The 57671-nt window shown below is 60.8% G+C and carries 56 protein-coding genes and 1 tRNA gene (2 of these 57 running past the window's edge); 29 read left to right on the forward strand and 28 right to left on the reverse strand.

Going from position 1 to position 57671, the window contains the following annotated elements:
- A protein-coding gene (gene glmS / locus ACZ5OO_RS03335) for a glutamine--fructose-6-phosphate transaminase (isomerizing) (protein ID WP_464078466.1) crosses the window boundary here: on the reverse strand, window positions 1-1180 show its 5' portion. Its footprint begins 587 nt before the window's first position; 1180 of the gene's 1767 nt are visible here — the first part of the coding sequence; the start codon lies at window positions 1178-1180; the stop codon falls past the left edge of the window.
- 50 nt (window positions 1181-1230) lie between these two features.
- Between glmS and nagA the strand changes: the two genes are divergently transcribed.
- Both nagA and ACZ5OO_RS03345 read left to right on the forward strand, forming a co-directional pair.
- Window positions 1231-2394 carry an N-acetylglucosamine-6-phosphate deacetylase gene (nagA, locus tag ACZ5OO_RS03340; RefSeq protein WP_464078467.1) on the forward strand — a complete coding sequence of 388 codons (1164 nt, stop codon included), beginning with the start codon at window positions 1231-1233 and terminating at the stop codon, window positions 2392-2394.
- Between the two features lie 41 nt (window positions 2395-2435).
- Window positions 2436-3077, forward strand: a complete 642-nt coding sequence (locus tag ACZ5OO_RS03345) for a LysE family transporter (RefSeq protein ID WP_464078468.1) — start codon at window positions 2436-2438, stop codon at window positions 3075-3077.
- On the opposite strand, the gene ACZ5OO_RS03350 is transcribed toward ACZ5OO_RS03345, so the two are convergent.
- Window positions 3074-3652, reverse strand: coding sequence for an O-methyltransferase (locus ACZ5OO_RS03350; RefSeq protein ID WP_013267260.1), 579 nt, complete (start codon window positions 3650-3652; stop codon window positions 3074-3076). The genes ACZ5OO_RS03345 and ACZ5OO_RS03350 overlap by 4 nt on opposite strands.
- Before the next feature lie 175 nt (window positions 3653-3827).
- Between ACZ5OO_RS03350 and ACZ5OO_RS03355 the strand changes: the two genes are divergently transcribed.
- From ACZ5OO_RS03355 to ACZ5OO_RS03365, 3 genes are all read left to right on the forward strand, one after another.
- The gene (locus tag ACZ5OO_RS03355; protein ID WP_464078469.1) at window positions 3828-5432 is read left to right on the forward strand and encodes a hypothetical protein; all 1605 of its coding nucleotides are present in this window, start codon (window positions 3828-3830) and stop codon (window positions 5430-5432) included.
- A gap of 105 nt (window positions 5433-5537) precedes the next feature.
- Window positions 5538-5855: a winged helix-turn-helix domain-containing protein gene (locus ACZ5OO_RS03360; protein ID WP_464078470.1), complete on the forward strand. Its 318-nt coding sequence runs from the start codon at window positions 5538-5540 to the stop codon at window positions 5853-5855.
- Window positions 5846-6139 carry a hypothetical protein gene (locus tag ACZ5OO_RS03365; protein ID WP_013267263.1) on the forward strand — a complete coding sequence of 98 codons (294 nt, stop codon included), beginning with the start codon at window positions 5846-5848 and terminating at the stop codon, window positions 6137-6139. The genes ACZ5OO_RS03360 and ACZ5OO_RS03365 overlap by 10 nt, the downstream gene beginning before the upstream one ends.
- Here ACZ5OO_RS03365 and ACZ5OO_RS03370 read toward each other — a convergent pair.
- Genes ACZ5OO_RS03370 through ACZ5OO_RS03390 form a run of 5 tightly spaced genes read right to left on the reverse strand, consistent with a single transcriptional unit; the run spans window position 6107 to window position 10337 of the window.
- The gene (locus ACZ5OO_RS03370; protein WP_464078471.1) at window positions 6107-7030 is read right to left on the reverse strand and encodes a DUF4350 domain-containing protein; all 924 of its coding nucleotides are present in this window, start codon (window positions 7028-7030) and stop codon (window positions 6107-6109) included. The genes ACZ5OO_RS03365 and ACZ5OO_RS03370 overlap by 33 nt on opposite strands.
- Window positions 7027-8808, reverse strand: coding sequence for a DUF4129 domain-containing protein (locus ACZ5OO_RS03375; RefSeq protein ID WP_464078472.1), 1782 nt, complete (start codon window positions 8806-8808; stop codon window positions 7027-7029). The genes ACZ5OO_RS03370 and ACZ5OO_RS03375 overlap by 4 nt, the downstream gene beginning before the upstream one ends.
- Window positions 8798-9040, reverse strand: a complete 243-nt coding sequence (locus ACZ5OO_RS03380; protein ID WP_464078473.1) for a hypothetical protein — start codon at window positions 9038-9040, stop codon at window positions 8798-8800. Before ACZ5OO_RS03380 ends, ACZ5OO_RS03375 begins: the two co-directional genes overlap by 11 nt.
- Window positions 9027-9734, reverse strand: coding sequence for a hypothetical protein (locus tag ACZ5OO_RS03385; RefSeq protein WP_464078474.1), 708 nt, complete (start codon window positions 9732-9734; stop codon window positions 9027-9029). Before ACZ5OO_RS03385 ends, ACZ5OO_RS03380 begins: the two co-directional genes overlap by 14 nt.
- A 45-nt stretch (window positions 9735-9779) precedes the next feature.
- Complete coding sequence (locus ACZ5OO_RS03390) at window positions 9780-10337, reverse strand: DUF1616 domain-containing protein (RefSeq protein ID WP_013267268.1); 558 nt, start codon at window positions 10335-10337, stop codon at window positions 9780-9782.
- Between the two features lie 91 nt (window positions 10338-10428).
- On the opposite strand from ACZ5OO_RS03390, the gene ACZ5OO_RS03395 reads away from it, so the two are divergent.
- The gene (locus ACZ5OO_RS03395) at window positions 10429-10977 is read left to right on the forward strand and encodes a hypothetical protein (protein WP_013267269.1); all 549 of its coding nucleotides are present in this window, start codon (window positions 10429-10431) and stop codon (window positions 10975-10977) included.
- A 145-nt stretch (window positions 10978-11122) separates the two neighbouring features.
- On the forward strand, window positions 11123-12442 hold the full coding sequence (gene dnaG, locus ACZ5OO_RS03400; protein WP_464078475.1) for a DNA primase DnaG: 1320 nt from the start codon (window positions 11123-11125) through the stop codon (window positions 12440-12442).
- Between the two features lie 31 nt (window positions 12443-12473).
- Here dnaG and ACZ5OO_RS03405 read toward each other — a convergent pair whose 3' ends face one another.
- Together ACZ5OO_RS03405 and ACZ5OO_RS03410 are read right to left on the reverse strand one after the other, a co-directional pair.
- Window positions 12474-14882, reverse strand: a complete 2409-nt coding sequence (locus ACZ5OO_RS03405; protein WP_464078476.1) for a DNA-directed DNA polymerase — start codon at window positions 14880-14882, stop codon at window positions 12474-12476.
- 40 nt (window positions 14883-14922) lie between these two features.
- On the reverse strand, window positions 14923-16128 hold the full coding sequence (locus ACZ5OO_RS03410; RefSeq protein WP_013267272.1) for an NRAMP family divalent metal transporter: 1206 nt from the start codon (window positions 16126-16128) through the stop codon (window positions 14923-14925).
- Between the two features lie 131 nt (window positions 16129-16259).
- Between ACZ5OO_RS03410 and tmk the strand changes: the two genes are divergently transcribed.
- The 4 genes from tmk (at window position 16260) to ACZ5OO_RS03430 (ending at window position 18580) form a co-directional block, all read left to right on the forward strand.
- Window positions 16260-16904: a dTMP kinase gene (tmk, locus tag ACZ5OO_RS03415; RefSeq protein ID WP_464078477.1), complete on the forward strand. Its 645-nt coding sequence runs from the start codon at window positions 16260-16262 to the stop codon at window positions 16902-16904.
- 61 nt (window positions 16905-16965) lie between these two features.
- Window positions 16966-17283, forward strand: coding sequence for a hypothetical protein (locus tag ACZ5OO_RS03420; RefSeq protein ID WP_013267274.1), 318 nt, complete (start codon window positions 16966-16968; stop codon window positions 17281-17283).
- 81 nt (window positions 17284-17364) lie between these two features.
- A complete protein-coding gene (locus tag ACZ5OO_RS03425; protein ID WP_464078478.1) occupies window positions 17365-18135 on the forward strand; it encodes a DsbA family protein in 771 nt (256 codons plus the stop codon).
- Window positions 18128-18580, forward strand: coding sequence for a hypothetical protein (locus ACZ5OO_RS03430; RefSeq protein WP_464078479.1), 453 nt, complete (start codon window positions 18128-18130; stop codon window positions 18578-18580). The genes ACZ5OO_RS03425 and ACZ5OO_RS03430 overlap by 8 nt, the downstream gene beginning before the upstream one ends.
- Before the next feature lie 145 nt (window positions 18581-18725).
- Here ACZ5OO_RS03430 and ACZ5OO_RS03435 read toward each other — a convergent pair whose 3' ends face one another.
- The gene (locus ACZ5OO_RS03435; protein WP_464078480.1) at window positions 18726-19580 is read right to left on the reverse strand and encodes an NAD(P)-dependent oxidoreductase; all 855 of its coding nucleotides are present in this window, start codon (window positions 19578-19580) and stop codon (window positions 18726-18728) included.
- A 68-nt stretch (window positions 19581-19648) separates the two neighbouring features.
- On the opposite strand from ACZ5OO_RS03435, the gene ACZ5OO_RS03440 reads away from it, so the two are divergent.
- Genes ACZ5OO_RS03440 through ACZ5OO_RS03460 form a run of 5 tightly spaced genes read left to right on the forward strand, consistent with a single transcriptional unit; the run spans window position 19649 to window position 23430 of the window.
- Window positions 19649-20695, forward strand: a complete 1047-nt coding sequence (locus tag ACZ5OO_RS03440) for an NMD3-related protein (RefSeq protein ID WP_148217204.1) — start codon at window positions 19649-19651, stop codon at window positions 20693-20695.
- A gap of 6 nt (window positions 20696-20701) precedes the next feature.
- Window positions 20702-21034 carry a S1 domain-containing protein gene (locus tag ACZ5OO_RS03445; RefSeq protein ID WP_013267279.1) on the forward strand — a complete coding sequence of 111 codons (333 nt, stop codon included), beginning with the start codon at window positions 20702-20704 and terminating at the stop codon, window positions 21032-21034.
- A complete protein-coding gene (locus ACZ5OO_RS03450; protein ID WP_013267280.1) occupies window positions 21031-21813 on the forward strand; it encodes a serine protein kinase RIO in 783 nt (260 codons plus the stop codon). Before ACZ5OO_RS03445 ends, ACZ5OO_RS03450 begins: the two co-directional genes overlap by 4 nt.
- Entirely contained in the window at window positions 21795-22388 is a 594-nt protein-coding gene (locus tag ACZ5OO_RS03455; RefSeq protein ID WP_013267281.1) for a KH domain-containing protein, read from the forward strand. The genes ACZ5OO_RS03450 and ACZ5OO_RS03455 overlap by 19 nt, the downstream gene beginning before the upstream one ends.
- Before the next feature lie 52 nt (window positions 22389-22440).
- Window positions 22441-23430, forward strand: coding sequence for an NAD(P)-dependent oxidoreductase (locus ACZ5OO_RS03460; RefSeq protein ID WP_202965449.1), 990 nt, complete (start codon window positions 22441-22443; stop codon window positions 23428-23430).
- Between the two features lie 15 nt (window positions 23431-23445).
- On the opposite strand, the gene ACZ5OO_RS03465 is transcribed toward ACZ5OO_RS03460, so the two are convergent.
- Window positions 23446-23523 (reverse strand) — tRNA-Asp (locus ACZ5OO_RS03465).
- A gap of 41 nt (window positions 23524-23564) precedes the next feature.
- Between ACZ5OO_RS03465 and ACZ5OO_RS03470 the strand changes: the two genes are divergently transcribed.
- The gene (locus ACZ5OO_RS03470; protein WP_083774112.1) at window positions 23565-24596 is read left to right on the forward strand and encodes a Clp1/GlmU family protein; all 1032 of its coding nucleotides are present in this window, start codon (window positions 23565-23567) and stop codon (window positions 24594-24596) included.
- Here ACZ5OO_RS03470 and ACZ5OO_RS03475 read toward each other — a convergent pair.
- Window positions 24580-27543, reverse strand: coding sequence for an alpha-mannosidase (locus tag ACZ5OO_RS03475; protein WP_464078481.1), 2964 nt, complete (start codon window positions 27541-27543; stop codon window positions 24580-24582). The two genes, ACZ5OO_RS03470 and ACZ5OO_RS03475, sit on opposite strands and share 17 nt — an antisense overlap.
- A gap of 214 nt (window positions 27544-27757) precedes the next feature.
- On the opposite strand from ACZ5OO_RS03475, the gene ACZ5OO_RS03480 reads away from it, so the two are divergent.
- The 3 genes from ACZ5OO_RS03480 to ACZ5OO_RS03490 are packed head-to-tail and all read left to right on the forward strand — an operon-like array spanning window position 27758 to window position 30699.
- A complete protein-coding gene (locus ACZ5OO_RS03480) occupies window positions 27758-28267 on the forward strand; it encodes a hypothetical protein (RefSeq protein WP_013267285.1) in 510 nt (169 codons plus the stop codon).
- Between the two features lie 40 nt (window positions 28268-28307).
- Window positions 28308-29579, forward strand: coding sequence for a UbiD family decarboxylase (locus ACZ5OO_RS03485; RefSeq protein WP_013267286.1), 1272 nt, complete (start codon window positions 28308-28310; stop codon window positions 29577-29579).
- 43 nt (window positions 29580-29622) lie between these two features.
- On the forward strand, window positions 29623-30699 hold the full coding sequence (locus ACZ5OO_RS03490) for a tyrosine--tRNA ligase (protein WP_464078482.1): 1077 nt from the start codon (window positions 29623-29625) through the stop codon (window positions 30697-30699).
- Between the two features lie 22 nt (window positions 30700-30721).
- Here the strand turns inward: ACZ5OO_RS03490 and ACZ5OO_RS03495 are convergent, their stop codons facing one another.
- Window positions 30722-32101, reverse strand: a complete 1380-nt coding sequence (locus ACZ5OO_RS03495) for a dihydrolipoyl dehydrogenase family protein (RefSeq protein WP_464078483.1) — start codon at window positions 32099-32101, stop codon at window positions 30722-30724.
- A gap of 22 nt (window positions 32102-32123) precedes the next feature.
- On the opposite strand from ACZ5OO_RS03495, the gene ACZ5OO_RS03500 reads away from it, so the two are divergent.
- The 3 genes from ACZ5OO_RS03500 (at window position 32124) to ACZ5OO_RS03510 (ending at window position 34639) form a co-directional block, all read left to right on the forward strand.
- On the forward strand, window positions 32124-32807 hold the full coding sequence (locus ACZ5OO_RS03500) for an endonuclease of RecB family (protein WP_013267289.1): 684 nt from the start codon (window positions 32124-32126) through the stop codon (window positions 32805-32807).
- Window positions 32808-32888: 81 nt separating this feature from the next.
- Window positions 32889-33806 carry an ABC transporter ATP-binding protein gene (locus ACZ5OO_RS03505; protein ID WP_013267290.1) on the forward strand — a complete coding sequence of 306 codons (918 nt, stop codon included), beginning with the start codon at window positions 32889-32891 and terminating at the stop codon, window positions 33804-33806.
- Window positions 33803-34639 (forward strand): ABC transporter permease, encoded by an 837-nt coding sequence (locus tag ACZ5OO_RS03510; RefSeq protein WP_013267291.1) that lies wholly within the window; start codon window positions 33803-33805, stop codon window positions 34637-34639. The genes ACZ5OO_RS03505 and ACZ5OO_RS03510 overlap by 4 nt, the downstream gene beginning before the upstream one ends.
- Here ACZ5OO_RS03510 and ACZ5OO_RS03515 read toward each other — a convergent pair.
- The 4 genes from ACZ5OO_RS03515 to ACZ5OO_RS03530 all read right to left on the reverse strand — a co-directional run bounded on the left by ACZ5OO_RS03515 (window position 34626) and on the right by ACZ5OO_RS03530 (window position 40333).
- On the reverse strand, window positions 34626-35330 hold the full coding sequence (locus tag ACZ5OO_RS03515; protein ID WP_013267292.1) for an HAD family hydrolase: 705 nt from the start codon (window positions 35328-35330) through the stop codon (window positions 34626-34628). The two genes, ACZ5OO_RS03510 and ACZ5OO_RS03515, sit on opposite strands and share 14 nt — an antisense overlap.
- A 324-nt stretch (window positions 35331-35654) precedes the next feature.
- Window positions 35655-37316 (reverse strand): hypothetical protein, encoded by a 1662-nt coding sequence (locus ACZ5OO_RS03520; RefSeq protein ID WP_013267293.1) that lies wholly within the window; start codon window positions 37314-37316, stop codon window positions 35655-35657.
- Window positions 37317-37512: 196 nt separating this feature from the next.
- Window positions 37513-38091, reverse strand: coding sequence for an endonuclease dU (locus tag ACZ5OO_RS03525; RefSeq protein ID WP_013267294.1), 579 nt, complete (start codon window positions 38089-38091; stop codon window positions 37513-37515).
- A 10-nt stretch (window positions 38092-38101) separates the two neighbouring features.
- Window positions 38102-40333 (reverse strand): beta-glucosidase, encoded by a 2232-nt coding sequence (locus tag ACZ5OO_RS03530; protein ID WP_464078484.1) that lies wholly within the window; start codon window positions 40331-40333, stop codon window positions 38102-38104.
- A gap of 160 nt (window positions 40334-40493) precedes the next feature.
- On the opposite strand from ACZ5OO_RS03530, the gene ACZ5OO_RS03535 reads away from it, so the two are divergent.
- Window positions 40494-40622: a hypothetical protein gene (locus tag ACZ5OO_RS03535; RefSeq protein WP_464078485.1), complete on the forward strand. Its 129-nt coding sequence runs from the start codon at window positions 40494-40496 to the stop codon at window positions 40620-40622.
- A gap of 2 nt (window positions 40623-40624) precedes the next feature.
- Here ACZ5OO_RS03535 and ACZ5OO_RS03540 read toward each other — a convergent pair whose 3' ends face one another.
- From ACZ5OO_RS03540 to ACZ5OO_RS03560, 5 genes are read right to left on the reverse strand one after another with little or no spacing between them, the layout of a single operon-like run.
- On the reverse strand, window positions 40625-41821 hold the full coding sequence (locus ACZ5OO_RS03540; RefSeq protein ID WP_464078486.1) for a hypothetical protein: 1197 nt from the start codon (window positions 41819-41821) through the stop codon (window positions 40625-40627).
- 13 nt (window positions 41822-41834) lie between these two features.
- Window positions 41835-42806 (reverse strand): ABC transporter ATP-binding protein, encoded by a 972-nt coding sequence (locus tag ACZ5OO_RS03545; RefSeq protein WP_464078487.1) that lies wholly within the window; start codon window positions 42804-42806, stop codon window positions 41835-41837.
- Complete coding sequence (locus ACZ5OO_RS03550) at window positions 42803-43792, reverse strand: ABC transporter ATP-binding protein (RefSeq protein ID WP_013267299.1); 990 nt, start codon at window positions 43790-43792, stop codon at window positions 42803-42805. The genes ACZ5OO_RS03545 and ACZ5OO_RS03550 overlap by 4 nt, the downstream gene beginning before the upstream one ends.
- A gap of 3 nt (window positions 43793-43795) precedes the next feature.
- A complete protein-coding gene (locus ACZ5OO_RS03555) occupies window positions 43796-44683 on the reverse strand; it encodes an ABC transporter permease (protein WP_464078488.1) in 888 nt (295 codons plus the stop codon).
- A gap of 7 nt (window positions 44684-44690) precedes the next feature.
- A complete protein-coding gene (locus tag ACZ5OO_RS03560; protein ID WP_013267301.1) occupies window positions 44691-45683 on the reverse strand; it encodes an ABC transporter permease in 993 nt (330 codons plus the stop codon).
- 148 nt (window positions 45684-45831) lie between these two features.
- Between ACZ5OO_RS03560 and ACZ5OO_RS03565 the strand changes: the two genes are divergently transcribed.
- The 5 genes from ACZ5OO_RS03565 to ACZ5OO_RS03585 all read left to right on the forward strand — a co-directional run bounded on the left by ACZ5OO_RS03565 (window position 45832) and on the right by ACZ5OO_RS03585 (window position 52371).
- Entirely contained in the window at window positions 45832-48018 is a 2187-nt protein-coding gene (locus tag ACZ5OO_RS03565) for an ABC transporter substrate-binding protein (RefSeq protein WP_464078489.1), read from the forward strand.
- Window positions 48019-48131: 113 nt separating this feature from the next.
- Window positions 48132-49253 (forward strand): GH12 family glycosyl hydrolase domain-containing protein, encoded by a 1122-nt coding sequence (locus ACZ5OO_RS03570; protein ID WP_013267303.1) that lies wholly within the window; start codon window positions 48132-48134, stop codon window positions 49251-49253.
- A 258-nt stretch (window positions 49254-49511) separates the two neighbouring features.
- Entirely contained in the window at window positions 49512-50756 is a 1245-nt protein-coding gene (locus tag ACZ5OO_RS03575; RefSeq protein WP_464078490.1) for a phosphoglycerate kinase, read from the forward strand.
- Window positions 50753-51178, forward strand: coding sequence for a universal stress protein (locus ACZ5OO_RS03580; protein ID WP_013267305.1), 426 nt, complete (start codon window positions 50753-50755; stop codon window positions 51176-51178). Before ACZ5OO_RS03575 ends, ACZ5OO_RS03580 begins: the two co-directional genes overlap by 4 nt.
- 59 nt (window positions 51179-51237) lie before the next feature.
- Window positions 51238-52371: an MFS transporter gene (locus ACZ5OO_RS03585; RefSeq protein WP_148217209.1), complete on the forward strand. Its 1134-nt coding sequence runs from the start codon at window positions 51238-51240 to the stop codon at window positions 52369-52371.
- Window positions 52372-52421: 50 nt separating this feature from the next.
- Here ACZ5OO_RS03585 and bgaS read toward each other — a convergent pair whose 3' ends face one another.
- The 6 genes from bgaS to ACZ5OO_RS03615 form a co-directional block, all read right to left on the reverse strand.
- A complete protein-coding gene (bgaS, locus tag ACZ5OO_RS03590; protein ID WP_464078550.1) occupies window positions 52422-53831 on the reverse strand; it encodes a beta-galactosidase BgaS in 1410 nt (469 codons plus the stop codon).
- A 107-nt stretch (window positions 53832-53938) separates the two neighbouring features.
- Window positions 53939-54739, reverse strand: a complete 801-nt coding sequence (locus ACZ5OO_RS03595) for a prenyltransferase (RefSeq protein WP_464078551.1) — start codon at window positions 54737-54739, stop codon at window positions 53939-53941.
- Window positions 54740-54821: 82 nt separating this feature from the next.
- Complete coding sequence (locus tag ACZ5OO_RS03600) at window positions 54822-56246, reverse strand: UbiD family decarboxylase (protein ID WP_464078491.1); 1425 nt, start codon at window positions 56244-56246, stop codon at window positions 54822-54824.
- The gene (locus ACZ5OO_RS03605; RefSeq protein ID WP_464078492.1) at window positions 56243-56932 is read right to left on the reverse strand and encodes an ABC transporter ATP-binding protein; all 690 of its coding nucleotides are present in this window, start codon (window positions 56930-56932) and stop codon (window positions 56243-56245) included. The genes ACZ5OO_RS03600 and ACZ5OO_RS03605 overlap by 4 nt, the downstream gene beginning before the upstream one ends.
- Window positions 56920-57660: an ABC transporter permease gene (locus tag ACZ5OO_RS03610; protein WP_464078493.1), complete on the reverse strand. Its 741-nt coding sequence runs from the start codon at window positions 57658-57660 to the stop codon at window positions 56920-56922. Before ACZ5OO_RS03610 ends, ACZ5OO_RS03605 begins: the two co-directional genes overlap by 13 nt.
- Before the next feature lies 1 nt (window position 57661).
- Window positions 57662-57671, reverse strand: partial view of an ABC transporter substrate-binding protein gene (locus ACZ5OO_RS03615; protein ID WP_464078494.1) — the 3' portion only. It continues 998 nt past the right edge of the window; the window shows 10 of its 1008 coding nt (coding positions 999-1008); the start codon falls outside the window, past its right edge; the stop codon is at window positions 57662-57664.

The raw sequence follows: 57671 nt of genomic DNA on the forward strand, positions 1-57671 counted from the left end.
GGGTTGACGTGAACGTCTTAGTGGCCGGCACCGCGAGCTCAGGCCCAGCGCCTATTGGGAGGTAGACGTTGGACTCCAGGGCGAGCCTTGAGCCCAGGACGTTGGTCACCCCGACTATCACCGCCCCCCTCTGCTTGGCCATCTTGACGCTCCTTATGACGTCGCTGGTCTCGCCGCTCTGGCTGACGGCCAGCACAACGGTGCCCGTGCCCACGCTGTCGAGCGCGTAATAGGGGAACTCGGCGGCGCTGACGACGTCTATGCTCATGCCCCCGAGAGACGAGAAGTAGTAGGCCGAGACCATGCCCGCGTGGAGGCTGGTGCCGTTGCCTATTATAAAGGCCCTCCTGGCGCCGTAGAGTATCATGCCAGAGAGCCTCAGGTACTTGTCCATCAGCGAGTGGGTCGTCCTCTCCAGGGCCTCAGGTATCTCATAGATCTCCTTAAGCATGTAGTGCGGGTAGCCGGCCTTGTCAAGGGAGCCTGGCTCATACTTGACCCTCTTGGAGGTAAGCTGCTGCACAGGGCTACCGTCGGCGCTGAAGACAGAGAGCTCGCCTGAAGCTGATATGTAGCCGTAGGAGCCCTCGGGCACTATCACCGCCTCATCGGCGAAGCCGTAGAGGCTGGGCAGGTCGCTGGCCAGGTACAGGCAGTCCTGACCCCTGCCTATAACCAGGGGCTGGCCGTCCTGCACGAACCAGACCTTCTCGTCGCCTGACCTCACGTAGGCCGCCGAGAACGTGCCGCGGAGCGCGCTCAGAAGGTCCCCGGGCCCCTTGCCCTCCTCGAGGAGGTGCGGTATGACCTCGGTGTCCGTGGTTGTCACGAGCCTGTGCCCCCTCGAGGCCAACGACGAGCGGAGCTGCTCGTAGTTGTCTATGACCCCATCCATTACAACGGCCACCCTGCCGGTGCAGTCAAGTATTGGGTGGGCGTTCTCGACGGTTGGCCACCCCCTGGTGGCGTACCTTGTGTGGCCCAGGGCCACCCGCGAGGTGAACGAGAACAGCCCAGGGTTCCTGTCGGCGGGGCCCATGGCCTTCTTGACCTCAATTTTATCGTCAAGGAACGCCACGCCGACGCTGTCATAGCCCCTGTATGTCAGCCTCCTAAGCCCCTCAAGTATTGCTGAGCCGTCCCTGGGCGACCTGCAGGCGAACGCGAATATTCCTCCCAAGCTTCCACCAAGTAATCTGGGCCGTGGGAGCTATAAAGGGGGCTAGATCCATGGGCAGCTTGACCCTGAGGCATGCCGTGATATTAACTCCGCGCGAGGTCATACCGGATGGCTTCGTGAGGATAGTTGACGGGGTGGTGGCGGGCGTCGGCCCCGAGCCCGCGGAGCAGGGGCCTGATGACGTCAACGTGAGGGGCCACCTAGTGGCCCCGGGCCTTGTTGATGTGCACATACACGGCGCGGGCGGCCACGACGTTATGAGCCTGAGGTCAAGGGACCTGGAGGGGATGGCCAAGTTCCTCGCCTGCAGGGGCGTGACTTCCTTTGTGCCGACAACCGTTAGCCTTCCGCCCGAGGACATAAAGAGGGCGTGCACGGCTCTAATCAGCTTCATGGACTCCAGGCCGAGGGGCGCGGCCAGGGCCCTGGGGCTTCACCTGGAGGGGCCCTACATAAGCCCTGCAAGGCGCGGCGCTCACCTCGCTGAGAACCTCAGGGCCCCGGACCTCGGGGAGCTTAGGGAGCTGCTCGCCTCGTGCAGGGGCATGATAAGGGAGGTCACCATGGCGCCTGAGCTGCCAGGGGCCATAGACGCTATAAGGCTGCTGTCTTCCAGCGGGGTCACAGTCCAGCTGGGCCACACCGACGCGACGTTCTCCCAGGCCATGGAGGCCCTCAGGGCCGGGGCCACCAAGTTCACGCACCTCTTCGACGCCATGAGGCCCTTCCACCACAGGGAGCCGGGGACTGTGGGCGCCGCGCTGCTCAGCGACGCCTACGTTGAGCTGATAGGGGACCTGGTCCACGTCTCACCTGAGGCTATACTCCTTGCATACAGGGTTATCGGGCCTCGCAGGCTAGTCCTAGTCTCAGACGCCACGCCAGCGGCCGGACTGCCCGAGGGGGAGTACTCGTTCTGGGGCCTCAGCGTGGTCTCAAGGGGCGGGGCCGCCTGGATCAGGGGCTCTAACACGTTAGCTGGGAGCGCCTCCACGCTGGAGATTGATATGGCCAACCTCTACAGGGTTGGGATTGACCTCTCTGACGCCGTAGGGGCGGCCACCCAGAACCCAGCTATGTCAATAGGGGCTCACTTAAAGGAAGGGGTTGGGGAGCTGAGGGCTGGCATGAGAGGCGACCTAGTAATCCTCGACAAGGAGCTGAGGGTAGTGGCCTCAGTAGTTGACGGCGAGACCGTCTGCGGGAGCCTTTAAGGACTCAGGGTTATATAGTGAAGCCTTTCCCACCAACAGGGGTGCTAGAGCTGCAGGCGCTCCAGCTCATAGGTCTGACCGTGGCCCTGTCTGCAAGTGGAGCGCTTTCACCTGGGCCCCTTTCGGCCGCGGCGGTGGTTAACGGCGCTAGGCAATCCTGGAGGGCGGGGGTTAAGATGGCCGCAGGCCACATGACCTTTGAGCTGCCCTTCGTGGTTGCGATAGGCCTTGCTGCCTACGAGCTCAGGTGGGCCCTCAGCCTTAGCATAGTTAGGTACGCACTTGGAGGGGTGCTCGGGGCATTCATAGTTTACTTCTCCGCGGCCACCGCCATTGATGGCTTGAGGATGCTCAGGGGCGGGGACCCCGAGGTGAAGGTATCACTTGCATCGACGCCTTACGTTACGGGCCTCGCCCTCACGGCCCTTAACCCCTTCTTCCTCCTGTGGTGGCTCACGGTAGGGCTTGTGCTCGTGGAGGCGGCGTCCACGATGGGCCTCGTGGTGGGGTACTCAATAATGTACCCGAGCCACGTTTGGATGGACTACGCATGGCTCACCCTCCTCTCGGGCCTCGGCTACCAGGGCAGGAGGCTCTCGGGCAGGAAGTACGGCCTCCTCCTTCTGGCGCTCTCAACAGTCATGCTGGCGGCTGGAGCTTACGCGCTGATGGCCCTTGCTTAGGGCCTCCTCGCTATCAGGACGCCCTCGAGCGTGGGCACCACAGCGTACCTCCAGCCCGCGCCGCTGAGCTGCTGGAAGGTCTCAGCCGGAGGCGGGGGCCTTATGGCGTTGTGGAACAGGACTAGGCCTCCCCTCTTGAGCTTCCTGAGCATGAGCTCGGCGACCCTGGGGTAGAGGCTCACGTGAACATCAACGAAGGCCGCGTCTATGCTCTCATCATCAACTCCCTCAAGCACGTTGACGGCGTTGCCCTCAATAAACGTCACCTTAACCTTCTCGAGCTTGACGTCCCTGAAGAACTCCTGGGCAGCCTTGACCCTGTCGCCCCTGAGCTCAACGGCGACGACGTCGCACTCGCCCGAGCAGGAGTCCTCAAGGGCCTTAGATATCCAGAGCGTTGAGTACCCCATGGCCGAGCCCAGGTCAAGAACCTTGGCTCCGGAGGCCCCGCTCAGGTGGGTGAAGAGGGCGGAGTAGATTACGAGGCCATCCTCAAAGTCTATTCTGCTGACGCCAGCTGAATCCGAGTCCAGCCTGAGCTTCAGCTCCAGGTCCCTGAAGTCGCTCTCCCTCAAGCAGTTACCCCAGGGTTCAGTGGGGCATTACTAATTTAAGGTAACTCTATTTTGAAACAAAATATTTTCTAATTTAAAACGTAATGGAGAGGCTTAGGATTTGTATACGAATCGCACATAATTTTGGAAAAGTGATTTTAATTTTAATCTAGCCTAAACCTCCTGAGGCGAGACCGTGGACGTAAAGCTAGCGGGCCTCTCGGCGCTGGTTATAGTGCTAGTGATAGTCGCCGGCGCCCTGGGGGTCATGTACTCATCGCTTGCCTCAAAGTACTCCAGCCTAAAGTCAAGCTATTCCTCGCTCAAGGGCAGCTACTCCAGCCTAAACACAAGCTACACAAGCCTCAGCGCCAGCTACTCATCGCTTAAGGGCGAGTACTCCTCGCTGCAGAACATGTACTCAGCCCTTGAGAGCATGTACAAGAACCAGCAGGCTGACGTGGTCCTGGCCGCAGCCATGAGCCACTGGAACGACATCGCAATAGAGAGCCCCAGCCTGGTGGCCCCGCAGTACCTGTCTAACGCCACGCTGCACTGGATAGGAGGCCCCCTGAGCGGCGTGTATACTGGCATCTCAGCTATTAACGCGACGTGGAACAAGTTCTTCAACATGTATGAGACCGTCTACTGGTACACCATAGTGCCTCCTACTGTCACCCCTGTGTCGCCTGGCGTCTACAACGTCACGGGCTACGTTCAGTTCCTCGTGGCGCCCACGGCGGCACCAATAAACGTGCTGGTGCTCAACGTGACAGAGGTCCTGACTTACGTTAACACTTCGAGCGGCTACCTCATAGAGAACGAGGTCTGGAAGGTCAAGCCCATACCGCTTACTGACGTAATAGCTGGCTACCCAGGCCAGGAGCAGCTGGCCGAGAGCGCGATCCTTGCAGACGCTATGAGCCACTGGAACGACATTGCAATAGAGAGCCCCAGCCTTGTTATCATGCAGTACGCCCCAGATGCGACACTTGACTGGGTCGGCGGACCGCTGAGCGGAGTTTACACGGGAATCCCCGCAATCAATGCAACCTGGAACAAGTTCTTCAACATGTATGAGACCGTCTACTGGTACACCATAGTGCCTCCGACGGTCACCATGATAAGCCCAGTGGAGTACAACGTGACTGGCTACGCCCAGTTCTTCGTGGCGCCTACGGCAGTTCCGATACACCCGCTGGTGCTCAACGTGACCGAGATACTGACCTACGTCTACAACGAGTCAGCCGCCCAGTTCCAGATAACGCATGAGGTCTGGAAAGTCAAGCCGCTGTCGCTCAGCGACGTGATAGCGGGCTACCCGCCGCAGACATACATAGAGGAGCAGATGGCGCTCGCCCAGGCCTACGCGCACTGGAACGACATAGCAATAGAGAACGCCTCCCTAATAATAACTGAGTACGCTCCAAACGCCACGCTGCACTGGATAGGAGGCCCCCTGAGCGGCAACTACACCGGTATATCAGCGATTAACGCCACCTGGACAAAGTTCGACAACATGTATGAGTACGTAGTCTGGTACGCCCTGGTGCCGCCGACAGTGCAGGTCAAGGGTGACATGGCCATGGTAAAGGCCCCGCTGCAGTTCGTGGTGTTCCCGTACCCAACGGCGTCCAACCCGCACCCGGTTGAGCTGGTGCTCAACGTGACGGAGATGCTCTACTACAACTACAACGCGACCGCCATGCAGTGGCAGATAGTCAACGAGTACTGGATAGTGCACCCGCTGTCAATATCAGACGTGGCCCCAGGCTACTCGCCTGGCCAGTACCAGGGCTGAGGGGCCCGACTTGGATGACCCAAATGTAAATACAGAGTCTTTTTTGTTCTTGCTCAATTCGCTTATTTACTCAGGCCTACATATGACCTCCTGGGAAACCTATGAATGCCTGAGAGGGGCCTCGGCTTTCGAGACAAAGACCACCTGCTCTGGTGGCTCTTCATCGGCTCGAGGGGAGGGGAGATGAGGCTGAGGATCGTGGAGCTGCTCGCCAAGGGGCCTGCCAACGCGAACCAGATAGCCGAGGCCCTGGGCGTCAACTACAGGACGGTCAGGCACCACCTGGAGCTCCTTGTGGAGTCCGGCCTGGTGATTACAGAGGGCCCCAGGTACGGGCAGCTCTACTACCTGTCAAAGGACATGCTTGAGTCCCTGGGGAGGGTGAAGGAGATGGTCAAGGAGGGGAGTCTCAGGTGGCGCTGACGCTCATGTCATTTTGGAGCCTTGAGATAGCGGTCTCAGTAGTCGGGCTGGCGCTCGCCGCCTACGTGTTCTCATTTTACTACAGCTCAGGCGTCAGGAGGACCTCCATAGGGAGGAAGCTAACAGCAGCCGTTGGCGTGTTCACAGCCCAGATGCTGGTCACCATAGCCCTCTCGTTCTACCTCGCCAGGAGGTTCTCCGCCGACGTGGCGGTGCCAATGCTGGCGATAACGACGCTGGAGGTGGTCGGGCTAACCCTCATCACTCTGGCCGTCAGGGAGTGACCTCTCCTTGGCTATTTCTATAAGCTTCTCTCTGTCCCAGTCGGGGTGCAGCCTTAGAAGAGCATCAACCTCGTCCTCTACTTCTTCAGCCGTCGGTGGCCTAGCGTGGTAAAGGACAACGACAGCCGTGAGGAGCAGGGCCACGAGGGCCTGGCCCTCCAGCGAGCGGACGAAGTGGAGGGTTTCCTGGGCGAACACCTGCAGCGGGGGGCTCAGCCAGAGGAACTCAACCAGGTAGGCGTCTGTGCTGTTAATAAGTAGCTTCAAGGCGTTGGAGTTGTCTGCCTGGGAGAGGAGCCCGCCGGAGGCTATGTAGGGGTCAGAGATCACTATTAGCTTCCCTGCTCCAACCTGCTGATAGGCTGCGACCACATATGGCCCATTCCCCTCCAGCGTGCCGTTGACGAGGATCCTTGAGTTAGGGGGCACCTCTATGAGCGGCTGGGCGCCAGGGCCAAGCTCAAGGGGGGAGGCGTTGAAGAGCACTATCGTGAAGTCCCTGAAGGTCGCCAGCGGCGCCAGGGGGGTGCCGGCGTTGATTGTCGGGTTGACCACCACGCCCTCCGCAACAGTTATGTTGGAGTTCAAGGACCTGAGAAGCTCGTTAACGCCGGCGCCCGAGCCTATAACTATGAGCCTCCCGCCCATGTAGAGGAACTCCCTGAGGGAAGAGGCCTCGCCTGCGGTGGGCCTGAGCTCTGGGTCCACAACTATTGCCACGGCGGCCCTGCCGTTGAGGAGGTCGCCCGGCTGGGGGATGGGAACTAGGTTAACAACGCGGGCCAGGGAAGACCCAGGCTGGTGCCCCCACGAGGCCCCTATGGCTAACCCCACGACTACCGCCAGGGCGAGGCCGAGAGCTATGTAGCCCAGCGGGGCCCTGAGCCTCACAGCCCCTCGGACCTCCTCAGCTCGTCGACAAGCCTCTTTATGTTGTTGATAGCGGCCTCATCCCTCAGCCCACCGTAGGCAACCCTCTCCATGAGGTCGGCAAGCAAAGAAAGCCTGTCAGCCAGCTCCACCCTCCTTGACGCTATGGCTTCGCTCAGCTCTCTAATGGTAGTTGAAGGCAGCACCGGAACCATGAACTTGCGGCCCATCCTAACCAGCAGGTCCCAGGCATCGTTAAGCGCGCCGACGGACGCTAACTTCCTTGGCATAAGCGGCGATGTAGTTGTACGACGCCTGCGCAGCGCGTAGAGCAGGGCCACCGCGGCCGCCACGGGCACCTCGGTGGGCACCGACGCGGCCCTTACACTTTGAGAGTAGGGCGAGAAGGTCGCATTGACCGGGTACACAGTTACGTTAACCGAGAAGGCCAGCTGGGGCTGGAGTAGCGGAAGTATTACAATAAAAGGCCCCCTGGAAGTCAGGCCGTTAACCTCATTGTCACCGAAGCTTATGCTAAGCCTTGACGGCACCGGTGATGCGCCAGAGACCACCAGCACGCCGGGCGAGAGGGCCCAGACGCTTAGCTTGCCTAGCCTGTCTGAAGGACTATATATGTAGACCTCGGCTGAAGCCGATGAGGGGGCGCAGCTGCCGTATTGAGAGGCCGTTACGCTCACATTATTGTACCCGGAAAGCCCCAAGGGCACGGTTAGGTTGACCGTCGCTGTGCCGTTGTTTATGACGCCTCCATAGCTAAGGTTGCCCAGGGTAACGGTGTAAGCGGGACTGCACGAGGCGTTAGAATACCTTATGTGAATTGAAATGACGTGGCCTGGCATCACGACTGGCGGTCTCACGGAGACGTTAAGGCGTGTCGGGACAAAGCTTAGCTGCCCACACACATACGACGCCAGGCTCCTATTTATTATTAATGTCTCAGTTGGGATTACCTTGGCGTAAACGCACTCCATGCCTGACGCGTTGAAGACCGCCTGCAGCCCCACGCTGAAGTAGCCTGACGAGTTGGAAACAGCTAACATGCTGAGATTGCCGACGCCCACCTCAACGAGCGCGTTGCCGAGCGGTGAGGACCCGTTCACTAGCACAGTGCCATTTACATAGAACTTCTGGCCAAGCTTATAGTGAGTGGGGGCCCGCAGGTCTACTGTTACAAGGCCGTTTACCTTTCTGGCCACGGACAGCTGTATGATCTTAAGCTCAAGGTAATCCTCGTCCGTGAAGAGGCCCGTCACCCCTAAAGCCCTATTGGCTAGCTTCATAACGTCCTGGTAGACCTGGGGACTCAGCTCGGACTGCTCCGCGTAGATATACGACATAAGCGAGTAGATGGTGGCGTTTGCTCTGGCCAGGTACTGGAGGGACAGGTTAGCATAGTACGCGGCGAGCGTGTAGTTGCCTTTACTATAGTAGCTTTGTGACATAAGGTAGTATCCCTCTCCCTTTCTGGTAAGGTTGAGGGCCTTCTCGGCCTGGTCTAACAGGGGCTTAAGCTGGGGAATTGTGGCGAGCCCTCTGTAGGTTGCATTGGTCGTTAACTCCACCTGTGACGGTATTGACGCTGAAAAGAGGTTGTTTATGAACTCTTCAGAGATGACGGCAAGAGGAGCAATGTAATATTGAAGCTGGGGCAGCTTAACATGGTTAAAGCTCTGGACGACCCTCGATCTCTCCCATGAGTAGTAGCTGACCGACGCCACTATTATGCCTCCAACCAGCGCCAGGGCGAGGGCGAGTGCCACGGCCTGCCTAAGGCACAAGGCCCACCACCTTAAGGGCGCTGTAAAGTATGAACGCGGAGGTCACGGCTGCGGCTATTGCCATCAAGTGCCTGTATCCTCTGGGCTTGGCGTACCAGGCCGCGGGTAAATAGCTTAAGGAGTAGAGCCCCAGGTAAACTCCCAGGGACTCCTCCCCGCCTATGACTAGCGCAAGGCCTATGAGGGCCGTCACGAAGAAGATGTATATTAAGAACGCCTCACTTCTGTCCACCGCTCTCAGCCCCCAGAGGCCTGAGCTCAACGGCCCAGCCGTCCTGCGTCCTGTATGAGTCGACGACCGCAACTGGGACCCCCTTAAGGGAGGCCACCACGGTCGCCCCGAGCAGCAGCGGGAGGGTCCCGGCCCTGTTCAGCCTGGGCAGGTCATCCATGACAGGCCTCACAGCCTCAAGCACTATGACGTTGCCCCTCTCCTCAAGCCTAATGGCCTTGGCCATCTCAGACCTCTCTACGACCACCTCCCTGAGGGCTGACTCCATGTCCGTGGAGCTCAGCGGGAGCGGCGAGGGCAGGAAGGCGAGCACCCCCCTGCGCCCTGCGGGCGACGGGAACAGGCTCTGAGGCGCGCTTCTTAAGGCCCTGGCCACAGCCTCAGGGTCCGCGTCCTCGCTGAGGGGTATGAAGGCCGCGCACCTCCCCCCGACTGGGGGCATCACTATTGCCTTCCCCCTGGCGTCGGCCTCCTCAAGGAGCGCTTCAAGGTTAACTCCCAGCGCTGAGAGCATGGACCTGAGCTGCGGCGGCTGCGGCCTCGGCGAGTCGCCGATCACTATCGCGCTTAGGCCAGCTATGGCAACGCCTATCATGGAGAACGCCAGGGGCCTGTAGCCTAGCGAGAAGTATGCTATGAGCCCCAGAGCCGCGGCAAAGGCCGTGGTGGCGTAGCCCAGCTCCCTGATGGCCACACAGTGTCCCAGTGGAGGGCGGCTAACGCCATTAAAAACACGACGTCAGCTCCTCCTCAGGGCCTCCTCGTAGCTGGCCCTCCTGGCCGCTGCAACTAGGATTAGCGCCACGGAGAGGCCGTCCACGGAAATTAGGGTAGTGTTGACGGTCAGGTCCACGCCTATGGTGACCAGCGTTATTCCTATGATGGGCAGCAGGGACAGGCTCATTGCTATGGCCAGGGCCGCCTCGTCGAACCCCTTCCACTTCCACTCGGGGTACAGGGCCCTCACGAGGGCCAGGCCGGGTATGTAGAAGAGGGACGGCGCGCCCATGGCGACCTTTATGAACTCGAGCTGCACGGGCGAGTGGGGCACGAGGAGGGCCGCTACAACGCCAAGGGCTACCCCCAGGAGGGCCAGCCAGGCCCACCACGAGGCGGGGCTCAGCATGTAGGCTGCGAAGCCCCTGCCCTCGCCCCTGACGTCTATTTCGCCTGACTCCCTCATGGACCACAGGGCCCTGGCGACCTCCTCGCCGTAGCCCATGGAGCTCGCTATCTCCCAGACGTAAAGCGAGCCTCCCCCTTCCTTGATGGCCCTCCTTATGGCTTCCTCGCTCAACTCTGCCCAGGGCAGAGGGCTTGGGCGTGCTTAATACCTTAACGCAAAGCGTTTTACTTCGACTAAGGACTCACCTAACTTCAGGGGAGCCATGGAGCCCATAAAGGCCAGAAGGCTTGGCAGGGAGTCCACGGACGGCGTCTACTATTTTGACTTCAGCAGCGGCTACTGGGTAATGATGGAGGAGTCGGCCTCGCCGCTCATCCCCAAGGAGAGGTACTCCCTCGTCTACTTTGACAACACCCTGTGCCCCGTCTGCAGGAGGTACGATTTGCACTGGTACCCGTTCGTTGAGTCAAACCTCGAGAGGCTCAGGGGCTTCGGGCTTTACGTGGTGCTCTGCGACTGGTTCACGCAGCAGTGCACCTCAGCCAAGGGGGCCATGACCTTCATAGAGTACAAAGTGAGGGCGTCGCCGACTACCATGTTAATGCTGAGCGACGGCTCAAAGGTGATATACACTGAGAGGTACGAAGGCCTGCTCACTGAGAGGGACCTGAACAACATAGTCTTCACGTTCCCGGAGAGGGCCGAGAGGGCGGCCAGGGGCGAGAAGGTCGAGAGGCCCTTAACGGAGGAGGAAATGATAGAACGGCTGTCAAAGACCCTCGCGCAGGGAGGCGCAGGGGCGAAGCCTTAGCGCTATATCCCTTCATGGTGGCATGGCTTAGGTTAAGCCCTGGAGGCCTTATTAAAGGGCTTTTATCCTGCGCCCCCACATACCTCTTGAGGCAAGAGGGTAGCCAAGCCACAGCCCTCTTAGAAGAGAAGAGGTGTGACGCGAGGTGTTGAAGTACCTCATAAGGGCGTCATTTGAAGTCGACGGAAGGGTGGAGAAGCACGACATAATAGGTGCGGTCTTCGGGCAGACGGAGGGGCTCCTGGGCTCTGAGTTCAACCTAGAGGAGCTCCAGAACAAGGATAAGATTGGCAGGGTTCACATAGACCTGAAGTACCAGGGCACCAAGACCGTGGGCGAGATACAGATACCCAGCAACCTGGACAGGGTTGAGACCGTCCTACTTGCTGCCATGATAGAGACCGTGGACAAGGTGGGCCCGTACACTGCAAGGATAACGGTGGAGTCCATAGAGGACCTGAGGGCGGAGAAGCTGAAGTGGATAGTGCAGAGGGCCAGGGAGCTGCTGCAGACGGTTAAGGAGCAGGAGCCGGACATAAAGGAGATCATAAGGGAGGTCACGCAGAGGATAGAGGCGCAGCCCAAGGTAATAGAGTACGGCGAGGACAAGCTCCCAGCTGGGCCGGACGTTGAGAAGTCAGACACCATAATAATAGTCGAGGGCAGGGCCGACGTAATAAACCTGGGCCGCTACGGCTACACCAACACCATAGCCATAGGGGGAGCCAAGGAGAGGGTGCCCAAGACCATAATTGACCTGGCCAAGGGCAAGAAGGTCATACTGTTCGTTGACGGCGACAGGGGCGGAGAGATGATAATGAGGACCGTGCTGAGCCAGATGCACGTCGACTACGTGGCCAGGGCCCCCAAGGGCATGGAGGTGGAGCAGCTGACAGGGAAGGAGGTCGCCAGGGCCCTGGCCCAGATGGTGCCAGCTGAAGAGATGATGAAGCAGCTCGGCATGGCTCCTGCCCAGCCGGCCCAGCAGGTCCAGCAGCCTCAGCCTCCCGCCGGGGCGGCGGCCCAGCAGGAGCAACAGGTGGTCGTCCAGCCCCCCGCGGCCCAGCCTCCTCAGCAGCCCCAGGCTGAGGCTCAGGCAGTGGCCCAAGAGGCTCAGCCTCAACAGGCTGAGGTGGCTCAGCAGCAGGCCGGCGTTACGTCACTGATAATGCCCAAACAGGTCCTAGACAACATGAAGGAGCTCAAGGGGACCCTGGAGGCGGTGGCCTACGACAGGTCGTGGAACGAGGTCGCCAGGCTCAAGGTTAAGGACCTGTTCAACTGGATGCAGCAGATAGAGCCCGGCAAGGTCTACGCGGTCGTCTTTGACGGGATAATAACGCAGAGGCTCATCGACGCCGCCTCCGAGAAGGGCGTGGCCCTGCTCATAGGGGCCAGGATAGGGAGCAAGGTGTCATCAAGGAAGGGCGACGTGGTCTTCATGACTTTCAGCGACATTGTGTGAGCCGGGGCCCCTCCCCTTTGTTTTTTGTTGCCTACTTCTTGTTTATGTAGTCGAAGAGCGAGGCCTGCCTGCCGCCCGCCTTGAGCTCCCTCTCGCTGATGCCAAAGAAGCTGAGTATCCTGAGGGCGGCCGGCACTATCTGCTTGTCTATGTAGTAGTTAACGTCTATGTCCTGCGGCTTCACCAGGAAGTAGGGCCTGGCCCTCCTGCTCAGCGGCCCGTCACCCTTAACAATGACGTAGCCTATCTTTGAGCCGACGTCTATCTTGAAGCCCAGCTTCTCCATCATCTTCGCCACGTACACGTGCGGCGCCTCGGCCTCGTACTTGTCAACGCTCTTGGTCAGGGTCTTCCATATTATGAGCTTCTCCACCTCCACCTTGCCGTTCCTGAGGTCATTTATGACCTGCCTCACGTAGTCCACGGCTTTCCTCACGTCGTCGCTCCTGAGCACTATCTCCGCCACCTTGGCCTGGGTGTCCTTGGCCAGGTCGCTCCAGTCGCCCCTGACGGCCTCAAAGCCCACTATGTCTATCTTGCCCTCCGGCGTGAGGCCCGCGTACCTCTTCTTGGCCTCAGTGAAGAAGACCCTGCTGTAAACCTTGTCTATCTTTATGTCAAACTCAAGGCCCTTGGTTATGCCCTCTATGACCTTCTCAACCTTCTCGGGGTCGTTCTCAACGAAGAGGCTGTCGGTGTCGCCGTAGTAGACCTTGAGCCCGAGGGACCTGGCCAGGGAGGCGGCCCTAGTGATGAGGTCCCTGCCCCACGCGGTTACAGACTCAGCGCACTGCCTGCAGTACCACCTGGCCCCGGCCCAGCCCATGTAGCCGTAGCTGGCGTTGGCGAGCACCTTTATGGCCCTCTGCCTCTCGTTGAGGAGCCTGTACTGCGGGCTCCCCTCGGGGTACTTCTTCATGGCCGCCTTGACCTCAGCCCTCCACTTCAGGAACCTCTCCAGGACCCTCTTGAAGAACGCGTCCCTGTCGGCGCAGAACCTGTGCCTGACCCCCGGCGCCTCGTTTACCCTCTCGCAGGCCTCCCCCTCCTTGAGCAGCGTGTCTGGGCCAACGTTGTACTTAACCATTATGCTGGGGTACATGCTGGCGAAGTCCAGGACTGCCACGTTGTGGTGGATCCCCGGCTTGGGCTCCAGCACGATAGCGCCAGTGTAGGTCTCGAGCTCCCTGGTCTCCTCCTCGGCCCTGTTGGGCACCAGCTCCCCCAGCTTCCTGGCCTCCCTCATGAACCTCATCTCAAGCCTGAAGGCCACGCTGGCGGCGGCCACCTGGTCAAGGGGCAGGCCGCTTATCTGGCTCAGCTGCGCCCCGAAGGGCAGGAACTGGTAGGCGAGGCCAAGGGTTGACGTCACGTCGTCCATGTTGTATGCTAGCAGCGTCTTCCTCTTCTCCGAGTCGTCCCAGTACTCAGCTATCCTCCACCAGTCGACGTTGACCCTCTTGTCCTTAGGCATAACGCCAAGGTAGTCTGCGACCTCATCGAGGGTCTTGACCTTGACCTCCTCTATCTCCTCCGCGAAGTTGTAGAGGTCCACGTTAAGCCTACCCTGCACGGAGATGTGCCCGAAGACGCTGGGGTTGGGCTCGGCGCCCCTCTTCCTGCCCACCTCAAGCTTGACGCCGTTTACCTTGGCCCTCTCCAGGAGGTAGGGCCAGTCAAAGGAGTTCTGGTTGTAGCCAACTATTACATCTGGGTCCTTCCTCCTTATGACGTCGACGAACTTCTGTATGAGCTCCTTGTCGGAGTGTCCCGCGGCCTCGAGCTGCAGCCTCTCGCCGTCGTTAAAGGCCACCCCTATGATAATGACTGGGTCCTTTGAGGGGTTGGGCGAGCCCTGCGGGTTGTAGGCCTCAATGTCAAACGCCATTATCCTGAGGCCGTCGAGCGGGTCGACGTCAGCCATGGAGGGCTCCTCCGACGGCCTACTTACCAGCCTGTAGGCGCCGTCAGCAATTATGTCGCTCCTGTTGACCGGCTCCACGTCTGCGACGTACCACCTCATCGGGTACAGGTTCAGGTCTATCAGGTACCTCATGGAGAACCTCACGTCGGCCTCGAGGACCTCAGCCACCCCTGGGAGCTTGGCGGCGAGGTCACGGTACTCCCTCACGCTCTCGGGTATGAGCGTCGTCACCCTGAGCGCGGTCACGGGCCTTCCGAAGTACTTCATGTCAACCTTCTCGACGGAGGTCGCTGGGCTCCTGGGCCTCGAGAGCCTCCTCAGCTCCTCGGCAAGCTTGTCCAGGTCCGCGCCGTTCTGAGGCAGCACGTAGAAGTAGGGCCTGAAGGTGTCGTCCAGGAGCAGGAGCCTCCTGCCCTTGACGTCCCTGGCCCAGATCTCTATTACAGGCCTCCCGCCCTCCACTGAGTAGCTCACGTCAAGGAGCTGAAACGTCAGCCTCTCGGCCACCAGCTGCACCAGGCTAACAGGGGCGACCGAAGGCTTAAGCCCTTGCTCTTCACAGCGACGCGGCTATCGCTATAAGCCCCGAGGCCACGACGAGGGCTGACATGATCCAGTAAGCTACTGCCCTCGCGCCCCTGAGCCTGGCGCTCCCCATGACGTCCTCCCTGGAGGCTATCCTGCCCAGCATGTAGAGCAGCGGCGCCAGTATTATAGTGAAGGCCGCCATGAGGTCAAGTATCAGGTTGATGAGGTCGCCCAGCGAGAGGGCTACTATCACGAGGGCTGGGACGCTCTCAAGCACGTAGGTCAGCCTGTAGGCCAGGGTCCCCCTCTTAAAGTTCACTGCCTCGAGGAAGCCCCAGGCGGAGCCAAGCGATATGACTACCAGGGCCAGGAAGCCCGACGCCATGAAGCCGAGTCCCATTATGTACCTGCTCGCCAGGCCCAGCGGCTCCAGCGCGCTTGCCAAAACGTTGGCGTCAAGCGCGGCCCCAGCCCTGCCGCCCAGGAATATGCCGACGACTACAGTGGCAACCATGAGGAGCTCTGACACTATGGCGCCAACCAGGGTCTCAAGCCTCTCCGGCCTCAGCTCCTCGGGCCTCAGCCCCTTCCTGACGTCGGCGCCTGAGTGGAAGAAGAGCATCCACGGCATTATCACGGAGCCCACGCTGGCGGCCAGCATGTAGTCAAAGCTCGGCCTCCAGAGCGGCCAGGGGCTGAGCAGGGCGTCGCTGATCCTCCCTGGGTCGGGCCTCGTGACTAGGGCCGTGTAGAGCAGCGCCGCAACAAGCAGGAAGCTCACTGGAAGCAGGAAGGCCTCGGCGTGCCTGTACCTGCCGCTCCAGGCCACCGCTATGTGTATTGCAAAGACCGCCAGCAGGCCGGGGAGGAGGGGGAGGCCCAGGAGCTTAAGGCCAACCGCGATCCCTGCGTACTCCGCCACGTACTCCATGATGTCAGCGACCGCCATGGGGATTGAGGCCAGCTGGGCCATCCTTCGGCCGTAGAGCCTCTTTATGGCCGTGCCCAGCCCCATGCCTGAGACCGTCCCGAGGGTGCCCGCGGCGTCCTGGATTACAAAGAGGGGCACCGTGAGGGCCAGCATGACGCTGACCATTATGTAGCCCCAGGCCGCCCCGACCTGGAAGCCGGTGACTATGGAGGCCACGTCGACGTCTGCCATCATTACAAGCCACGCTGGCCCGAACGTCCTAAGCGAGTCCTTTAGCTCCCTGCTCAGCCTGCTGGCGTCCATCTTCAGCTCTAGGCTTTCTAAGTTGCCTGGAGCTTTTTTAAGTGTGCCTAATTTTTAAGGTTATTTAACTAATATCGCTTATCCGAAGTAAGCGGTAAATTAAGGCCCTCCAGCTGTTAGCTGGTCAGGCCTTGAAAGGCGCCATAGTGGCTCTTGAGGGGATAGATGGCAGCGGCATAACAACGCACTCGAGGCTGCTGGCCCAGAGGCTCTCATCGATGGGCTACAGGGCCATATACACCAAGGAGCCCACCGAGGGCCCCGTGGGGCAGGTCATAAGGCAGCTCCTGGCCCAGGAAAGGCCTGAGCCGAGGCTCGCGGCGCTGCTCTTCGCCGCCGACAGGTCGTGGCACCTCTGCTGCGACCCCTCCCTGCCGGGGGGCGTCATGGGGGCCCTAGAGCAAGGCTACGTAGTTGTGATGGACAGATACAAGTACAGCTCCATAGCGTACCAGGGGGCCTCCGGCGCCGACCCAGGCTGGCTCTGGGAGGTCAACAGCTTCGCCCCAGAGGCTGACCTCCTGATATTCATAGATGTCCCTGTTGAGGTGGCCCTGTCCAGGGTGGCCGAGAGGCAGAGGAGGGAGGGCTACGAGGTCGAGGGGTTCCTCAGGAGGGCCAAGGAGAGGTTTTACGAGGTCCTAGCTCAGGCCGAGGCCAGGGGCGTGACCGTGGTCAGGCTGAGCCAGGTAAAGGACGACAGGCCCCTCAGCGTCGACGAGTTCTCCTCATTAGTTCTGGAGGAGGCCCTCAGGTTCCTTAAGACATTAAGATAAGGCATGCTGGGAAACGCTTAAAACTTAGGCAAATAGCAGTTCCACTGGACGGTGAAAGTAGATGGCCAGGGACAAGGTTACCGGCGCGGCGCTGCTGATAATCTCCGTTTTCATAATAATAATATACAACGTTGCCATGTGGTACCCGCCCCTCTCCAGCCTGGCCGCGTCGTTCCTGCTGAAGCTCACGGACTCAATAATAGTCATAGTGGTGCTTGCAATACTCGCGTGGATAGGCTACACGCTCGTCACGACCCCTCCGCCTAAGCCCATAGAGGAGATAGAGAAGGAGCTCGAGAGCGAGCTCAAGAGCCTGACCTCGCAGCAGGGGAGCTCGTCATCCAGCTCGGGCAGCAGCAAGAGCGGCGAGCATTCTTAACTTAACAGAGGCTATTCAAGGAGTTTTATTAACGTCAGCCGCTAGGAGCCCCTGGGTGGTGTTTTGAAGGACAGGGGGTCCTTGAGTAAGGCTGAAGCCATAGTAATAATCGTCATAGCGGTGGCCGCAGTGGCCGGGGCCGCTTACGTGATTAGGCAGTCGCCGTTTCACAGCAGCGTTCCAAAGACCACAGCGCCGGAGTCCCAGGCAAGCTCGTCAACTACAACGTCGTCAGGCCCCCTGACGCTGAGCGACATAGAGTCCCTGAACTCCAGCTGGATAATATCGCTGGGCCCCCCTAACTCGTCAAAGGTCATAGTTGTGGTCTACGACCCCGAGTGCCCCTACTGCTCCCTTGAGCTCAACGCCACCCTGCCCTTCCTCTACTACGTCTCGGAGAACACCAGCCAGGCCAGGGTGATATTTCTCGGGCTTCCGATACACGAGTACTCGGTCCAGATGCTCGAAATTCTCTACGAGGTATATCACCTCTATGGTCCTGTGGCCTTCGTAAAGCTGCTTGACGCCAACTACGCCTACTACACGAGGAACATAGAGCTGTACCTGAATCACGAGACTAACCAGCTCATCATACCCACCAACTACACCCTAATATACATGGCAGACGCCCTGGGCTACAACGTCACCCAGCAGGAGTCGGAGGTCTGGTATCCGGCAGTCGAGGAGGTCGCTAACTTCCTTCTGTCACACAACATAAGCGCCACGCCGGCCTTGCTGGCCTTTAATGAATCTGGCGCTCCCGTGTATTACGAGGTCGGCCTGGAGCAGCCCCTGTATATAGAGGGCAACCTCACAGAGAGGCTTGGCCTGCAGGTGCCTGGGCTTGGCTGACTGCGAGCTGAGCGAGGTCAGGGTCCCGTGGGGAAGGTACCTTGTGGCGATCTGCGAGGGCCACGTGGATGACCACGAGCTTGAGAGGGTGTCAACGGAGCAGGGCCTCAAGGCGCTGGTTCTGAGGCTCGCCAGGAGGCCCGACCCCTGCGAGGCGGCCCTCTACCTGGCCTACTCCAGGGAGGACGCGGACCAGGGCAGGGTGAGGCTAAGGAAGCAGCACCTGCAGGCCCTCCTGTACGCCACCAGGTCGAGGCAGCTCTCCGAGGCCCTGAGCAGGTCAAAGGGAGGCAGCACCATCGTGGTCGTATCGGACGACCCCTCAAGGCTTGAGGGCGTTGCCTCAAGGCTCGGCCTGGGCCTGGGCAACGTTAAGGAGGCCAGCTGCGACCCCTCATCGCTTCAGGACCTAAGCTCCTTCAGGCTTCAGCTGCTGCTCAGCTGAGCGCGTCAATTTTAAAGTGGCCCTGACCTTTCCTGCCTGCTACAGCGGACGTTTAGCCAGTAGAGAATTTGAGCTCTGAGTGCAAGGTACTCGCGGCCCGATGATTGGGTGGACCGCTGCTGAGCCGTGAGGATGGAATCCAAGGCTATGAGGGCCTCTTAGGCCTCACGAACTCTATTATCTTGGTGTAGTCCAGGTCCCCCATCCCGTGGGCCTCGGCGCTCTTGTAGAGCCTTGCTGCTGCCGAAGTCACAGCCGCCGGCAGTCCGACGTCGAAGGACGCCCTGCTGGCATATTCAAGGTCCTTAGCTGCCAGCGATAGCCTGAAGTGAAGCTGTGAGCCCGAGAGCATCCTGTCTATGTACTTTTCGGCCACCCCTGCAAAGGCTGTCCTCTTCATAACCTCCTTCAGCTTCTCAGGGCCAACGCCGTAGGCCTCAGCGAGGGATATTGCCTCGGCAAGCGACGACATGGTTGTTATCAGCACGGAGTTGTAGGCAAGCTTAAGCGCCATGGCTGAGCCCGGGCCGCCGCCCACCTCCATCAGCTCCCCGGCGGCGCTCAGGACGCCCCTTGAGAGCCTGACGCAGCCCTGGTCCCCGGCCACCAGGAAGAGGGCGCTCCCCCTCTCCAGGTCGTTGGCCCCGCCGACGACGGGGGCCTCGACGTAACATATGCCAAGCCCTGCGAAGTGCTCTGCCAGCGCCCTGCTGGTGTTGGGGGTTATTGTTGAGGAGTTTATGAAGAGGAGGCCGTCGGCCCTCCTCATGTCAGTGGCAACCGATATCATCGCGCTGTCGTCGGAGAGGAAGGCTATGGCCGCGTCAGCTGCCTCCACGGCCCTCCACGGGGAGCCGAAGGCCTGGCCCCCTGCCTGCTTCGCAAGGGCCTCCGCCTTCTCCCTGGTCCTGTCCCACACGTGCACCTGGAAGCCCTGGGAGCTGAGCCTCATGGCCATGGCTGAGCCCATGAGGCCGGCCCCTAAGACCGCGACTTTCAACTAAGCCACCGAAGTATTTAGCTTCAGGGGACTATTTCTGCCTGCGCAGGGAGGTCGGAAGCACAGCCTTGCCTGAAAGGATCTGTCCCATGTGCGGCAGGAGCAGCAGGGAGGTGGAGTTCATAGGCAGCCTCTGCAAGGACTGCTTCGTTAAGAGGTACGGCATCGCGAGGCTGCCGGAGCAGGTGGAGGTGACATATTGCACGTCCTGTCACGCCCACAGGACCTCTGGCAGGTGGTCGGACCCGTACCCGAGCCTGGAGGAGTCGCTCACTGACTACTTGGAGGCGTACCTTGCCAACAAGGTTAAGCCCGTGGAGCCCCTGGAGAGCGTAGGCATAGACGGCGTGAGGCTGGAGCTGCAGGGGGGCACGGCGACCGCCTACGTTGACCTAGAGGGAAGCTATGGTGACGTCAAAGTTAAGGGGACGGCGGTCGTCAAGGTGATGCTTAAGCCGACCCTGTGCCCCGTGTGCTCCTCAAGGAAGACGGGCGAGGGCTACACGGCTGTGGTGCAGCTGAGGTCATACCCAAGATCCATCAGCGAGGTCAGGCGCCTGAGCGAAAGGGTGCAGAGGATAGTGGCCTCGATAGGTGACGACATAGTCAAGGTTGAGGAGCGCAAGGAGGGCCTCGACGTGTACGTCAGGGAGCACTCGGCCGCCAGGGTGCTCGCGACGAGGCTCAGGTCTGAGTTCAACGCTAAGGTCATAGAGACCTACAAGGGGAGGGGCGACAGGCTGAAGCTCTACGTCTCCGTGAGGCTGGCCACAGTGTCCCCAGGGGACGTGCTTGAAGTGGACGGCACGCCCTACTTCTACATGGGGGACAGCCAGAACGGCCTGCTGCTGATAAACCTTGAGACGGGCAAGAGGGCTGTCATGACCCCGGACGAGCTGTGGGACCAGGGCTTCAAGCTCTACGAGGGCCAGAACCTGGAGAGGATGATGCTGCTCAGCAGGCAGGGCAACAGGTACGTGCTTGTCGGCGACGAGGGCTCCATAGAGGTGCCCTCCGACCAGGTCGAGGCCTTCACTGAAAGTGTAAATGAAGGCGACCACTTCTTAGTTTATTTATCCAGGAGGCGCATCTACCTCGTGAGGAGGGAAGAGTAGCGCTTGGTGGAGAAGAGGAAGCAGGGCAAGGGAGAGACCCCCCTTCCAAACGACGAGGAGGGGACCATGCTCTGCGTGACCGAGAGGATACTCGGAGGTAACTTCGTGGAGATAATGTGCGCTGACGGCAACAAGTACAGGGCCATGATACCGGGCAAGATGAGGAGGAGGGTGTGGATACACGAGGGCGACCTGGTGCTCTTCCTGCCCTGGGGCACCCCGGACAACAAGGGGGAGCTGGTCTACAGGTACAGCGAGTCGGAGTCCAAGGAGCTCACAAAGAAGGGCCTCGTGCCAAAGGACCTCCTCGACCTCATGAGTGGTGAGGGCGCCACTTGAGCCCGCACAGGATAAGGATTGACAGGGAGGAGAGCAAGGTAAAGGACGAGGACGTAATAAAGACCGTGGAGGAGGTCTTTGACTCCTTCACAAACTACCACGTCTACAGGCTCAGGAACTCGCTGAAGGCGTTCAAGGAGCTCAGGGGGGCCGTAAGCGCGGGCAAGGAGGCCAGGGTTTACTGGGCCAAGGGGTGGAGGGGCGAGGACCTGGCGGTCAAGATATACCTCACATCCTCGGCCGAGTTCAGGAAGAGCATAAAGAACTACATAGCTGGCGACCCCAGGTTCCCCTCGGTGCCGTCCAAGTTCAGGGACCTCGTCTACCTCTGGGCCAGGAAGGAGTACGGTAACCTTGAGGACATGGCTAAGGCCGGCGTCAGCGTCCCTGCCCCCGTGGCCGTCTCGGGCAACGTGCTCGTAATGAGGTTCCTGGGCGAGAACGGCCTCAGGGCCCCCCTGCTGGTCGAGGCCTGGAGGGAGCTCGAGGACGAGGACGTGGAGAGGATGTTCAACTTGTTGGTTGACGACATAGAGAGGATGGTGTGTAAGGCCAGGCTGGTCCACGGGGACCTGAGCGAGTACAACATAATGATATGGGAGGGGAGGCCCTGGATAATTGACGTGGCCCAGGCGGTGAGCCTCGACCACCCCAAGTCAAGGGAGCTCCTTGAGAGGGACCTGAGTAACGTCTTTAGCTTCTTCTCTCACAGGCTGGACGTGAGCGAGAAGGAGGAGAGCCTCAGGAGGTCCTTAGAACAATGCCTGGAAGCGAGCTGAGGCCCCAGCCCCAGGCCAGGGCCTACGAGCCCGTGCCGCCCGAGGAGCTGGGGAGGGTTAAGGAGGTCATAGGTGGGATATCCAAGCAGGTCATGGAGAGGCTCGGGGTCTCCATAAGCGTTGACGAGCAGAACTCAGCTGTCATAGTAGAGCCCCTGACGCCTCAGGGCTCAGCCAACGTGCTCAAGGCGAAGGACATAGTCAGGGCGCTGGTCATAGGCTTTCAGCAGTCCGACGTTACAGAGCTATTTGACGACGATGTAATATTGGTCGTGGTTGACGTGGCCTCCGCCCTGGAGGACAAGGAGAACCACGTGAGGAGGGTGCTGGGCAGGATAATAGGGGAGGGCGGGAGGGCCAAGAGGGCCATAGAGGAGATGGTGGGCGTCAAGATAGCAGTCAACGACGGCAGGGGGCTGGTCGGCATAATTGGCGACTACGAGAGGGCCATGATAGCAAGGCATGGGATTGAGATGCTCGTGGAGGGCAAGATGCACGGCACCGTTTACAAGAGGCTTGAGGCCATGATGAGGGAGCTCAAGAGGAGGGAGTCCACGGAGCTCTGGTACAAGTGACGCGGATAACCAATTTTATTTCCGGGTACACCCCACCCTACTGGGAAAGGGCTTGTCCTCGATGGTCCTCTCAGGGGACGCGTCGCTCCTGAAGGGCAAGGTGATAGCGGTCCTCGGCTATGGCAACCAGGGCGAGGCGCAGGCCAAGGTCCTCAGGGACAGCGGGCTTGAGGTAATAGTAGGCAACGTTAACGACGAGTACAGGAGGAGGGCCGAGAGGGACGGCTTCAGGGTCTACGACATACCTGAGGCAGCCTCAAGGGCCGACATAATAATGGTGCTCCTCCCCGACGAGGTCCAGCCCCTGGTGTTTAACGACGTGGTTAAGGCCGTGGGGGACAGGGACGCCGTAATAGACTTCGCCAGCGGCTACAACGTCGCCTTCGGCCTCATAAGGCCCCCCGACAGGTATGACGTGGTCATGGTGGCCCCCAGGATGATAGGGGCCGGCATCCTGGAGCTTCACTCCAAGGGCATGGGCTACCCGGTGCTGATAGGGGTCGCTAATGATCACAGCGGCAGGGCGTGGGACTACGCGGTCGCCATAGCGGCTGGCATAGGGGCCATTGGGAGGCCAGGGGGCATTGGAGTTAAGGTGACTTTCAAGCAGGAGGCCTTCATAGATCTCCTCGATGAGCACACCAACTGGCCTCTCATATTGGCCAGCTTCATGGCGTTCTTCGACGTGGCCACGGAGAAGTATGGGGTGCCGCCCGAGGCCGTGCTGCTGGAGATGTACGCCTCCGGCGAGATGGCCGAGGTGGCCTCAAGGATGGCGAGCTTGGGCGCCTTTGAGCAGCTGAGGCTTCACTCCACGACAAGCCAGTACGGGCAGCTGAGCAGGGCCTTCAAGTTCTATGACATGGTTAGGCGGGTGGTCGAGGACGAGGCGTCCCAGATATGGCTTGGGGACTTCGCCAGGGAGTGGACCCTTGAGCAGCTGGCCGGCAAGCCAAAGTTCAACGCCCTGTGGGACGCCGCCAGGGGCTCAGACATGGCCAGGGGGGAGGACGGGCTGTTCAGGCTGCTGGGAAGGAGGTAAGCGGGCGGCGCGCCGTGGCGCCGCGGCCGGGATTTGAACCCGGGTCACGGGCTTGACAGGCCCGCATACTATGCCGGGCTGTACTACCGCGGCGTGCCATCGCATATAGCCCATGCTAGGGGCTATTAACCTTTTTGCGTGAACTCTGCCTGGGCTTCACCTTGAGGCTCAGCGGCTGTGTAGCCGTCAGAGGGCCATCGATAATAGCGGTCAACGACGGGGACATCAGGGTGCTCGGGGCCCAGGTGCCCCCGGGCTCCTCGCTCACTGTGCCGGTTGGCAGGGCGGTGATAGTTGAGGGCAATGGAGACCTAAGCGTAAACGGCCAGCTTGAGCCCTGCGACGGCGAGAGCCTTAAGGCGATAGAGGGCGTCGTGGAGGAGGTAAGGGGGGCCAGGAGGATTATACTTGTGGGCCCCAGCGACAGCGGCAAGAGCACGCTGGCGGCGTACCTCTACAACTCCGGCGCCGTGAACTCCGTCATATCAACAGACGTGGGCCAGAACGAGGTCTACTGCCCCGGCTTTGAGGCCCTCTCTATGCCCAGGAGGCCCTTCCTGCCGGGCTCCCCCCAGGACCAGCCCCTCTCGGCCTGCCTGGTCGGGGACTTCACGCCCAGGGGACTCGAGGGCAGGTACATGTCATGCGCCATAAGGCTCTCAAGGCTCTCTGGCAGCTTTGTAATAGACACGGACGGGTGGGTGTCACAGGAGGGGGTTGAGCTTAAGGCGGCCCTGTCGCTCGCAGTTAACGCTGACGCTGTGGTGGCCATAGGCCTTGACAGCGACGCGGTGGTCGCCCTGAGGCACGAGAAGGCAGGCCCCCTGGTCGCCGTGCCGAGGCTGGCGCCCGCCTCCAAGAGCGTCCCTGAGAGGAGGGCCAACAGGGACAGGCTGATAGCCTCGTGCATAATGAGGTCGAAGAGGAGGACGCTGAGGCTAGAGGGCCTTGCCATGGAGGGCAGGGGGCCCGGCGAGGACTGGCAGGGCCTCCTAGTGGGGCTTGAGGGGCCGGGGAGCGACTACTTCGGCGTAGTTGAGAGGGGGCCCTCAAGGTCTGGCGCTATAACAGTTATCTCAGAGTACCTGGGCGATGTGACAGCTGTTAAGCTCGGCAGGGCGAGGGTCGACCTGGGGGCCTTCAGCGGACTCATCGGGCAGGCCTGAGTAGCAGCGTTATGATCTCCCTGGGCCTGTAGGAGAACCTCACGAGGTCGCCCTCGACGCTCAGCTCCCTCGGCACCTCGTCCTCCTCAAGTATGTTAACGCTCCTGGCCTCGCCTACCCTGAACGGCGCCCTGAGCACGCCAACGCCGGAGGAGTTGTGGGCCTCGAAGACCCTCACCACTATGCCGTCCCCGTCCTCCGGGACCTTCACGGCCTCCAGCACCAGGTTACTGGGCGAGAGCTCCATGAACGACCCCTCACCGCTCCCCGGGCCTACGGTGAGCTGGAAGGCGTATTCGTAGGCAACCCTGGGCACGTTGGCCGACCTCCAGTCGCCCGGGTGGACGTATATGGCGTAGGTGAACTCCTGCCTCCCAAGGTCAGTGGCGGGGTCAGGGAAGACGGGCGTCCTGAGGAGGGTGAGGCCTACCCTGTTGTCCATGACGCTCGCTCCGTACTTCTTAGGCGAGAGTATCGCTGCCCCCCTTGAGGAGTCGTAGACGTCTATGAACTTCTGGAACGGCACCTCAAACATCGCTCTCTCCCAGCTGTTGTTCCTGCGGGCAGGCTCCTCCAGCACCCCCAGCGGGGCGCCGTAGGCGTAGTAGTCATTGTTGACATTAAACGAGTGCCAGGCCTTGAGCATCTGCTCCCTGTCCACGGCGTCAATAGTGACCTTGAACTCTACCAGCGGGAGCCCAGCGTACAGTCTGACCTCCTCCGTGACACTGCTCCTGCCGAAGGAGTACGTTATGGCTGCTGAGGCCCTGAGGGGGCCTGACTCCTTGACCGTCACGGAGTCCGCCTTAAGCTTGACCTCGCCCAGGCGGTAGCCAGGCTCTATGTCCCACGCGTCCGCCCAGCCCGGCGAGTTCTGGTAAACCGCGAGCTCGTTGGCCCTGCCCGAGACGAACTCGTGGCCGCTGTCCTTCAGCAGTATTGACGATATGGTTCCATCGCGCTCTATGACGACCCTGAGCCTGGAGCCCTCAAGTATGACCTTGTCGCCCTCTGTCCTGGCGCTTACTGAGTCGCCTGGGTCAGCTGGCCTGAGGGACGAGTAACCCATGGGTGGGACCTTGACGAAAGCCAGGTAGCCCTCGTCAACCCTCTGGGCCCCGTCCACCGGGGAGTTTACAACCACGTACCCTGCCCTCGGCCACGGCAGCGAGTTGAACACCGCGTTGCCTGAGCCGCCTGCCAGGAGGGACATGGCCTTGGCTGCCTCGGCCCTGGCCTTGTCTATTACATCCTGCAGCTCCCTGTAGACCTCATCGTAGACCTCCCTTATGGCGGACCCTGGAAGGACGTCGTGGAACTCGTCCTTCATTATAACCTTCCAGAGCGACTGCGCCTCCGACCTGTCGTAGGCGTTGGCCAGGGCGGACCAGGCCTCGAGCTCCCTCATCCACCTCTCGGCGTCAAAGTGAAGGGCCTTCATGGCCGAGTGGCTCGTGTACGTGCCCCTGTGGGTCTCAACGTAAAGCCTGCCCCTCCACCTGTCGAGGGAGGAGACTTCTATATAGTTAAAGTACTCCGAGGGCCGCGAGTGGACGAGCCTCGGCAGCCCCGGCATCTCATTTATTACGTCAAACAGCAGCTCCATGTCCTCAGTTGGCCCCCCGCCGCCGTCGCCGTAGCCATATGATATGAGCGTCGGGTACTCCTTGGTAGGCCACCTGTCCCACTGCTCCAGGACTGAGGATGCCGTCAGCGGCGAGTTGTAGCCCCTGCCCCCGAAGCCGAAGACCACGGAGGGTATTGGGACCCCGTCGCCCCCGTCCCAGAGGAAGGGCCCGTAGGGGAACTGGTTGGTGTCGTTCCAGGTGAGCTTGTGGGTCGCGAAGTACTTTACGCCGGAGAGCCTGGCTATCTGGGCCAGCGTCGCCTGGTAGCCGAAGCTGTCGGGCAGCCACAGGACCTCAGCCCTCCTGCCGAAGGCACGCTCGAAGAACCTCTGGGAGTACAGCAGCTGCCTCGCCATGGATTCGCCCGACGTCACGTTTGGGTCGAACTCGATGTAGCCCGCCCCCAGCTCCCACCTGCCCTCCTTGATTAGCTGGGCTATCCTTTCAATGAGCTCGGGGGCGTCCTGCTGGAGCCACTCGTAGTAGAGCGACGAGGACTGGACGTACTTCATGTCCCTGAACTGGTCCATGAGGGTGAGCACTGTAGCCGTGGTCCTGAGCACCTTCCTCCTGGTCTCGCTGAACGGCCACAGCCACGCCGCGTCTATGTGGGCGTGGCCAACGACGTGGGCGACGCCCGGCTTGCCGTGCCTCTCCACGAGGTCCTTGAGCCCCTCCCTGAGGACCCTCAGCGCCTCTGAGAACTGAACTCCCTCGGGCTCCACGTAGACGCTTGAGAGGCTCTCGTCGAGCGAGACCAGCACTCTCCCAGCGTCGTAGCTGGTCCTGTAAAGGGTTGACGCTATCTCAAGCTGCGCCGGCGAGATCGAGGGGACCCTGACCAGCGACAGCGACCTTGAGAGCAGCGACAGAAGGTCGTCCCTGAGCTGCTGGTCACGCGTTGACTGGGCCACCTCAAGGGCCGAGGACGCGTAGAGGAACAGCGCGTAGCCCTCGGGGTCCCTCAGGGCCGTGTAGGCCCTCGGGGGCCCCAGGGGCCTGCCCATCTTGAGGGCGGGCTCGCCGAAGTCGTCATATATTGTGAGCTCAGCCGTCACCGTGTGCTGGCCCCGGGGCAGGGGCACCTGGTGGTGCTCCCTGTCAATTTCATAGTAGGGCCTTCTGTCAAGCCTCACAAGGGCGGGCACGGAGTGCGCCGTGACTACCATGTAGAGGTCCTTAGGCGACTCAGACGAATACCTGTAAGAGTAGAGCGTCGTCCCCTCGCGGGACCAGGGGACTGGCCTTACCTCCCTGAAGGAGGACGCAAGGACCAGCAGGACCCTGTGGGCTATTGCTTGAGGCGTAAGCTTCTCCAAGATTGACACCAAAGTAAAAGGCTTGCAGCTCACCCTTATTTCTTCCTTTGCTATAGCGGCCCTCACGGCTCAAACCTTGTGAGGGTTTTTAACTTCAGCAGGCCAAAGCCCTCACGGTGAGGAGCGGGTCGCCAGGAGGATACTCTGGCTCAGGGCAGACCCAGATGGGATAAGGGAGCTGAGGAGGAGGCTGTGGCTGCTGGCCCCCCAGGGCGTGAACGTAACGTTTGAGGTCGCCTCCTCCTGGGAGGTCGCCGTCATGCCGGTGCCGGGCTCCCCGGAGTACAGGCTGCTGGCAGACAAGGTGGACGGCAGGCCCAAGATATTTGAGGAGGACCCGCTCAGGGCGCTGCTCCTTGCCATAGCTTACCCCCTCAGCAGTTTCTCGAGCCTCAGGGTAGGGATAGACCCCGGCAGGAGGTCCTGCGGCGTGGCGGCGCTAGCTGACGGCATGATATTTCACGCCTCCTCCGTGGGCTGCAGCGACGTGGGCCGCGAGGCGGCCTCGATAATTAGGGCGGCGCCGGCCGAGAGCTTCTCCGTGTTCCTGGGCTCCGGGACAGGCTGGGAGGAGGTGGCCAGCTCACTGCTCGAGGCTGGGGTCGAGTTTAAGGTGGTCGACGAGTATGGCACGTCAAGGGGCGACCTGGGCCTCCCGCTCCCATTGAAGGATAAGAACATGAGGGCCGCCGTGAGGCTCGCGCTGACGCCTCCTGAGGATTAGGGTCTTTAACCTGGACCCATGTACTTAGCGAGGGCTTGGCTTGAGGGCCTCGCTCAGCGAGTTTGTCGAGGAGATAGGCTACGAAGACGTGGGCCGCCTGCCCAGGGAGTTCGCGGCCGCGGCCGAGCTGAAGAGGAGGCAGGGCAGGGGCAAAGCCGTCAGGTTCCTGGTGGAGGGCTCGGAGCAGGAGGCGGTAGGTAACGTGGTTGACAACAGGGACAAGGTAATCAAGGCGCTCTCGGCGAGCGACCTAAGGGACGCGTACCGCAGGGTGCTGAAGGCGATGAGCGAGCAGGGCGAGCTGAGGGAGGTCGGCATGCCAAGGCTCAGGGAGGCCTCCAGGGGCCTCCTCTCGCTCCCCGCGGTCAAGTTCTACGAGAGGGACGGCGGCCTCTACCTGTCAAGCGCCATGTTCATTGCATGCTACGACGGCGTGTGCAACGCGAGCATACACAGGGTCATGCTGTTGGGCGAGAGGAGGGCGGCCGTGAGGCTCGTGCCCAGGCACCTGTGGTACCTCTACAACAAGGCCATGTCAAGGGGCGAGCCCCTGCCCGTCACGGTTGTTGTTGGCGTTCACCCGGCGGTCCTGCTGGCCGCGGCCTCATCACCGCCACTGGGGTTCTTCGAGCTCAGGGGCGCGTCGGCTATGGTTGGCGGGCTTGAGGTCTTCAGGAGCCCCCTCCACGGCAACCCGGTGCCGGCTGGCGCCTCAGCGGTGGTGGAGGGCTACCTGACCTCGGAGCAGGCCGACGAGGGACCCTTCGTCGAGGCCATGGGAGGGTATGACAGGGTGAGGAAGCAGCCCGTGCTCGAGGTGAGGTCAGTCCTAATAAACCCGGACGAGGTTTCCCACGTGATCCTCCCCGGCGGCCTTGAGCACGGCATGTTGATGGGCTTCCCCAGGGAGGCCGCGATATACGACGCCGTCTCAAGGGTCGTGCCTGAGGTGGTGGCCGTGAGGCTGACCCCCGCCAGCGGCACCTGGCTTCACGCTGTGATCTCCATAAGGAAGAGCCACGACGGGGACGCGAAGAACGCCATAATGGCAGCCTTTGCGGCCCACCCGAGCCTCAAGCACGTGGTCGTCGTGGATGACGATATAAACGTTGACGACCCCTACGACGTGGAGTGGGCCATAGCAACCCGCTTCCAGGCCGACAGGGGGCTCGTCATAGTCACGGGGGCCAGGGGGTCAACCCTTGACCCCAGCAGCTCCCAGGACGGCCTCACCGCCAAGGTGGGGGTGGACGCCACGAAGCCCATGGGGCAGGGGGAGCGCTTCGAGAGGGCCAGGATACCCGGGCTCTGATAACATAAATTTACCCCTGGTAGGCTCACATCTTGGGATCAGCTTGGACGCGGAGGAGAGGCTGTCATTAATTACGAGGAACCTGGTAGAGGTCATAACCTATGACGAGCTCAAGGAGAAGGTGAGCTCCGGGGCCCAGCTCAAGGGTTACATAGGCTACGAGCCCAGCGGCCTGGCCCACATAGGGCACCTAATATGGATGTTCAAGGTTAAGGACCTCGTGGAGGCGGGCGTGCAGTTCAACGTCCTTGAGGCCACCTGGCACGCCATGATAAACGACAAGTTCGGGGGCAACATGGAGCTCATAAGGAGGGCGGCGGTCCTCTTCAGGGAGATCATGAGGTCCCTGGACATACCGGTCGACAGGATAAACTTCGTTGACGCCGAGGCCATGGTCTCTGACAAGGACTACTGGGCCCTGGTGCTCAAGGTGATGAAGATGACCAGCCTAGCCAGGATGAAGAGGGCCCTCACCATAATGGGGAGAACTATGGACGAGGCGGAGCTCGACTCGTCCAAGCTTGTCTACCCAGCCATGCAGGTGTCTGACATAATTTACATGGACCTGGACATAGCGCTCGGCGGGCTTGACCAGAGGAAGGCCCACGTCCTCCAGCGCGAGGTGGCCGAGAGGATGGGGAGGAAGAAGGTGATAGCGCTCCACACGCCGATACTGACCGGCCTCGAGGGCGGCAAGAGAATGGACAACGTGGAGAGCGACGAGCAGGCCGCCGCCTTCAAGATGTCCAAGTCAAAGGCCTCCTCGGCCATATTCCTCAATGACAGCCCAGAGCAGGTCAGGGCCAAGATAAGGGCTGCCTACTGCCCTCCAAGGCAGGTGGAGCTCAACCCGGTGATCGAGATAGCTAAGTACATACTGTTCTCGAGGCCCGGCTTCACGTTGCACGTTGAGAGGCCTGCCAAGTACGGCGGGCCCGTTGACTTCACGAGCTACGCTGAGCTCGAGAAGGCCTACGTGGAGGGGAGGCTCCACCCGCTGGACCTCAAGGAGGCCGTTGCCGAGGCCCTCAATAAGATGCTCGAGGGGCCCAGGAAGCTGTTCGAGAGGCCCGACATAGCCGAGCTCGTGGCCCAGCTGGAGTCCAAGGTGACCAGGTGAGCTAGGGGCCTCGCCGCGGCGATCAGGCCTGCCTGAAGGCCTCGGCCAGGACCTCCATCGGCGACGGGTGTGGCGGGGCCAGCCAGTAGAGCCTCTCCGCGTCAAGGCCTGAGCCCATGGCCATGGCGAAGGCAGTCAGTATGGCGTGGGCCTCGGGGGCGAAGGCCTGGGCCCCGAGCACCCTGCCGGGCTCGTCAACAAGCACCTTGACCCACGAGTCCTGGTGGCCCAGCATTAACGTGTAGGAGTTGGCCTTCATGCTGTACCTTATGACGTCGAACTTAACGCCCATGGCCCTGAGCTCCTCCTCGGTGTAGCCCACGTAGCCCATCTCCGGCACGGTATAGACGACGGAGGGAACGTCCAGGTAGCTCATCCTGTAGGCCTCCCTGCCGACTAGGATGTTCCTGGCCGCCACCAGGCTGCCCCTCACGGCCGCGTGGTAAAGCATGGCCTTTCCAGCGACGTCGCCGGCAGCGAACACGTTTTCCCTGCTCGTCCTCATGCCTGGGGACACCCTTATGCCGGGGCCAACGTCGAGGCCCAGGACCTCGAGGCCGTAGCCCTCAAGCCTGGGCCTCCTGCCAACCGCCATTATAACCTCGTCGGCCTGAACCTCTATGGAGCCCCCGTCCCTTGAGGTCGCCCTGAGGACCTTGGCCTGGCCCCTCCTCTCAACCGAGGAGGCGGCGTAGCCGAGCCTCACGTCAACGCCCCTCCTCTGCAGTGCCCTGAGGGCCGCCCTCGAGAGGTCCATGGGCATGTTGGGCAGGAGCCTGTCCATCATCTCGACGAGGGTCACCTTGACTCCAAACCTTGAGAGCACCTCGGCCGCCTCGACACCTATGTAGCCGCCCCCCACTATGGCCACTGAGTCCGGCAGCTCCCTGGGGGTCCTCATGTAGGTGTAGAGGTCATCGCTGGTCATGCAGAGCTCCGCTCCAGGGATCCTGGGCACCACGTTAACCGAGCCCGCCCCTATGTGGAGGTACCTGAAGTTTACGGTGAGCTCGCCCTCCTGGGTCCTGACCCTGAGCTCCCTGTCGCTCACTATGGTGGCCCAGCCCCTGAGCACGGTCAGCCTCTCGGACAGCTGCTCGGCCATCCACTTCAGCTGCGAGAACACCTGGGACTGGACCCTGTCCTTAGCGTCAACGGCCCTCCTCCAGACCTCGTCGGGGTCCACCTTAGCGCCGATGGAGACTGCCTCGTCAACCTTCAGGGCCCACTCCCTGAGGGCCTTTGAGGGCACGCAGCCGCTGTGGAGGCACTCGCCCCCTAGGAACTCCCTGTCGTCAACTAGGGCCACCCTAAGGCCCGCCCTGGCGAGCTCGAAGGCTCCTGGGTAGGAGGCACCGCCCCCTCCTATGAGGGCCACGTCTACCGTCAGGGCGCCGGACAAAAGCTTCACCGCAGAGCGCGGGATGCCAAGGTATTTCAGCCTTATCCTTAGGCATTACAGTATTTACCTTGGCCTCCACAGGGAGCTCGGTGAGCCGGTGCTCAGGGCCAGCGAGTCCATAGCGGCCTCCCGCCTGGAGTCCATGGGCTTCAGGGTGCTGGAGTTCCACAGGAAGGTCATAGTAGACGGCGTCGAGGCCTCGGACATAGACATAGTTGCAGAGAAGGACAACGTCCTATACGCAGTCGAGGTCAAGGCCGGCCTGGTTGACGTGTCTTCCGTCAGGCAGGCCTACGTTAACTCCGTGCTCACGGGCATGAGGCCAGCCATAGTGGCCAGGGGCTACTCGGACGAGGCGGCCAGGGCGGTGGCCTCGAGGCTCGGGGTTGAGGTGATAATTTTGGATGACCAGCTCTTCGTTCAGCCCGACGAGCTGAGGGAGCTGATAGTTGACGCCGTGGAGGAGGCCCTGGAGAGGGTGACGCTGCCGCTCTCCTTCTGCGGCAGCCTGAGCGAGGAGGAGCTCAGGGCGGTCAAGGCCATAGCGTCGGCCGAGGACTTCAGCTCCGCGGCCAAGGCGCTCGGGGTCACGACGGAGCAGCTGGGAAGGCTCGTGGAGTCCATGAGGAGGAGGGGCGTTATGCCGAGGGGCGACTTCAGGGCCATGAGGGTGGCCTCGAGGCTTTTGCTCCTGTGCAGCCGCTGAGCTTATTTGGCTAGTGTTTCCGATATATCAGTGAGAGAGTGAAGCGGCACGGAGGCAGTTGAGACCCAGGACCTGACGAGGGTGTTCAAGGTCAAGTCGCTGGAGGTCAGGGCCCTGGACGGGGTGAGCATCAGGGTCCCCAGGAGCTCGGTGGTCGCCCTGGTGGGCCCCAACGGCTCGGGCAAGACGACGCTGATAAAGATACTCTCAACTCTCCTGCTCCCCACCTCCGGGAAGGCCTACGTCATGAGCTATGACGTCACAAGGGACGTCAAGGAGGTCAGGGGAAGCATAGGGCTCGTGCTGACGGGCGAGAGGCTTTTCTACTACAGGCTCACGGGCTACGAGAACCTGCTCTTCTTCGCGAGCCTCTACGACATGAGCCTCGGCGAGGCCAGGCGGAGGGCGAGGGAGACGCTGGAGCTCGTGGGCCTGGGCAGGTGGGCAAACGTGCAGTACATGAAGTACAGCCTGGGGATGCAGAGGAGGCTCGCCATAGCCAGGGCCCTGATCCACGACCCCCCGGTGCTGCTGCTGGATGAGCCTACCCTGGGCCTCGACCCGGTCTCAGCCAGGGAGCTGAGGGGTCTTGTCAAGTCCCTCTCGAGGGACAAGGCCGTCCTCATGACTAGCCACTACATGGGCGAGGTGGAGGGCCTGGCAGACTACATCTACGTGATAAAGTACGGCAGGATAATAGCCGAGGGCACTCCTGCCAGCCTCAAGGCTGCGGTCGGCAAGGTCGTGGAGGCCTCGCTCCCCTACGACGCCGTCCCCCAGGACCTGAGGAGGTTCATGGCGTTCGTCAGGGGGAGCAGGGCGGTGCTCAGGGTGCCCAGGAGCATGGCCGACAGGCTCGACGGGAGGGCCGAGTACTACAGGGAGGACGAGCCGACCCTTGAGGACGTCTACGCCGCCCTGGTGGGCGAGGAGACTATGGAGATAGACCACAGGTCCAGGGTCAGGGGAGGCTGGGCCTGGAGGGGTGGGATGGCTTGAGCCTGGCCAGGAGGCTGAGCGTTGTGGCCGCCAGGCTCTACGCCTACGTTTACCTAAGGGGCTTCAGGGTCTGGAGCACCTACAGGACGCAGATAGCGCTTAACGTGGTCAGTTGGGTCCTCCCCGTGTTCACATACTACTTCACTGGGACAGCCCTCGGCGCCAGGATAGTGAGCGGGGCCTTCAGTATGAGGCCCCAGGAGTACACGCCCTTCGTCGTCATTGGCCTGGCCTTCCAGGGCTACGTGTCCTCCGTCATAACGACGATAAGCGGGAGGATGAGGAACGAGCAGCTCATGGGCACCATAGAGTACTACCTGATGACGCAGAGCGGGGTCCTCGGCATGCTTATATACTCGACGCTGTGGGGCTTCATAATGAACTCGATAAGCATGGCTGTTACCCTGGCCATAGGCTACGGCCTGGGCGTCAGGTACGCGGCCTCAGGCCTGCTGGCCGCGGTGATCATAGTGGCCGAGCTGCTCATAGCTACCGTCGGCATATCAATGGTGGCAGGGGGCGTAGTGATGATAACCAAGCAGGGCAACCCGGTGGCGTTCTTCTTCTCAACGGTCACCACACTGATAGCTGGCACCGTGTTCCCCGTGTCCGTGCTCCCGGCGTGGCTCAGGTACTTGAGCTACGCCGTGCCCCTGACGCCCGCCCTCCAGGGCCTCAGGCTGTCGCTCCTTGATGGCGTCGGCGTGGGCGGCGCCCTCTGGTACATACTTGTGCTCCTGGCCTATGACGTGGTCCTGCTGCCCCTGGGAGTCGCAGTTTACACGTACGGCTTCAACAGGGCCAGGAGGGACGGCACGCTCAGCGAGTACTGAGCTCCAGGATCACCTGCCTGAGCCCCCTGAGGTCAGGCACCACCGCAAACCCCAGCTCCGGGAGCACAATCGCCTCGCTCACCCTGCCCCTGGCGACCAGCACCGCCCTGAGGCCGGCCGCCAGGGCGCCCCCCAGGTCCTCCGACGCCCTGTCGCCCACGTGCACGAGCTCGCTGACGTCAACCCCCAGTCCCTTCGCTGCGGCCAGGAAGGCCTCAGGGCTCGGCTTTGAGTGGCCTATCTCGTCGGCAAAGCCCATGAAGTCGAAGGCGTCCCCGAAGGCCCTGCTCAGGAGCCTCCTGGTGGCGGAGCTCGACCAGAACAGGGTGTTCCCCAGGACCCCGACCCTGAGGCCCAGCCCCCTCACATCCCTCACTGCCTCCAGCGAGTCCTGGAAGGCGACGGCGCTCACGTCAAGGGAGGCCACGGCATCGTTTATAACCTGCAGCAGGTCGCCCCCGTAGCCGAGGGATGACGCCAGGTAGCTGACCGAGGCCCTGACGCTCTCGGCGCCGCTGAGCCCCCTGAGCTGCCTGAGCCTCCTGACGTGCCTGTCCGCCTCGCTGACTGCCTTCCTGACGTCGTCCACGGGCCTTCCCGTGGCCCTTGAGACGGCCCCTATCATCGCCTCCCTGGCCACCTTGAGGTTCAGCAGCGTGTCCCAGACGTCAAACGTAACGGCCCTTATCATGGCCTCTCGCCGGAGGGAAGCCAGGGAGTTTACTCATAGCCTAAAGCCTTTTAATTACATCTAACCTTTCACGGCGTCCTCTTAAGGGGTCACATACGGCCACCTCTAAGTCATTGGAACCGCTTGAGGAGGACGCCGCTATTATCTCATAATATCACATGTACACATATATTTTCCTTGCAAGGTTAAGTGGGGCCGCGGAGCCTTCCCTAAATTAATCAAAGGAGTTTCAGCTTTTGCGCCTTTGAGGCTTAGAATTAAAACTTCGTGTGTTCCGGCGCGGCGACCGTGAGCCTCTTTGGCCCGTTACATCTCTTGGCATCTTCAGGGCGAGGAGGTGAGGTTTATGAACACGAGCTCCCTGGGCAGCGTGAAGCCGTAGCCGCTGGCGTTATAGTACACAGGCGTCAGGTTGCTGTAGTATGCGCTGGCATAGTAGCCCTTCGGCAGGCCATTGCCTATCAAGATAGTGTTTGCGCTGACTGCCACTGAATAGCTTTGGTACTGGAAGGGGTTGAGGACCCCAGCTATCAGGTCCGCGGCCGCTGCCGCCTCAGCCCGGCCAAATATCATTGAAATAGTCTTGCTCGCCGACGCTATGGCCGAGCCCAGATCAAGGCCCACGCCCAGGGGGGAGCTGGCCCCGTTAACCCCGACCGAGAGGTCAACGAAGGCCTTGGTGAGGGTGCTGCCAGGGCTCACGGTGGCATAATAAGCCAGGTTCGTCGCATAGTCCTGCCATATGACGGGCGCTGGCGTGTTGGGCAGGGGGCAGGTCGAGTTCATGCCAGTCCCGAGGAAGCGGCCTGGAGACTGCATGAGCAGCTCCTGCTCGTAGGCCCACATGCTCAGGTTGACGCACCTGTCGTAGGCCTGCCAGACGTATACTGCTGGAGCCTCAGCGCCGTTATCTTCTACTACCTGGACCTCTGTTAGCTGGAGGCCAAGGTACCAGGCCACTACAGATGAACCCGCCTCCTCGGTCCAGTTGACAAGCGCGCCCTGGCCCACTATATAGAGCTGGCCTAAGTTGAGGGTAAGCGTTGGGGTGTCAGCCTCGGTTCCGTTACCCTCGACCACCTTACCCCCTGTCGTGAACGTAAATGCGGCACCCATCAGGGGGGACAGCTCGCTGACCGCCTGGAAAAGCTTTCCCGACTCAGCGTCTCCTAGGGCTGACTCGAACTCACTGCCGAGCAGGGTAATTGAGTTCACGCTGAACTGGTCAACCAGCTCAGAGGCGTCAAGGATCTCTATGACCGCGTTTGCGGAGCCTGACCCGCTGACTGTGCTGGGCTGCGCTGCCGCCAGGGCGAGGCTTATTGGAGCCATGCCTGTGTCGTTGGGATACCACGCCAGAACGTGAGGCACTAGGTAATACGGAGGCGAGGCGGGCTCAGTAGTTATAGTGGTGCTGACTGTTGTCGTAGTAGCGCTTTGCGCTGGCGTCGTCCCACCCATGTTCTCCGTAACCTTAATGCCATTGCCGGAGGTTTCCAGAATAGTCCTGAATGGATGGCCCACTATCACGCTTATTACAGCTCCCCTGCCGCTCAGGGCAAGGCTCAGGTTCAGGGGCTGGTAGATGGGCTGCGCTATAACCTCAACGCTTCCGTTAGGGAGGTCCACGGCGTATGAGACCCATATTATTATTGAGGGCTCCAGGGAGTACACGACGGCCCTGCCATACCTGTGCACCCAGTCCTCAGCCCAGCCGGTCAGCCTCCCTGCGCTTATGTTCGCCTGCGGGCCGGTGCCGTTGTACACCGCAATGAACTGCGTCCCATCGGGGGTCGGCGCCCAGGCCCACACCGAGAAGGAGGCGTTGGTCAGTTGGACGGGTTCGCTGTCGTTCGCGACGGCATAGGCCTTTATTATTATTTCCTCCCCGTGGCGCAGCAGCTTAGGTATAAGATAAAGCCCTGTTAGCAGGGAGGTCGCGACAACTATGACTAAAATGGCAGCTAAGGCGCCAACAGCCTTCACAGGGCAGCCGCCGATTGTTACTAAGGGACGCGTGTTTATAAGATCTTTCTTATAAAACTTTCTTATCTCAATTTTATTTATTTTAATTTTAATATTTCAATATATTATGTACTTGGGCAGCTGTTTTACATTTTAAAGTTTGTAATAAATAGACAAGAACTAATGTCTCGCGGGGCCTGGGTTGATGTTCCTCGCCTCACTCTACCTTGCCTGCCCCCTCCTGTAGCCCCAGGACCTCAGATGCCTCGGAGGCGAGCCTGTGGGCCACCCTTATGGGCTCAGGCACCCTGGTGAAAAACTGGTATAGCTCAACGAGCTTAGCGGCCTCATCGACGCCCATGCCCCACGTAACGAGGTAGAGCCTGCCCCTCCTCGTGTTAACCTCCCTCGCGCCCGAGACCAACGATATGGCCCTGAGCCTCAGCTCCGCGTCCCTGAAGTGCTGCCTCAGCGGCCTTGAGAGCCTCCCGAGGCTAGGCATGTAGGAGTACACCACGACCACGGGCATGCCCGTCAGCCTGCTGAGGCCCGGCAGCGAGACGAAGTTGAAGCCGCCTATGGTTATGGAGTCCAGCATTATGACCCCTGGGGGCCTCGCCATGAGCGACACCATGCCTGATATCACTGAGGTGGCGTCGAGGCCATCGACGCGTATCAGGCCTATTGAGGCGCTGCGAGGCCACAGCTCCCTGTAGGAGACGCAGGCGACCGCCGTGACCCCGCCCCCCAGCTTTTTGACGACGCCGTCGTCGCACGCGACAGCAGTGAACTCCAAGGCGGGCCCCTCAGTAGCTGACCGCAGCCCACAGGCCGCCGCCGCGGCCGCCGAGCCTCACCTCATCAAGTCTCAGTGAGCCGCTCAGCCTGAGGTCCGCGGAGGAGGGGCCGACGTAGAAGCTGTAGGTGCCCCCGGGCACTACAAGCCTGTCGCCCGGCAGGTAAACCGAGAGAGCTTCATAGCTGACGCTGAACGTGACCCGCCTGGCCTCGTTGACCTTAAGGGGCACCCTGGCGAAGCCCACCAGCTCCACCTTTGGCCTCTCGTAGGCCTGGGAGGGAGCGCTCATGTAGAGCTGTGACACCTCCTCAACATCAAGGGGGCCCAGGTTCCTCACTGTAAAGGAGGCCCTGACTCCATTGTCATAGGTAATCAGCTCAAGGTCAGAGTACTCGACCCTTGAGTAGCTCAGCCCGTGGCCGAACGGGAAGGCCGCCGAGGGCCTCCTCCTGGTGATCCTGGAGTATGAGGACCTGCGGAGGTTGTACCTGACCGGCAGGTCACCAACGGAGGCCGGTATCGTCACTGGAAGCCTGCCCGAGGGGTTCACCAGGCCCGCCAGGGCCCTCGCTATAGCGTTGCCCCCCTCCTCGCCCGGGTAGAACGAGTACAGGATCGCCACGGATGACCTGACCACGTCATCAGGTATGGCCAAGGGCCTGCCGGAGACGATCACTGTGACCAACTTAACTCCAGCGCTGGCCAGCTCCCTGAGAAGCCTCACCTGGCACTCGGGCAGCACGGGGTCCCTGTCTATCCCCTCGCCCGAGGTAACCTCGGGGTCCGCCAGCCAGAAGCCGCCCGCAACCTCGCCGACGACGGCAACGACTACGTCGTGCCCGGGTGTGGCCTCGGCCGCAGCCCTGACCTCCTCGTCGCTGCACCTGGTCCAGCTGCTCACTCTGACGAAGTCGACGTTGAGCCCCAGGCCCCTGAGGCCCTCAAGTACGCTCACAACCCTGGTGACCTCCTCCCTGAGGCCCCTGTGGGCCTGGAGGTGGTAGTCGAAGAGCAGGGCCCTGCCATCTGCGGCGCTGGGGCCCGTCAGCAGGACCCTAGCGTCGCGCCTCAGGGGCAGGGCCCCCTCGTTCTTAAGCAGCACCAGGGACCTCTCAGCGGCCTCCCTGGCCAGCTCCCTGTCGCCAGGCTCCTCCAGCGGCTCGCCCGAGTAGCTCACGTAAGGGTTCTCAAAGAGGCCGAGGGCCACCTTAGCCGCGACCACCCTCTCGGCAGCCCTCCTTATCACGGACTCCGGCGCCCTGCCTGACCTGGCCATGTCTGCCAGGGCCCAGTAGAGCCTCTCCCTCATGGGCGCGTAGCCGTTCTCCACGTCAACTCCTGACGTTATGGCCAGGAGCGCGGCCTCCTCCCTCCCCTGGGCGACGCCCTGGGTGTCAATGAGCATGCTCAGGGCCTCGGCGTCTGACGCTGTGAAGCCGCCGAAGCCCCACTCGCCCCTGAGGACGCCGTCTATGAGGAGCCCGTTGGCGTGGCTTGGGACCCCGTCAACGTCGTTGTATGAAGGCATGACTGAGAGGGGCGAGGACTCCTTGACGGCCGCCTCGAAGGGGACCATAACGAGGTTCCTGAGGTCCAGGTAGCCTATGGGGGCGTTGGCGCCGTTCCTGCCACCCTCCGAGGCGCCGTAGGCCACGAAGTGCTTCAGCGTCGCGGCCACCCCCTGGGACTGCACCCCCCTGACGTAGCTCACCCCCATGGCTGCAGCCAGCCTGGGATCCTCGCCGTAAGTCTCCTCGCACCTGCCCCACCTGGGGTCCAGGCAGAGGTCAAGCACTGGGGAGAAGAGCTGCCTGACGCCAAGCCTTGAGGCCTGCCTTCCAATGGCCTGGGCAACCCTCAGCATCAGGCCGGGGTCAAAGGTGCTGGCCATTGCCAGGGGCGAGGGGAAGGCCGTGGCCTGGGGCACCATCAGCCCTCCCGCCCCCTCCTCCTCAGGTATGGCAGGTATGCCAACCCTCTCCATAAGGAACCGCTGCAGCCTGTTGAGCTCCCTGGCGGCGGCCGCCAGGTCCCTCACGACGCCGTTGCCGTAGACCCTCTTGACTATGCCGACCCCGCTGCCGACCAGTTCCCTTGCCTTCTCCTCCGAGAGCCTTCCGTCCTCGTCGAGGAGGTCCGTGAACGGTATGGCCTCCAGCTGGGCTATGGCCTCCTCCAGGGACAGCCTTGAGACTATTTCCCTCGCCCTGAGGAAGTGCTCAGGCCTTAGCTCCAGCAACCTCGCCCCGCGGCGTTGTTGCCTAGGCAGAATAAATGCATGTCAGCGCCTCAGCGGGTGTCGAGCGCTGTATACTTTTTTCTACTCATTCATGTCTATTTTAATAGATTCTTTGATACTAAGAAAGGTTTTTAAAGATTAGAAAGGTTAATGAAGTGTGGTGATGAAAGTGGCCTACCAGAGGAAGGACATAAGGGAGGGCGGAGCCAGGTACTCCACGGACACCAGGTACGCGATATGCGAGAGGCTGGGCTACACCACGTGCCTCAGCCTCTACGGGTTCAAGTGAGGTCATTTTCTTTTAGTCAGCAGGGCAAGGGCTACGATTAACGCAGTTATAACAACTACAGCGGGGACCAGTAGCTCCTCGACTTCATGAGCCTCGCCTGGCCTGGGGGATTGTACGGAGGAAGAAGTTGTGAGGCTTCTAGAGACCACGGGCGTGCTGACGTTACTTGTTGTGCTCGTTAACTGTGGGGCTGTAACTGAAGTTGTTGTGGTCGTGGTCATCGCGCTGCAGAGGTTTGTGGGGGAGCCGTTAACCAGGTACCAGGAGCTGACGTTGAAGTTCATAATCATATCGCCGCCTGGGGCGTCAACCTCGGCCCCGAGCTGTATAACGCTCAGGTAGAGCCCCTGTTCCCACCGGGTGCCGTTGAACTCCCCGATTATGTTAAGGGTCTCATTCATAAGCTCGCCCAGGTTGACGCCGTACTCGCCCTTAAGTAGCCCGTGGTACTGGCCGCCACTTGTGTTGACCTCAGGTATCAGTATTATGAGCATCCAGCCCGAGGGACCCCCGTTGCGGGGAAGTATGAAGACCTGGTAGGTCACGTTTTCAATATCGCCGTTGATGAGCGTCGGCATCGTTATAGGCCTCCACGTGACCCAGTACGGCAGCCCAGCGAGGCTCTGGTTGGCAAACATCCAGAGCATTAGCTCAACGTCGCTTGGCCCAAGCGAGGTGACGCCAGGGCTTCTGACCAGCCATATGTCGTATGAGAAGTCGTTGTAGGCGCCCCTGCTGAGCGAGAGGGAGTAGTTCACCACGGACCAGAGGTCAGGCACCTCAGAGGCCGGCATGGGGAGGCTCAGGAAGCCGTAGCTTGAGGTCCTGGTATAGAAGGGCCCCCAGGAGTACCAGCCGTACATTATGTCGGGGAAGCCCACCACTGGCGTGAACTTGATGGCCCTCGAGACGCCCGTGACGTTAATATAAACGTAAAGGCGCCCTCCTGAGAGCACCATGGTCACGTTGCCTGTGCCGCCTACAAGGTTCCAGAGCATGGGGGATATCATTGCAGTGGCCCCGTCCTGGAGGCCGCCTATGTAGGCGTTGTAGTTGTTGACGCCGGCAAGCGTGAGGAGCGTGTAGTTGCCCCTCGGTATCATAGTGTAGTACCGGCTGCAGGCCGCCGCCTGGGGACCCGTCAGCGCGAAAGCCACTACGCCAACAGCTAGGGCCAGGTAAAGAAGCCTCACATGCATGGTATCGGACCCCTCAGTGGGCCGACTTCAGGGCCTCCAGCGCGTAATGGCATGAGGCCCAGTGGCCCGGCTCAACCTCCTTCAGCGTGGGCTTGTTGGACCTGCAGTAATCCCTTGCGATTGGACACCTGTCGGCGAAGACGCAGCCCTTTATGTAGCCGGTCTTGAACTCTATGGTTGTCGTGGTTATGCGGTCCCTCCACTTGGAGGTAACGCGGGGTATGGACTTCATAAGCAGCTGGGTGTAGGGGTGGGCAGGCCTGCTGTAGACGCTGTCGACGTCGCCATACTCCATGATCTCGCCCTTGTAGAGCACCAATATCCTGTCTGCTATGTAAGACGCCAGGCCAAGGTCGTGGGTCACGAAGAGCACGGACACCCCGGCCTCTGTCTTGAGCTTGTAGAGCAGGTTGAGCACGTTGGCCCTTAGTGAGGCGTCTATCATTGAGACTATCTCGTCGGCCAGGAGCACCCTGGGCTTTATCAGGAGGGCCCTGGCTATCATTATCCTCTGCAGCTGTCCGCCGCTCAGCTGGTGCGGGTACTTGCCCAGGGTCTCGTCGGGGTCCAGGCCAACGAACTCCAGGGACTCCCTTATGGCTTTCATCCTCTCGGCCTCGGATGCCGAGGGCATGTAAGTCTTTGCAGCCATGTAGAGGGGCCTCTCAACCCTGTAGAACGGGTTGAAGGAGGAGTAGGGGTCCTGAAGCACGGCCTGAACCTCCTTCCAGTACTCCCTGCTGTCCCACCTCTCCAGCGGCCTGCCGCGGTACAGTATGGTGCCTGAGGTGGGCCTCTCAACCTTCATCAGTATCTTGAGCAGCGTGCTCTTCCCGCTGCCGCTCTCGCCCACGATTGAGAGCACCTCGCCCTCCCTCACGTTGAATGATACGTTGTTAAGCGCGTAGATCCTCGTTGTCCTGAAGAAGCCCGTGCTGAAGACCTTGGTGAGGCCCTTAACCTCGTAAAGCTCCTCGCCGTTCACTGAGCCTCACCTCCTCCGGCGTAGAGCCAGCACGTCACAGCCCTCCTTCCTCCGTCTAAGTGAACTGTGGGCGGGGCCTGGCGGGAGCATATGTCCTTTGCCATCGGGCACCTGGGGTGGAACCTGCAGCCGCTGGGAGGCGATATCAGGGATGGCGGCTCCCCCCTGAGCCCCTCGACGCGCTTCTTAGCTATCCTGACCCCCGGCTCGGGTATGTTTGATATGAGGACCTTGGTGTAGGGGTGCCTGGGGTTTGTCATAACGTCCTCCGCAGGGCCCATCTCCACTATCTGGCCGGCGTACATGACCGCTATGTCTGTCGATATCTCATTCACCAGGGCTATGTCGTGAGTTATGAACACCATGGACTTTATGGAGCCCTCGCTGACCAGGTCCTGCAGGTACTGTATTACCAGCCTCTGCACCACCACGTCAAGCGCGCTGGTCGGCTCATCCGCTATAAGGACCTCAGGGTCCAGGAGGGTGCTTATTAGGATAGTCACCCTCTGCCTCATGCCGCCGCTGAGCTCTATGGCGTACCTGTCAAAGACCCACGGGGGAAGGCCGAGCTTCAGGGCCCTCTCCCTCGCCAGCTTCACCCTGTACGCGAACTCGTCAGGTGGAACTTCATGGGATATCAGCAGGTCCCTCACTATATCCCTTATCTTGCTTGTCGGGTTCAGGGCGTTCATGGCGTACTGGGGAATTATGGATATGCCTGCGGCCCTCACCTTCCTAAGCTCCTCGGGGTGCATCTTAAAGATGTTCACGCCCTTGAACAGGACCTCGCCCGAGACCACCTTAAGCGGGGGCCTCATGGTGTTTGACAGGACGCTGCCAAGCGTGCTCTTCCCGCTGCCGCTCTCGCCCACGACTCCCAGGACCTGCCCCTGCTCCAAGTCAAAGGAGACGCCGTCCACGGCCTTGACCTCGCCGGCCGACGTGAAGTAGTACGCCTTGAGGTCCCTTACCTCGAGCAGCTTCAACCCTCATGCACCCCTCAGCCTTGGGTTAAACACCCTGTCCATGCCTATTGCTATGGCTGTGAGCGAGGTTGCCACGAGAATTATTACTACCACTGGCGGCATCCACCACCACCACCAATTGTAAACTAGGGCCCCCCAGCCCCAGGCGTAGCCTATCATGAGGCCAAGGGTTATGGTGTTCCCGGGGCCAAGCCCTATGGCGTCGAGCCCCACGTCTGCCATGAGCGCCCCGTTGAGCGTCATCACGAGCATTATAGCTATGTAGGGGAGCATCTGAGGCATTATCTCCGTGAGGGCTATGGACAGCCCGCCCATGCCGTTGAGCCTGGCGACGGTGACGTAGTCCCTGCTCCTCATGTTCAGGGCAAAGCTCCTGTAGGCCCTCGCCCCCCAGGGCCACGAGAACGCGCCTATTATTACGGCCTCGAGCTGAAGGCCTGGATGGTGAACTATGGAGGCTATCAGCAGGAGTATGGTAAAGGTGGGTATGACTAGGAACGTGTTGGTAAGGAAGTTGAGCACGGCGTCAGGTATGCCCCCCATGAAGCCGGCTATGATGCCTATGGCCAGGCCTATGAGAGTGGCCAGGACGGCCGCCACTGTAGCGACGAACAGCGTGTGCTGCGTGCCGAAGAGGAGCTGGGAGAAGACGTCCTGCCCGAAGCCCGTAGTGCCTAACAAGTACTTAGCCGACGGGGGGCTGTTCAGTGGCCCCACAGGGGCCAGGTAGTCCTTGTAGGGGGCTATCATGCCGGCCAGGAGGGCGGGGACTACTACTATAAGGAGAACTATCACACCCCCCAGGAAGAACCTCTCCCTCAGGAGGGACCAGAGCAGGGAGTTCCTGATGCTCTGGACCTCAACCTTAGGCCTTGGGATTCTCCTGCTCAAGGCATCATCACTCCCCTACCTCGGCCACCCTGACCCTGGGGTCAAGCACGCTGTAGAGTATGTCAACAATGTAGTTAGCTAGCAGCACCACGGTCGCTATAACGACGAAGACCCCGGCCACTGTGAGGTAGTCGTTGTCTGTGGCAGCTATGCCCATTATGTAGCCCATGCCAGGGTAGCCAAATATGAACTCGAGCACGTAGGAGCCGCCCACCACGGTTCCGAGGCTGAGCGCCAGGCCAGTTATCTGAGGCAGGAAGGCGTTCTTCATGGCGTACCTCGACAGTATCGAGGGGCGGATCCCCAGGGCCTCGCCGTAGTTCATGTAGTCGCTTCCCTTCTCGTTAATTATGAGCTGCCTCATGCCGAGGACCCAGCCGCCTAGCGAGACTATGGTTACAGAGGCGAAAGGCAGTATCCAGTGCCTGAAGAATATCGGAAGGTAGGACCAGGTGAGCCTGGGTATCGCTGAAAACGTGTACCCAGTGGCAGGGAGCCAGTGGAGGTCCACCGCAAACACAAGTATGAGCAGGAGGCCAAGCACGAAGAACGGTATGTTATTTATAGCCACAAAGGCTATCATCGAGGCCTTGTCAGTTATGGTGCCCGTCTTCCTGTAGCCTATCTGGGCCCCCAGTATGTTGCCAATGACCCAGGCCACCACCGTGGAAGGTATTATTAATATAAGGTCATAGGGCAGCGCCTCAGCTATAACCTTGTTGACAGTGGCCGGGAAGAACGCTATCGAGGGCCCGAGGTTCCCGTGGAGCAGGTCCTCCCAGAAGTGGACGTACTGCAGCCACAGCGGCTCGTTGGCGCCGAAGAGCCCCTCTATGTAGTTGACCATCTCCTTATACTCCTGTGGCGATATCATGGAGGAGCCCTGGGTCAGCGACCTGACCATCTGCGAGACCGTGATCTCAACGGCGTTGTAGGGCAGGAGGCGAGGGACGATCCACGCCACCGTCACCGCCACGAACCACGTAAGCAGGTAATACAATCCCTTATACAGTACGTGCTTTACGAACGGCGAAAGCCTAAACATCTTCACGCCTCGTATATTAGGTGTAACTGACTGCGTGGTTTTAAGTATACCTTTAACAAAGTTAAACATGCACTTAAATCTGTGCACAATGTTCTATACCTACATGAGTGAGAGAGTGAAAGGCAGGTCTTTAGGATTTCTTGGCATAGCAGTTATAGCGGTCTTCATAATAGCCATGGCAGGGTACCTCGCCCCAGCTGTAAACTTTAGCCCTGTCAGGGCCCAGACTACGACCTCGCTGATTTCGCTGCCTCCGGATCAGACGGTGTACGCGGGCGGCGTAAGCTGGAGCCCAATAACCACGCTCAACCCGTTCTCCACGGCAAACGTGATAGACGCGCTGGAGCTGGGCATAGTGTACTTGCCGCTGTTCCTCTGGTCCCCCGTGACGCTGCAGTACTACCCGGCCCTAGGCGAGAACTTCACGGTAACGTCAGTTACGGTGCCCGCCTCCATGGTCTATGGGCCTAACGCCACGGGCACTGTGGAGAGGGCCGCGCTTCTCGTGTGGATATGGCCTAACGCCACCTGGCAGGACGGCCAGCCTGTGACGGCGGACGACGTTGCCTTCACGTACTACCTAGGCAAGTACTACCCCTCGCTTGCATGGGGCTGGCTGTGGTCCCCAGGGCCTGGGGCGCTGCTGAACGTCACGCCAGTTAACAATAAGGAGGTCGAGTTCATATTCAACAGCTCGCCCTCGTCGCCGCCGTGGGGCAACATACTTGCGATACTTACAAGCCCGTCGTACCCGGTGCTCCCGCTTCACGAGTTCTACCCGAGCCTCAGCGACTTCTTCGCCAACGCCTCTAAGTGGAGCCCAATAACTTGGAACCCCAACACGTCACAGGTGATAGGCGACGGCCCATATGAGATATACGCCTACACCCCAAGCGAGGTAGTCTTCAAGAAGTGGAGCGGCTGGTGGGGCTGGAACATATGGAACGTGCCTGACAACGGCGCATACGCTCCAACATACCTGGCGGACGTAGTGATAACCTCAAATCCACAGGCCATATCAATGTTTGAGAGCGGGGAGATGACGTGGGGCGGCTACTTCCTGACCAACGTGTGGCAGCTCAGGACCAACGGTATATACACCTACCTGAGCCACGCTCCATGGAACCTGCAGGAGGGCCCGTGGGTGACGCTCCTCATAAATGAGATGTACCCGCCGTACAACATAACCCTCGTGAGGAGGGCAATAGCATATGCCATAAACACTGAGCAGCTGGCCCAGGTAGGGGAGAACGGGCAGGAGGAGCCAGCTAACATAAGCAACGGATTCGGCTTCTTCGCGCCATACAACATCTACAGCAAGGCGTGGGGCAGGTACATAAACATGAGCATAGTACAGAAGTACGGCTGGACCTTCAACTTAACCGAGGCCAAGCTCCTCATGGACGAGGTGGCTAAGGAGTACGGCTGGCACATGAACTCGCAGGGCTACTGGGTGACGCCGCAGGGATGGGTTGTTAACGCCACAATAATAGTGCCCTACGGCTGGACCGACTGGATGACGGACGCCCAGCTCATAGCCCAGAACCTGTCTAAGATAGGGATTGACGCCTCAACGGTGTTCCCATCATACAGCCAGTGGTACAGCGATGTGGCGGAGGGCGAGTACTCGATGTCACTGATGTGGTCATGGTCGGGCGTAATACCCAACACCTGGTTTGAGTACTTCCTCTGGACCACGGGCACAGCGCCAGTCGGCAGCTGGGCGTGGGCTGACATGGAGAGGTTCAACAACACGGCCGCGTGGCAGGCCTACAACGACATGAGGGAGATATACACAATAAACCCAGACAACATGAGCGCCCTCATGCCGCTCTACGACAACCTGCTAACCATACTGTTAAACTACACGCCCGTCATACCGCTGTTAACTAACGGTATATGGTACGAGTACTCAACCACGTACTGGCAGGGATGGCCCAACGAGACCACGGGCTACCTCTTCCCGCCAGCCCCATGGGACAACCCAGGCAACGCCTACGTGTTAGTGCACCTGTACCCCAAGGGGGTCACAATTACGACCACCACCTCAACAACCACAACACCTACCACAACGACAACCACGTCTACCACCACGACCACCACCTCAACAACCACAACCACCAGTACTACATCAACTACATCTACTACGTCAACAACCACAACACCTACAACTACTTCAACGCCCGTGCCCAGCAAGAAGCCTTCATACACAGGGCTCTACATAGGCATCGCTGTAGTAGTAATAATAATTGTGATAGTGGCGGCCGTTCTGGCCCTTAGGAGAAGATGAAAGGGCTCCTAAGGGTGAACTAATTGCCTAAACGCATTTTTGTTTTTCTTGCCGTGATAGTCGTGCCTTTAGTTCTTGTCGGCTTCCTAAGTTCGCAGTGTTCAGCAGGGCCAGTGGCAAGGGGCCAAGGGATAGGTGGATGGGATAACATACAGCTGGTGCCAGCGACTAATGCAACTCAGCTTCAGGCAGTTCCATGCATAGCAGTATCGCAGGCCCCTGGCGGCCCGTACGCTCAGCTCAACCTCACGTTGCCTTCAGAGGTAAGCGCTGTGATTATGACAGACGTCTGGAACACCAGAAGCGGAGGCGGGGATGTCACAGTAAGGGCCTGCAGGACGCACGTCTCAGCTTACGTAAACGTCAGCAGTGCCACCGCGTCAGACATTTATGACACCGTCATGGGCTACCCTGAGATCATGTACGGCTACAAGCCCTGGGGGCAGACAGTCACAGGGGAGTCCCCCTACCTGCAGCTGCCACAAATGGTGGGCCGCCTGCCCCCCATACTGGCCTACCTTAACTACACCCTTAACTTCACTAACGGCAGGGGCGACTTCTCCTTCGACATCTGGGTCACCAGGAGCTATGAGCCATCCTCAGTCACATCAGGGGACCTAGAGGTCATGGTGTGGTTCTACCACACCCCCGGCTTCAACCCCATGGGTTACCCCGCTCCCAACGCGACATTCTACGTGCCGACCTTCATAAATGGAACTCCTGTGAACGCGACGTGGCAGGCCTACGTGGCCAGGAGCATACCGTGGACATACATAGCGATGGTCCTCAGCCCTCCGGTGAGCAGCGGCTCCATAGAGGTTCCGCTGACCCAGCTGCTCGGCGACGCGGGCCAGCTCTACGATAGGCTGTGGAACTACAGCTTTAACGACATGTACCTCAACGACATCGAGCTAGGAATGGAGTACACCTCGCTGAAGTGGCCCCCTGTGGACGTCAGCGTAACCGCGTGGTACAGGCTCTACTCCTTTGGGTTCCTAGTGCCGCTGGAGGCCACAACCACTGTAACGAAGGTAGTGACCCAGACGGCTTCACCTATGGCATTAACTAGCACCACAACCACAACAACTATTATGACATCTATCATCACCAGCTCAGTCAAGGCAACGTCTGCAGGGCGTCAGGAGGCCAACTCCATTTACTTAGCTGCGGCCGCAGCCATAGTAGGCATATTGATTGGCTTTTATTTAGGCAGCAGGCGCAGGGCAGGGCATTAATAGAGGTTATTAGATTTCTTTCTGTATTCATTAATGTTTAATAATATGTATTCATAAGTTATAACAAACATATTAAAAGTTCAGAATAGGTTAGTAAGACTGGTGATAAAATGAGCAGGAGGTCCCAGGGGGACTCCAGGAAGGAGGACTCAAGGGACAGGTGGCTCAGGTACGTGACTCTGGCCATGATGTCAGCGCCATAGTTTAAACGGGCGGCGACCTCAGGCCTTTAACTTCCTCCCTTTTAAGGAACTCTGGGTGTCGCTGCTGATCCAGCTTGGCGACCAGCTGATACCTACCCTTGACGACCTGAGGCCCAGGAACTCCAAGGTGCTGGTCAGGGTCGACTTTAACTCCCCGGTTAACGACTCGGGCATGCTTATGGACGACTCAAGGATAAGGGCCCACCTCCAGACGATAAGGGAGCTCGTAGACGACGGTAACAGCGTCGTCCTCATGTCGCACCAGGGCAGGCCGGGCGGGAGGGACTTCGTGAGCCTCTCGCAGCACGCCAAGGTCCTCTCGAGGTACCTGGGGGTTGAGGTGAAGTTCATAGAGGACGTCATGGGCCCCTACGCGAGGCAGTCCATAAGGTCGCTGGGGCAGGGGGAGGTGGCCATGCTTGAGAACGTCAGGTTCGCCTCTGAGGAGCTGGTCGAGTCGCCCCCGAGGCAGCAGGCCAACACGTTCCTGGTCAGGTACCTCTCGCCCCTCTTCAACTACTACGTTAACGACGCCTTCGCCACGGCCCACAGGAGCCAGCCCAGTGTGGTGGGCTTCCCCCTGGTGCTGCCGTCAGCCGCGGGGAGGCTCATGGAGAGCGAGGTCAGGGCGCTGGCAAAGGTGCTCGACAGGTCCCTGGGGCCAAAGGTCTTCGTGCTGGGAGGCGCTAAGGTGGCCGACACCCTCAAGGTCATAGAGAACCTGGTGAGGAACAGGCTGGCAGACAGGATACTCACGGGAGGGCTGGTGGGCGAGCTGTTCGCCGTGGCCAAGGGCGTAATGCTGAGCATACAGAGCATGGAGGCCCTCGAGAGGTCGGGGGCCCTGGCGCTTCTCCCCAGGGCAAGGAGGATATTAATGAGCGGGGCCCCCATAGAGGTGCCCATGGACTACAGGGTGATGGCCGGCGGCGAGGTGAGGGAGGAGCCCTTGGGCAGGGTGAGCGGGCTGATAATGGACATAGGCAGGGGCACGGTCGAGGTCTACTCGTCAATGATTGAGGACGCGGGCCTCACAGTGATAAGGGGACCCATGGGCGTCGTCGAGCTCCCCCAGTTCAGGGAGGGCACAATGGCCGTCCTCAGGGCCGCCATGGAGGGCAAGGGGTACACGGTAATCGGAGGGGGCCACGTGGCCGCCCTCAGCGGCCTTGAACCTGGCACCAGCAACTCCAGGGTCCACGTCTCCACCGGGGCCGCGGCGTTCCTGGCCTTCCTCTCCGGCGAGGGCCTGCCAGCCCTTGAGGCCCTGTCGCAGTCAGCTAAGGGGGTGAGAGCTTGAGCGAGCAGGGAAGCGGCGAGCCGAGCTACACCGTCAGCTTCTGGCTTAAGGAGCTCCTGGTGCCTGTCGACGGCTCAGGCTCGAGCATGAAGGCCCTCGACCTGGCCATAGACTTTGCGATGAGGTACGGCTCCAGGATAACAGTCCTCTTTGTGTGCCCCGACGCCTCAAGGGTCGAGTCCGTGAGGAAGCAGGTCGAGGAGAAGGCCTCGGGCAGGGCGGAGATAACGTTTAAGGCAGTAAGTTATGACCCCTCCACGTCAAGCGTCGCCAACGAGATACTGAAGGCCATAGCTGAGGGCTCATACGACGCTGTAATAATGGGGGCCCGGGGGACCAGCATAAATGGCGACATAAACGTCGGCTCGGTGGCAATGGCCGTGGCGGCCCACGCGCCGGTCACCGTGATACTCGTCAGGTGACGCGACATAATGAGGTAAACTAATATATCTGGAACTCACACATCCCTGCGGGCTCCTGGTTGAGCTCAAGGTCAGCCCTTGTCGGGGTCCTAGTGCCCTTCATGCTCTCGGCTTACGCCGTCTTCTCGATCTCGCTGGCGGTCAGCCAGCTCTCGGAGTACCTCTCGGAGCCGCCGTCCCTGGTCCTCGTCGCGGTGCTGCTGAGCTTCATAGGAGGCGCAGCGGGGGGCGTCATGATTGGCTACGTGGCTGACAGGCTCGGGAGGAGGCCGGCCATAATGATATCGTCCATCCTCTTCGGGGCCTCGGTGCTGATGGCGTCGTTCATGAGGGCCCTCTGGGAGCTCTACGCCCTGTGGTTCCTGGTCGGCGTTGGGGTGAACTCGCTGAACGGGGTCTCCTACGCCGTTGTGGTTGAGGTCCTCAGGTCCTCCAAGGGGGTCTTCGGGGGGTTCATGCAGGGCCTCTACTTCGTTGGATTCCTGCTTGACGTCGTCACTTTTGCCCTGGTCAGGTACTGGAGGCCTTACTTCCTCACAGTCGGCGCCGTAAGCCTTGTGGCCTCGCTCGCCGCCTCGCTGCTGGTCCCTGAGACCGCCAGGAGGTGGGCCAGGCCGGCCTCAAGCATGGCCAGGATGGGCAGGGGGCTCGCAGTCGTAACTGTTGGCCTCACTGCCATAGTCGCCGGGGCCTTCATGTTCTCCGTGCCCCTGCTCTCGGTGACCCCATCCTTCCTGCCCAGCATGGGGCTGGGCCAGGGGCTGCTCATGGGCCTCTCGCTCCTGGGGCTGGCTAGCTTCACGCTGGCGGGGTACCTGTCAGACAGGTATGGGAGGCTGCCCGTCCAGGCCGCGTTCGCCGCCATGGGCCTCGCCTCCTCGGCGCTCCTCATACCTGCCTACCGCGGCCTCCTCGGGGCCCTGGCCCTGGCCCTCATGTTCTTCTTCACCGGCTACTTCGGCTACGCCGGAGTGTGGGCAGGCGAGACTTACCCGGCCGAGTACAGGGCCACGGCGACCAACGTGGTGTTCGTGGTGGGCAGAATAATGGGAGGGCTCTCGGCAGTCGTGGCGGCCTCCCTCTTCCCCGCGTCGCTGAGGGTCGGCACGGCGCTCACGTGTATCATAGCCAACGTTATAGCCCTGGCGGGCTCAGGGGTCTACCTTTACGGCAGAAGGCTTGAGGGCAAGTGAAGGCTGTGGTGGGCGGCATCACCAGGCGCTGGGCTGCTGCCCGGGGCCCGTCACCTGTGCCCCGGGCTCAGGCCCCTGAGCGGGGGCACTGAGTTCAGGTGCTCTATCTCGTCCGTTATCGCCCTGCTTTTGGCTATCTCCCTGTATATGAATGCCGAGGGCCTCCAGTGGAGCCTCTTGGTCGAGTAGTCAACCATGAGGAGCCCGAACCTCTTGCCGAAGCCCGAGGCCCACTCGTAGTTGTCCGCCAGGGACCAGTGCAGGTAGCCAATCACGTTGACGCCGTCCTGCAGGGCCCTGTGCACCTGGTACACGTGGGAGACGAGGTAGTAGGGCCTCTGGTAGTCGCCCTCGTCAGCTATGCCGTTCTCAGTTACGAGCAGCGGCAGGTGGTACCGGTCCCAGTACTCCTTCAGCACATTATAGAGGCCCTCAGGGTAGAACTCCCAGCCGAAGTCGCTGCACGGCCTCCCGGCCGGGCTCACGCCGTTGGGCTCGCAGCCGTGGCCGTAGCCGGGCACTATTTCATAGCCGCTTCCCCTTGCCCTCACGACCTGCCTAGTGTAGTAGTTAACTCCTATCCAGTCAAGCCTTCCTTTAAGGTCATCCCTCGTGGAGCCCCCGAGCTGCCCCCTTACCACGGCGTCAAAGAACGCCCACCTGTTGTCAAACTTAGCCCTCTCAGCGGCCTCCCTGTCGGCGTCGGTGAGCGGCGTGAAGTCGGAGTTGGCGTAGATGACCCCAACGGGCTTCTTGGTGATTGCCTTCACCGCGTCATAAGCCCTGGCGTGGGCCTGCACCAGGTTCTTCATGGCCCTCCCCGCGCACTCGAGGCACAGGTAGCCGGGCGGGAAGCCGGACTTGACGGCGGCGTAGCCGAGCCCCCAGACAACGTTTGGCTCATTCATGGTTGAGTACATGTAGACCAGGTCGTCAAGCTTCCAGGCTACGTAGGCCGAGAACTTGGCGAACTCTATGACGGTCCTCACGTCAAGCCAGCCCGAGGGTGCCGAGAGGTTCCCTCTCCTTATCGCTATGGGGTCGTGGAGCCAGAGGGGCAAGGGCCAGTGGTAGAGGTTCAGTATGAACGTTATCCCCCTTGACCTGAGGTCGCTGAACATCTCCCTGTAGTGGTTAATGGCGTCCCTATTGGCCATCTTGTCCAGCTGCTCCAGCGCGCCCTCGCTTACATAGACTGACAGCACGTCGTCACCCTTGACCTCGGCGTCCACCTTGACGTCGAAGGTAGGCCTTGGGAATATCCTGCTCCACTCGACCCCTATCCTGGCGGCTGTAAGCCCCATCGCCTGGGCGGCGTCGTGGAACTTCCTGTAGTTGCCCCAGTAGCCGGGGCCGTTCTCAGGGAAGTCCCCGCTCACGAGGCCGGCGGCTATGTTCTCGCGGTCGTGGACCCAGGCGTACCAGTCGCTGTTCGGGTCCTCGCTGCCTGGGGTCCCCATCTCGGACTGGAAGCCCGCCTGGGACCAGCCGAACAGGAAGTCCTTTGGGAAGGTAACTGCCAATTACATCGCCGCTCAGCAGGTGGTCCCGCTAAAATTTAAAGGCTTCAGGGGTGGGACGACAGGGCTATTGCAATGGAGTAGGCCGTGGCCAGGAGGACGGTGACGTAGAACCTGTACCTGTTGGCCTTCAACAGGGGCTCGCTCCTGACGCCTAACACCGTCAGCACGGCCGGCACCGCGGCGGGGGCCACTGCCAGGGTGAGCAGCCCCCAGGGCCAGAGCAGGGCCGCCGGGAGCAGCAGGGACGTCAGCATCATGGCAGCGTAAAGCCAGGACGCAGCTGCCTTGCCTACCCTGACGGGCAGGGTCCTCACCCCATGGGCCTTGTCCCACTCGTAGTCCCTTATGTTGTCAGCCAGCACCACAGAGGAGGTTATGAAGGCCATTGGCAGCGAGAGGACGGCCTCCCTTAGGGAGAGCGCGCCGGATACGGTGTAGGCGGCGCCCACTATCATTAGGACTGCTGTCACGAAGACGTCAAGCTCGCCCAGCCCCATGTACTTAAGCCCCACCGGGCCGCTGTAACAGAAAAGCAGGAAGGCGCCCACGGCCAGGAAGAGGGGCAGCAGCGGCCTGTCGAAGGCCAGGGTAGCGATGGCCACGAGGGCGGAGCCGAAGGCGAAGAGCGATGCCCCGAAGGCCTTGAGCCTCCCCAGGTCTATGCCAAGGCCGTAAAAGCTGTGCGGCCTCATCATTACGCCCGGGGCCCCAGGGGAGTCCACGCCCCTGACAGTGTCAAAATAATCGTTCAGCACGTTCTCAGCCGCCTGGAACGAGACGACCCCTAAGGCCACCATTGCCGTGAGCGCTATGGACATTGGCCTGAAGCCGCAGAAGTAGCTCATAGCTATCACGCCGCCCACCACTGCCCTGGTGAGGCTGTTGAGGAGCGACCACGGCCTGGTCGCGGTAAAGTACTTCCTCAGGCTATAGGCCGTACTCGGCCCACCTCCTGTTCACAAGCTCCACGGTGTCCCTGTCGGGCTCCAGCTCCTCCGGGGGCTCCCCTCCAGTCTCGTCCTTCAGCTTCCTGGTGGCGTCAACTATCAGCTTGCTGCCCACCCTCCTCCTCGGCAGGTAGGAGACGTCGAGCTCGTCGGCAGGGGCCTGGGGCACTACTATGACGTCCCTCGAGGGGTCCACGAAGCTTGAGACCGCCCAGGTTACCTGCCCCAGGTCGTGCGGGTTCACGTCGCTGTCAACCACAATTATTATCTTTGTGAGCGACATCTGGCCGGTGCCCAGGAGGCCCATGGCGACCCTCGCGGCCTCGCCTGGGAACCTCTTCCTTATTGACACTACGGCCAGCCCCTGGACCCACCCCTCCGCCGGGAACGAGACGTCAACCACCTCTGGGAAGAGGTACCTGATCAGGGGCAGGAAGGTCCTCTCCACCACCTTGGCTATCACGGAGTCCTCCATGGGCGGCCTCCCCACGACCGTGCCGTAGTAGATGGGGTCGGGCCTCGCGTAGGCCCTCTCAAGCTTGAAGGTCGGGAACTGCCTGTCGGGCCTGTCGTAGAACCCGACGTGGTCCCCGAAGGGCCCCTCCGGCCTCAGGTCCTCCAGGTCTATGTAGCCCTCAAGCACGACCTCGGCGTGGGCGGGCACCCTTATGCCGTTGGGGAGCTGGTGCACCTCGACGCCCTCCCCCCTCAGCGAGCCGGCCACTAGGTACTTGTCAAGTGGGTATGGCGCGGGCATCACTCCGGCCAGCAGCGTGCCTGGGTCAGCGCCTATGACTAGGGCCGCCGGCATCCTGCCCTCGCCCCTCTCCCTCGCCCTGGCCTCCTCGGCGTAGCCCCTCTTGTAGGTCTGCCAGTGGACCACGGCCTCCCTCTCATTTACTATCATGACCCTGTAGACGCCGAAGTTGGTCGACTCTCCCAGCTCGCCGGACTCCCTGTGCACGAGCAGCGCGTAGGTGAGGTACCTGCCCCCGTCCTTGGGCCACGTCTTAAAGGCCGGGAGGTCTGTAAGCCTCAGGTCCGGCCTCTCCTCGAAGTCGGGCCTCCCCTGCCTCGGCAGATATGAGGCCGCCCTGAGCAGGGAGGTCACGTTGCCCCTGATTACGTCAGCCGGGGACGGCATCCTGGACCCGAGCTCGTCAAGGCTGCTGACGCCGAGGCCTAGCTTCACCGCGTCCTCGCAGCAGAATATGTTGCCCGCGACCCTCCACCCTGGGCTCCCCTCGACGTCCTCAAAGAGCACCGCGGGCCCCCCTGACCTCATGAGCCTCCTCAGGATCTCGGGTATCTCAAGCACGGGGGAGACCCTGGCCTTAACCCTCCTCAGCATCCCCCTGGACTCGAGGAGGTCCAGGTACTGCCTCAGGTCCCTCAGGGCCATCATGACCACCCCGCGGCCTTCCTTATCAGCTCAGCCCTCCCGCTTGGCGGGACCTTCCTCAGGTCCTCGTGGGCTACCACCCTGCCTGGCCTTCCAGCTATAGCAGTGACCACGTCGGCCACCTGGGCCGTCTCCTCGATCTGGTGGCTCACGATTATAATTGTCTTCCCCTCGCGCGCCAGCGACCTAACTATGTCGTTGAGCGACCTGACGGCCTCCAGGTCGAGGCCCGTGTAGGGCTCGTCGAGGAGGAGCACGTCAGGGTCTGTGATCAGGGACCTGGCTATAGCCACCTTCCTCCTGGTGCCGCCGCTGAGCTCCCTGGGGTATGAGCCCAGGAACCTGGTTATGCCGAGCCTCTCAGCTATCTTAACTGCCTCCTCCCTGGCCCTCTCCATGGGCACGCCGGCGACCTCCAGGGGTAGCGTTATGTTTCTCAGCGCTGACCTCCACGGCAGGAGTGAGTCGCCCTGGGGAACCAGCGAGACCCTTCCCTCCACCTTGACGAGGCCCTCGTCAGGCCTTATTATGCCAGCTATTATCCTGAGCAGCGTGGTCTTGCCGACACCGTTTGGCCCGACCACGGCGTGGACCTCGCCCGCCCTGGCCTCAAGGCTGACCCGCTGCAGGACTGCGACCCTACCGAAGGCCTTTGACACGTCCCTGACCAGCGCTGTCACTCCATCCACTTCATGGCCCACCTCTCTATGGGCCTCAGGGCGCCCAGGTCAATGATAACCATGACGAGCACCAGCAGCAGGGACCAGGCCTCGAAGGCGGCGTACTGGTGGAGCTCGAAGAAGAGGTAGAGCCCGTACCCTATGCCCCCGGCCGTGCCGAAGGCCTCGGCCACGGGAGACACTATGAGGGCCACGCCCAGGGCTGACCTGGAGCCCGAGGCGAAGTAGGGGACTGAGGCCGGTAGGTCTATGTAGGCGAGCCTCCTGAGCCCCCTGAGCCCCAGGGCGGCCGCCAGGTCCCCGAACCTTGCCCTTGAGGCGTTGAGGCCCTCTATAAGCGAGGTCTCAAGGGGAGGGAACGCCGAGAGGCCGCTGACCAGTATGGGCACGAGCCTGCTTGAGAAGCCGAGCAGTATGAGCAGGGCCAGGCTCCAGGCCACTGGGGTGACGCTGTGGAGTATCTCCCTGATAGTCTCAACCGTTGACTCGCCAAGGTCGCCGAGCTCGTAGACGGCCACCCCGGCGACTGCCATGGCGGAGGCCACGGCATACCCCCCTATGGCGTCAACAAGCGTTACCGCGGTGCTCCACGCGGCCTCGGCTGGGTGGGCCGCAAGGTACCTGATGGCGGGCGCGGGGCCAGGTATGAGGCCTGAAGAGAGCTCGGAGGAGAACTGCCAGACCGCTATCACCAGGGCGACGCCTAGCAGGTAGCCGGCAGCCCTTCTGGCGGTCATGTCAGCTGAGC

This window comes from Acidilobus aceticus (genome assembly GCF_055392325.1).

Excerpts from the sequence above, each read along its gene's own strand:
- ACZ5OO_RS03455 (WP_013267281.1), top strand. The coding sequence starts at position 21,795 with ATGCCTGGAAGCGAGCTGAGGCCCCAGCCCCAGGCCAGGGCCTACGAG.
- ACZ5OO_RS03515 (WP_013267292.1), bottom strand. The coding sequence starts at position 35,330 with ATGATAAGGGCCGTTACGTTTGACGTCTGGGACACGCTGCTGAACCTC.
- ACZ5OO_RS03410 (WP_013267272.1), bottom strand. The coding sequence starts at position 16,128 with ATGGACGCCAGCAGGCTGAGCAGGGAGCTAAAGGACTCGCTTAGGACG.
- ACZ5OO_RS03595 (WP_464078551.1), bottom strand. The coding sequence starts at position 54,739 with ATGAGCTACTTCTGCGGCTTCAGGCCAATGTCCATAGCGCTCACGGCA.
- bgaS (WP_464078550.1), bottom strand. The coding sequence starts at position 53,831 with ATGGGGACCCCAGGCAGCGAGGACCCGAACAGCGACTGGTACGCCTGG.
- ACZ5OO_RS03600 (WP_464078491.1), bottom strand. The coding sequence starts at position 56,246 with ATGATGGCCCTGAGGGACCTGAGGCAGTACCTGGACCTCCTCGAGTCC.
- ACZ5OO_RS03565 (WP_464078489.1), top strand. The coding sequence starts at position 45,832 with ATGAGTGAGAGAGTGAAAGGCAGGTCTTTAGGATTTCTTGGCATAGCA.
- nagA (WP_464078467.1), top strand. The coding sequence starts at position 1,231 with ATGGGCAGCTTGACCCTGAGGCATGCCGTGATATTAACTCCGCGCGAG.
- ACZ5OO_RS03610 (WP_464078493.1), bottom strand. The coding sequence starts at position 57,660 with ATGACCGCCAGAAGGGCTGCCGGCTACCTGCTAGGCGTCGCCCTGGTG.
- ACZ5OO_RS03540 (WP_464078486.1), bottom strand. The coding sequence starts at position 41,821 with ATGCATGTGAGGCTTCTTTACCTGGCCCTAGCTGTTGGCGTAGTGGCT.
- ACZ5OO_RS03500 (WP_013267289.1), top strand. The coding sequence starts at position 32,124 with ATGCCAAGGTATTTCAGCCTTATCCTTAGGCATTACAGTATTTACCTT.
- ACZ5OO_RS03360 (WP_464078470.1), top strand. The coding sequence starts at position 5,538 with ATGCCTGAGAGGGGCCTCGGCTTTCGAGACAAAGACCACCTGCTCTGG.
- ACZ5OO_RS03395 (WP_013267269.1), top strand. The coding sequence starts at position 10,429 with ATGGAGCCCATAAAGGCCAGAAGGCTTGGCAGGGAGTCCACGGACGGC.
- ACZ5OO_RS03420 (WP_013267274.1), top strand. The coding sequence starts at position 16,966 with ATGGCCAGGGACAAGGTTACCGGCGCGGCGCTGCTGATAATCTCCGTT.